Source organism: Pelosinus baikalensis, from assembly GCF_020819555.1.
Classification (GTDB): domain Bacteria; phylum Bacillota; class Negativicutes; order DSM-13327; family DSM-13327; genus Pelosinus; species Pelosinus baikalensis.
In genome coordinates, this window is the sequence record NZ_JAJHJB010000017.1 from 1 (window position 1) to 57,671 (window position 57,671).

The 57,671-nt window shown below is 39.3% G+C and carries 50 protein-coding genes (1 of these 50 running past the window's edge); 29 read left to right on the forward strand and 21 right to left on the reverse strand.

The annotated features are described in order from the left end of the window. A partial coding sequence (locus LMF89_RS12955; RefSeq protein WP_229535455.1) for a Tn3 family transposase occupies positions 1-1,195 on the forward strand: 1,195 nt, incomplete at its 5' end. 284 nt (positions 1,196-1,479) lie between these two features. Here LMF89_RS12955 and LMF89_RS12960 read toward each other — a convergent pair. The 4 genes from LMF89_RS12960 to LMF89_RS12975 form a co-directional block, all read right to left on the reverse strand. Then, a complete protein-coding gene (locus LMF89_RS12960; protein WP_229535456.1) occupies positions 1,480-2,886 on the reverse strand; it encodes a vWA domain-containing protein in 1,407 nt (468 codons plus the stop codon). 6 nt (positions 2,887-2,892) lie between these two features. Next, a complete protein-coding gene (locus LMF89_RS12965; protein ID WP_229535457.1) occupies positions 2,893-4,020 on the reverse strand; it encodes an ATP-binding protein in 1,128 nt (375 codons plus the stop codon). A gap of 11 nt (positions 4,021-4,031) precedes the next feature. Continuing rightward, positions 4,032-4,832, reverse strand: coding sequence for a hypothetical protein (locus LMF89_RS12970; protein WP_229535458.1), 801 nt, complete (start codon positions 4,830-4,832; stop codon positions 4,032-4,034). 255 nt (positions 4,833-5,087) lie between these two features. After that, positions 5,088-7,727 (reverse strand): phosphoenolpyruvate synthase, encoded by a 2,640-nt coding sequence (locus tag LMF89_RS12975; protein WP_229535459.1) that lies wholly within the window; start codon positions 7,725-7,727, stop codon positions 5,088-5,090. 284 nt (positions 7,728-8,011) lie between these two features. On the opposite strand from LMF89_RS12975, the gene LMF89_RS12980 reads away from it, so the two are divergent. The 3 genes from LMF89_RS12980 (at position 8,012) to LMF89_RS12990 (ending at position 9,629) form a co-directional block, all read left to right on the forward strand. Next, positions 8,012-8,968: a permease gene (locus tag LMF89_RS12980; protein ID WP_229535460.1), complete on the forward strand. Its 957-nt coding sequence runs from the start codon at positions 8,012-8,014 to the stop codon at positions 8,966-8,968. Between the two features lie 79 nt (positions 8,969-9,047). Beyond that, a complete protein-coding gene (locus LMF89_RS12985) occupies positions 9,048-9,374 on the forward strand; it encodes an ArsR/SmtB family transcription factor (protein ID WP_229535461.1) in 327 nt (108 codons plus the stop codon). A gap of 18 nt (positions 9,375-9,392) precedes the next feature. After that, complete coding sequence (locus LMF89_RS12990) at positions 9,393-9,629, forward strand: thioredoxin family protein (protein ID WP_229535462.1); 237 nt, start codon at positions 9,393-9,395, stop codon at positions 9,627-9,629. A gap of 108 nt (positions 9,630-9,737) precedes the next feature. On the opposite strand, the gene LMF89_RS12995 is transcribed toward LMF89_RS12990, so the two are convergent. The 3 genes from LMF89_RS12995 to LMF89_RS13005 all read right to left on the reverse strand — a co-directional run bounded on the left by LMF89_RS12995 (position 9,738) and on the right by LMF89_RS13005 (position 13,066). Then, positions 9,738-12,182 (reverse strand): CoA-disulfide reductase, encoded by a 2,445-nt coding sequence (locus LMF89_RS12995; RefSeq protein WP_229535463.1) that lies wholly within the window; start codon positions 12,180-12,182, stop codon positions 9,738-9,740. 34 nt (positions 12,183-12,216) lie between these two features. Next, a complete protein-coding gene (locus LMF89_RS13000; protein WP_229535464.1) occupies positions 12,217-12,540 on the reverse strand; it encodes an ArsR/SmtB family transcription factor in 324 nt (107 codons plus the stop codon). 256 nt (positions 12,541-12,796) lie between these two features. Next, positions 12,797-13,066 carry a metal-sensitive transcriptional regulator gene (locus LMF89_RS13005; protein ID WP_229535465.1) on the reverse strand — a complete coding sequence of 90 codons (270 nt, stop codon included), beginning with the start codon at positions 13,064-13,066 and terminating at the stop codon, positions 12,797-12,799. Positions 13,067-13,329: 263 nt separating this feature from the next. On the opposite strand from LMF89_RS13005, the gene LMF89_RS13010 reads away from it, so the two are divergent. From LMF89_RS13010 to LMF89_RS13025, 4 genes are read left to right on the forward strand one after another with little or no spacing between them, the layout of a single operon-like run. Next, on the forward strand, positions 13,330-13,965 hold the full coding sequence (locus LMF89_RS13010) for a 4Fe-4S binding protein (protein ID WP_229535536.1): 636 nt from the start codon (positions 13,330-13,332) through the stop codon (positions 13,963-13,965). A 38-nt stretch (positions 13,966-14,003) separates the two neighbouring features. Next, complete coding sequence (locus LMF89_RS13015; RefSeq protein ID WP_229535466.1) at positions 14,004-14,585, forward strand: class I SAM-dependent methyltransferase; 582 nt, start codon at positions 14,004-14,006, stop codon at positions 14,583-14,585. A gap of 48 nt (positions 14,586-14,633) precedes the next feature. Continuing rightward, entirely contained in the window at positions 14,634-14,879 is a 246-nt protein-coding gene (locus LMF89_RS13020) for a TIGR03905 family TSCPD domain-containing protein (RefSeq protein ID WP_007937495.1), read from the forward strand. A 23-nt stretch (positions 14,880-14,902) separates the two neighbouring features. Then, positions 14,903-16,597 (forward strand): FAD-dependent oxidoreductase, encoded by a 1,695-nt coding sequence (locus LMF89_RS13025; RefSeq protein ID WP_229535467.1) that lies wholly within the window; start codon positions 14,903-14,905, stop codon positions 16,595-16,597. Positions 16,598-16,735: 138 nt separating this feature from the next. Here LMF89_RS13025 and LMF89_RS13030 read toward each other — a convergent pair whose 3' ends face one another. From LMF89_RS13030 to LMF89_RS13075, 10 genes are all read right to left on the reverse strand, one after another. Further along, the gene (locus tag LMF89_RS13030) at positions 16,736-17,170 is read right to left on the reverse strand and encodes an MBL fold metallo-hydrolase (protein ID WP_229535468.1); all 435 of its coding nucleotides are present in this window, start codon (positions 17,168-17,170) and stop codon (positions 16,736-16,738) included. A 35-nt stretch (positions 17,171-17,205) separates the two neighbouring features. Then, a complete protein-coding gene (locus LMF89_RS13035; protein ID WP_229535469.1) occupies positions 17,206-17,562 on the reverse strand; it encodes an MBL fold metallo-hydrolase in 357 nt (118 codons plus the stop codon). A 119-nt stretch (positions 17,563-17,681) separates the two neighbouring features. Beyond that, positions 17,682-18,890, reverse strand: a complete 1,209-nt coding sequence (locus tag LMF89_RS13040) for an iron-sulfur cluster carrier protein MrpORP (protein WP_229535470.1) — start codon at positions 18,888-18,890, stop codon at positions 17,682-17,684. A gap of 43 nt (positions 18,891-18,933) precedes the next feature. Further along, entirely contained in the window at positions 18,934-19,302 is a 369-nt protein-coding gene (locus tag LMF89_RS13045) for a NifB/NifX family molybdenum-iron cluster-binding protein (RefSeq protein ID WP_229535471.1), read from the reverse strand. 53 nt (positions 19,303-19,355) lie between these two features. Then, complete coding sequence (locus LMF89_RS13050) at positions 19,356-20,324, reverse strand: phenylacetate--CoA ligase family protein (protein ID WP_229535472.1); 969 nt, start codon at positions 20,322-20,324, stop codon at positions 19,356-19,358. A gap of 49 nt (positions 20,325-20,373) precedes the next feature. Next, entirely contained in the window at positions 20,374-21,291 is a 918-nt protein-coding gene (locus LMF89_RS13055) for an ATP-binding protein (protein WP_229535473.1), read from the reverse strand. Then, positions 21,288-22,139: a nucleotide-binding protein gene (locus tag LMF89_RS13060; protein WP_229535474.1), complete on the reverse strand. Its 852-nt coding sequence runs from the start codon at positions 22,137-22,139 to the stop codon at positions 21,288-21,290. Before LMF89_RS13060 ends, LMF89_RS13055 begins: the two co-directional genes overlap by 4 nt. 81 nt (positions 22,140-22,220) lie before the next feature. Further along, complete coding sequence (locus LMF89_RS13065; protein ID WP_229535475.1) at positions 22,221-22,442, reverse strand: DUF5320 domain-containing protein; 222 nt, start codon at positions 22,440-22,442, stop codon at positions 22,221-22,223. A 66-nt stretch (positions 22,443-22,508) separates the two neighbouring features. Beyond that, positions 22,509-22,883, reverse strand: coding sequence for an iron-sulfur cluster assembly scaffold protein (locus LMF89_RS13070; protein ID WP_229535476.1), 375 nt, complete (start codon positions 22,881-22,883; stop codon positions 22,509-22,511). Between the two features lie 61 nt (positions 22,884-22,944). Further along, entirely contained in the window at positions 22,945-23,379 is a 435-nt protein-coding gene (locus tag LMF89_RS13075) for a DUF134 domain-containing protein (RefSeq protein WP_007960440.1), read from the reverse strand. Positions 23,380-23,787: 408 nt separating this feature from the next. Here LMF89_RS13075 and LMF89_RS13080 point away from each other — a divergent pair, with 408 nt between their 5' ends. The 8 genes from LMF89_RS13080 (at position 23,788) to LMF89_RS13110 (ending at position 32,934) form a co-directional block, all read left to right on the forward strand. After that, entirely contained in the window at positions 23,788-24,009 is a 222-nt protein-coding gene (locus LMF89_RS13080; protein ID WP_229535477.1) for a hypothetical protein, read from the forward strand. After that, positions 23,912-24,139, forward strand: coding sequence for an SLAC1 family transporter (locus LMF89_RS26220; RefSeq protein ID WP_369412603.1), 228 nt, complete (start codon positions 23,912-23,914; stop codon positions 24,137-24,139). The genes LMF89_RS13080 and LMF89_RS26220 overlap by 98 nt, the downstream gene beginning before the upstream one ends. Positions 24,140-24,490: 351 nt before the next feature. Continuing rightward, positions 24,491-26,137 (forward strand): LytS/YhcK type 5TM receptor domain-containing protein, encoded by a 1,647-nt coding sequence (locus LMF89_RS13085; protein ID WP_229535478.1) that lies wholly within the window; start codon positions 24,491-24,493, stop codon positions 26,135-26,137. A gap of 98 nt (positions 26,138-26,235) precedes the next feature. Further along, positions 26,236-27,300: a GNAT family N-acetyltransferase gene (locus LMF89_RS13090; RefSeq protein WP_229535479.1), complete on the forward strand. Its 1,065-nt coding sequence runs from the start codon at positions 26,236-26,238 to the stop codon at positions 27,298-27,300. 221 nt (positions 27,301-27,521) lie between these two features. Beyond that, complete coding sequence (gene iorA, locus LMF89_RS13095) at positions 27,522-29,300, forward strand: indolepyruvate ferredoxin oxidoreductase subunit alpha (RefSeq protein ID WP_229535480.1); 1,779 nt, start codon at positions 27,522-27,524, stop codon at positions 29,298-29,300. Between the two features lies 1 nt (position 29,301). Further along, a complete protein-coding gene (locus LMF89_RS13100) occupies positions 29,302-29,907 on the forward strand; it encodes an indolepyruvate oxidoreductase subunit beta (protein ID WP_229535481.1) in 606 nt (201 codons plus the stop codon). A 378-nt stretch (positions 29,908-30,285) separates the two neighbouring features. Then, entirely contained in the window at positions 30,286-31,911 is a 1,626-nt protein-coding gene (gene abc-f / locus LMF89_RS13105) for a ribosomal protection-like ABC-F family protein (protein ID WP_229535482.1), read from the forward strand. Positions 31,912-32,214: 303 nt separating this feature from the next. Further along, on the forward strand, positions 32,215-32,934 hold the full coding sequence (locus LMF89_RS13110) for a peroxiredoxin (protein ID WP_229535537.1): 720 nt from the start codon (positions 32,215-32,217) through the stop codon (positions 32,932-32,934). A 242-nt stretch (positions 32,935-33,176) separates the two neighbouring features. Here LMF89_RS13110 and LMF89_RS13115 read toward each other — a convergent pair whose 3' ends face one another. Then, complete coding sequence (locus LMF89_RS13115) at positions 33,177-35,903, reverse strand: endonuclease (protein ID WP_369412600.1); 2,727 nt, start codon at positions 35,901-35,903, stop codon at positions 33,177-33,179. A 753-nt stretch (positions 35,904-36,656) separates the two neighbouring features. Here LMF89_RS13115 and LMF89_RS25800 point away from each other — a divergent pair. Then, positions 36,657-36,785 carry a hypothetical protein gene (locus LMF89_RS25800; protein ID WP_255711312.1) on the forward strand — a complete coding sequence of 43 codons (129 nt, stop codon included), beginning with the start codon at positions 36,657-36,659 and terminating at the stop codon, positions 36,783-36,785. Between the two features lie 40 nt (positions 36,786-36,825). Then, positions 36,826-37,848: a S8 family peptidase gene (locus LMF89_RS13120; RefSeq protein WP_304622604.1), complete on the forward strand. Its 1,023-nt coding sequence runs from the start codon at positions 36,826-36,828 to the stop codon at positions 37,846-37,848. Positions 37,849-38,047: 199 nt separating this feature from the next. On the opposite strand, the gene LMF89_RS13125 is transcribed toward LMF89_RS13120, so the two are convergent. After that, positions 38,048-38,323 carry a hypothetical protein gene (locus LMF89_RS13125; protein ID WP_229535483.1) on the reverse strand — a complete coding sequence of 92 codons (276 nt, stop codon included), beginning with the start codon at positions 38,321-38,323 and terminating at the stop codon, positions 38,048-38,050. A 776-nt stretch (positions 38,324-39,099) separates the two neighbouring features. Further along, a complete protein-coding gene (locus LMF89_RS13130) occupies positions 39,100-40,302 on the reverse strand; it encodes an SAM-dependent methyltransferase (protein WP_229535484.1) in 1,203 nt (400 codons plus the stop codon). 414 nt (positions 40,303-40,716) lie between these two features. Between LMF89_RS13130 and LMF89_RS13135 the strand changes: the two genes are divergently transcribed. Further along, positions 40,717-42,546, forward strand: a complete 1,830-nt coding sequence (locus tag LMF89_RS13135) for a sensor histidine kinase (protein ID WP_229535485.1) — start codon at positions 40,717-40,719, stop codon at positions 42,544-42,546. Next, a complete protein-coding gene (locus LMF89_RS13140; protein ID WP_229535486.1) occupies positions 42,539-44,152 on the forward strand; it encodes a response regulator in 1,614 nt (537 codons plus the stop codon). The genes LMF89_RS13135 and LMF89_RS13140 overlap by 8 nt, the downstream gene beginning before the upstream one ends. Positions 44,153-44,226: 74 nt before the next feature. Here the strand turns inward: LMF89_RS13140 and LMF89_RS13145 are convergent, their stop codons facing one another. Further along, entirely contained in the window at positions 44,227-45,681 is a 1,455-nt protein-coding gene (locus LMF89_RS13145; RefSeq protein ID WP_007960455.1) for a putative porin, read from the reverse strand. Positions 45,682-46,410: 729 nt separating this feature from the next. Here LMF89_RS13145 and LMF89_RS13150 point away from each other — a divergent pair. The 9 genes from LMF89_RS13150 to LMF89_RS13190 all read left to right on the forward strand — a co-directional run. Further along, complete coding sequence (locus LMF89_RS13150) at positions 46,411-49,137, forward strand: fibronectin type III domain-containing protein (RefSeq protein ID WP_229535487.1); 2,727 nt, start codon at positions 46,411-46,413, stop codon at positions 49,135-49,137. Positions 49,138-49,303: 166 nt separating this feature from the next. After that, positions 49,304-50,665 carry a glycoside hydrolase family 28 protein gene (locus LMF89_RS13155; RefSeq protein WP_229535488.1) on the forward strand — a complete coding sequence of 454 codons (1,362 nt, stop codon included), beginning with the start codon at positions 49,304-49,306 and terminating at the stop codon, positions 50,663-50,665. Between the two features lie 170 nt (positions 50,666-50,835). Continuing rightward, positions 50,836-51,795, forward strand: coding sequence for a carbohydrate ABC transporter permease (locus tag LMF89_RS13160; RefSeq protein WP_229535489.1), 960 nt, complete (start codon positions 50,836-50,838; stop codon positions 51,793-51,795). Continuing rightward, a complete protein-coding gene (locus LMF89_RS13165) occupies positions 51,792-52,628 on the forward strand; it encodes a carbohydrate ABC transporter permease (protein WP_229535490.1) in 837 nt (278 codons plus the stop codon). The genes LMF89_RS13160 and LMF89_RS13165 overlap by 4 nt, the downstream gene beginning before the upstream one ends. Before the next feature lie 66 nt (positions 52,629-52,694). Then, positions 52,695-54,026 carry an ABC transporter substrate-binding protein gene (locus LMF89_RS13170; protein ID WP_229535491.1) on the forward strand — a complete coding sequence of 444 codons (1,332 nt, stop codon included), beginning with the start codon at positions 52,695-52,697 and terminating at the stop codon, positions 54,024-54,026. 53 nt (positions 54,027-54,079) lie between these two features. Beyond that, entirely contained in the window at positions 54,080-55,246 is a 1,167-nt protein-coding gene (locus LMF89_RS13175) for an oligogalacturonate lyase family protein (RefSeq protein ID WP_229535492.1), read from the forward strand. A 118-nt stretch (positions 55,247-55,364) separates the two neighbouring features. Then, a complete protein-coding gene (locus LMF89_RS13180; protein WP_229535539.1) occupies positions 55,365-56,483 on the forward strand; it encodes an ABC transporter ATP-binding protein in 1,119 nt (372 codons plus the stop codon). Positions 56,484-56,768: 285 nt separating this feature from the next. Further along, complete coding sequence (locus tag LMF89_RS13185; protein ID WP_229535493.1) at positions 56,769-57,416, forward strand: lactate utilization protein; 648 nt, start codon at positions 56,769-56,771, stop codon at positions 57,414-57,416. A gap of 46 nt (positions 57,417-57,462) precedes the next feature. Next, on the forward strand, positions 57,463-57,671 hold the beginning of the coding sequence (locus LMF89_RS13190; RefSeq protein ID WP_229535494.1) for a glycoside hydrolase family 88/105 protein. It continues 883 nt past the right edge of the window; 209 of the gene's 1,092 nt are visible here — the first part of the coding sequence; its start codon is at positions 57,463-57,465; its stop codon lies beyond the right edge, outside the window.

Below are 57,671 nucleotides of genomic sequence, written 5' to 3' on the forward strand. Positions count from 1 at the left end.
CAATTATCTCACGAATTATTCTTCGATTCTATCCACTGTCTTGTTTGACGGTTACGATATACATAGGCCAGTTATCAAAGCTTTAGAATTGATGAAGAAATATACTGAATCAGCGTCTCATTACTTTGCTGATAATGAAGAAATCCCCATCGAAGGCGTTATTAGGCCTGGTATAAAGGAAGCTGTAATGGAAAAGAGCGATAACGGCCAAGAACGTATCAATCGGATTAACTATGAAATAGTAGCATTACAGGCTTTAAGGGATAAATTGCGTTGTAAAGAAATATGGGTTGCCGGAGCCAGTCGCTATAGGAATCCAGATGAAGATTTACCAACAGATTTTGAAGAACGCAGAGAAGAAAACTATAAAGCGTTAAAGCAACCGTTGGATTCAGAAGAATTTATATCAACCATAAAGCAAAATATGATAAATGCTTTAACAATGCTTGATACCAGTATGCCGAAAAATACCAAGGTAAAAATACTCACTGAAAAGAATTTTGTTGATTCTCACGGCCAAAGTGAGGTGGCTTTTGCTTTCTGCCATTTGCTTGGATTTAATCTGATGCCAAGACTAAAAGGTATACATCGTCAAAAGTTATATCGGCCAGATACCGGAATGATGGATGCTTACCCCAATTTACAGCCTGTTCTAACACGACCAATTAATTGGGATCTTATCCGCCAACAGTATGACCAAATGATTAAATATGCGACGGCCCTGCGTCTTGGAACTGCAGAAACAGAAGCAATTATGAAAAGGTTTACCAGGAACAATTTGAAACATCCTACATATTTAGCCATGGCAGAGCTTGGAAAAGCGATAAAGACCATATTCCTATGTGAATATTTAAAATCTGAAGAACTACGTATTGAAATAAATGAAGGACTAAATGTTGTTGAAAACTGGAATTCAGCCAACGGCTTCATCTTCTTTGGAAAAGGCGGAGAAATTGCTACGAACAGAATTGAAGATCAGGAACTTGCGGTATTGTCCTTACATTTAGTTCAAAACTGCTTAGTCTATATAAACACATTAATGATCCAGAAAATCTTATCGCAGAACAAATGGTTAGAATTAATGACCCCTGAAGATTTACGGGCACTCACACCACTAATTTATAGCCATATTAATCCGTATGGAAATTTCGCACTCGATATGGAAGAAAGAATTCTTATTGATTATTTACAGTAATTTCCATTTACTTTTCAGTACATGACACGGATGCTACCACTACCCCTCCCAGCTAGAAATATTCTTTGCTGATCGGCTGGATTAGCTTGACAGCTAGAACTATTTTTGTATAATGCAAGCAAAGGGGCAACCAGCCCAATGCCTGTTTTGCCCCTTAAAAAAATATTTGCTCTTTTTATACCAATTGGAGTTTACACAAAATCAGGGATACACCCGGAATAAATGACCTGAACCTCCGTATCTCGAAGGGGTTCAGGTTCTCACATAGGTTTGATTGGTTGCCTTCAAACGTGACTTACTTCTTGGTTATTCATTGAATATCCATCTCTCATAAGATCACTCGTATATAATGTATTATCTTTTATTTCAATAGTATTAAGTTTCTTAACTGTTCCATAAGGTTCTTTTAATGAAAGCTTATCTCCTCTCCCAGAAATAACCCATAAAGTTTTATACCCCCTGGGTATTGATAGAAGCTTATCTTCACCTTTGCCATCAGTAAAATACACTAACAAATTAACCTTATTGTTATTAGCATATTCAAAAACTGGAGTAAATTTAGTGCCTCCTCTTATATTCATTCGATCTTTTATATCCTTTACAGATTTGACTTTATACACACGTCTAATTTCACTATCACATTCTATAATCGTAATTTCATGATTATAATTTTTTACTATATTGAATACTTCTTTAATGGCTTGATTAAATTCTTCATCACTAATGCTTCCGCTTATGTCAAGGGCAATAACAATTTTTGCTTTATGACTCCTAAGCTGGCCTCTTAAATCGAATCGATCAGGCTGCCTTCGATTTCTTCGTGTTATAGTCTTCTTTTGATTACTTTCAACAGTTCCCATTAACCTCTTAAGATATAAATTCCAAGGTAATTCAGCCTTGCTATTTTTAAGTGATGATATCATACTTTCTAAATAGTTTGGAATATTGCCTTTTTGCGAATCATCAATAAACTTCTCAGTAAATTCTTTAAGCGTTTTTTCATCTATATCACTAGAATCTTCCCAAATGTCATGAGTTTTTTCAGGATTATAATCAGTTTCTATTTTTTCATCTTTATTACTATCATCCTCTGCTGCATCTTCATCTTCTTCTAGTAAATCTATGGCAGTTTGAATTTTTTCTGCATAATATTCGAAGGATTCAAAAGGCAAGAGTTTTAAAGAATAATTTAAATTTACCCATTCTAAAGTTGTAGCATAGGGGGGCAGATGATCTAAATATGTATTTACTACAACATCCATTGCCATATTAACAGCTAATGTTCCATATTCAACCTTACATTCTTTTGCTCTTATTAAATGCATAGATACGATATGGAGTATTTCGTGTTTAATTGTACTTTCCATTTGTTTTATAGTAAGAGTTAAAAAAATTATGGGGTTAAAATAGACAACATATTTCGAACCTTTAAAATTCACAGCAGTAGGACTGCTTATATCAAATCTTATTTCTCTTGACATTTGAAACAAAAAATATCCATAGAAATTATCTTTATCTTCCATAAGACTTAAATTAACTTTATCTACAAGGCTAAAAAACTCTTCTTTAAAATCTTTTGGTATATTTATTTTAGAATTACCATCTTTATGATTTTCTCTTAAAAAAATAGTAATAATTTTATTTGCTTTTTCATAAAGCCCTTTTACAAGGGTTTCAAAATGAGTTTCCATACATTATCACCTTACTAAATTATAAGATTCAAAATATGATTCTACAAAGGCTTCATTTTCTATGGCATGTTTGTATACTTCAGTATAACTATTTTTAATATCCTTCATGATTCCTATCATTAAATCTACAGGATATAGTTGCAAAAACTCAATCAGTCTGTCAATATAATAACTTGAGTCATAATCACCATTTTTTATATTTGCTTCTAAGTTCTTTAGAATATTCTTTGCGGATAGATATAGCCTTGTATGACTTTCGCTTTTTACTCTTTCTATAATAGATTGATGAAGAGAATCTCCTGAAAAAACATCTTCATAAGATAGTAGTGAACTATAATCGGATTCAACAAAGCTAACAAACTCTTCTGCGATGAATTTCCCTACATTTCCTTTGATAACATTTAAAAACACGGATCTAGGTATTGAATCTTTTTTCTCCTTATAAATTTTATAAATGCTAGAAATTCTTTCATAGCTTCTTGGAGTTGCTCTTATATCATCTTCGTTTATTTTATGCAAATATTCTGGGAAGGTTGAGATAAACTCTATAACCTTTTGCTCAATTCCTATATTTATTGCCCAATCTAACCACTGAATATAATCAGGTTCCATGTGTAACCACACAAATCTATTTTCTTGCGCTACATCCATATCTACAACTTGGTAATCAAAATCCGAACCATATTTACTTGAAGGATTCATAGCGGCTACTATTTTTACATCTTCATGTAACTTATATCCATTAATTTCTCTATTTAATATTAAATTCATAAGTTCCTGTTGTACTGTATGTTCACAACGATTGATTTCGTCTATAAATAAAAGAACTGTTTTTTGCTCCGCTATTTCTTCATCAATTTCCCTTAACTTATTATGAATGGCATATACTGTAGTTTTCTTTTCAACTTTATCTCCTTTAGAATTAGCTTTTATATAAGATTCTATAGTGGGAAGACCACCTATTTCACCTTCTTTAAGGAGATTCCCATCAATAACAATTAAACTCCAATTATTATCTTTCGCAATTTCCTTGACTAAAGCTGTCTTTCCTATGCCACTTTCGCCAACGATTAAAGGTACTTCTCCAGTAGCTAGTACTAAATCAACACTTTTTAATGTATCTATAAAATTCATTATATCTCCACCTATTTCAGCTTTAGCTTTTCATCTACAGCTATTTTTTTTGCCTTTTTACTTCCATATTTATAAATAAACATCATCTTGTCCATTAGCATAATATCACTAGTCTTATCTATAGTACTATTTAAATAATCTCTAACATATTTTTCTTCCACATCTTCATTTGATAGTGCTTCTTTTAACACTTGCTCTAATTCATTTTTAGATATTTCTTTCATAACATATTTAATCACTAAAATATTTACTTTCAAAAATTCTAATATTTTATTTTTATCTAAGTCAGGTATTAGTCGAATAGCCCTCTCATCATTCTTGATAGCGATAAACTCTGCATTATGGGTAGGTGTATTTATATATCTTAATGCATCATAACTTATTTTTACCGCTTCTTCTTGTGCACGTTGGGAAGGTTCTTTTATAAACTTTATTGAATCGTAATTTTTTCTTACAGCTAATAATTGCAATTCCTCACTTGGATTATTAACATATTTAATAGCCCATCCAGCTTGATTTATCGCTAATTTAATTATCTTATCGGTTGGATTTTTAATATACTCTAAGTTAATCCATCCATCATTTATAGCTTTTATCATCATACCTTCTGTAGGGTTATTTATAAATTCAATCGCTCGAGCGTTATTGTCCATAGCTGATTCTTGCATCTGACTAGTTGGATTATCTATATATTTTAACGCAAGTCCATTTTTTTTTATAGCCAATAACTTCATTTCATCTGTAGGATTATTTATATATGCTATAGCATTAGGATTATTCTTTATCATTTCAATAAGCTTTGATTTTTCCATAATGTTACTTTCCTTCTGTCATTATTTTCATTATATGTAATTATTACTTATTATCATTAATATGCTTTTTAAGTTAATCTAAATAGAATAATTATACCACTGTATAAAAAAAGGTTCTATGAAATGCTGCTGAAACAGTAGTTATTGACATACAAAAAAAGCCACATAAATTAAAAACTAAAAGGAACGAGTCCTGTAGATTTCAGAACTCATTCCTCTGTAGTTGCCTAAAAGAATATGTCCAACTTTTTGGGGTCAATTCAAAGCGGGCGGTCTTGGCTGCTTCAGAATCTCCACAAAACCCTGATCGCCATCCACCCGTATCCTTTCGCCATCTTTAATGAGCGTCGTGGCATCATCAACCCCTACTACTGCCGGAATACCATATTCTCGGGCGACAACAGCACCGTGGGTCATTAACCCTCCAACCTCAGTGACGATGGCTTTAGCCGATTGGAATAAGGGGGTCCAGCCCGGATCCGTTTGGGGCGAAACGAGAATCTCTCCTTCATGCAGCACAGCATTTTCCGGCCTTAGGATAATCCGAGCGATGCCTTCAGCAGTCCCAGCGGAAACAGGACTGCCAATCAGCGTACCCTCAGGAACATTCCTTCTATCAGGAGGAACAATGATAATTTCACCTTCACTGGTCATTATGCGGGGCGGTTTTAGATTTTGATGCCATTGATACTGTTCTTTGCGTTTCGCAACCAATGCAGCTGCGTTACCGCTAAAATCGCCCTGCCTCATTTGTATCAGTTCTTCTAAACTTAGGAAATAGGCGTCTTGAGCCTGCTCTAGTCTCCCCATTGTAACAAGTTCATTGGCTTCAGCCATAATTGCTTTTTTGCATTCGTCTAAAATCATGCTCATTAAATATTTGTGATGTTCCCGAAGTCCGCCCAAATATCGAAATACAGCAATTAAACGGGTAGAAAGTTTTAATTTGAAATGATTGTCTTTCACATGGCTTAGAACACGCAGAACGGCTTCTGCAGCTTCCTTTTCGCCTTCGGCAAATCGCTGGCGGTGTTCACCTGGCTTTACACTTCGCATATGGCTGAATATGGCAGACAGTAACTGCGTTGGCTTTTCACGCCAGCGTGGATTTGTCAGATCAATTTCGCCAGGGCATCTCATGCCGTATTGATCAATAAATTTTTCAAAGGCGTGTCTAAAGGTATTACCTCCAGCAACTTGAGCAAGCCCGGTATAGAATGTTTGATCATCAGCAGTTTTTAAATACTCTTCTACCTCGGGAAGTTTTCGCAGTAGATCTGCCAAATCGCCAAGCTGCAGGCCCAGCTCGGTGGTAACATTGCCGGGAAGGGATTTGTTTAACTTATGAAGCTCTGCTGCATCTCCCATCCAGCGGACAAGCATCTTTTCCAGCAGCTTATTGGCAAGTATACCAGGTACAACATAGGGGATAATCTCCTGGATAATGTCTATCATCATACCGTCTAATTGCTGTTGAACGACTTTTAGTCGTTCGGTACCTTCCACGCTGCTGAGTGCTTGCCTGGTTTGCTGCATTTTTTCCTGCATGTAGGCTTCGATCCTAGGTTTAGCCAGCCGGGGATCACCGGTACGCAGAATCTTCCAAGCCTTTTTTAGAATGGGGGCTGCTATTTTGCGCGCAGTACCTGGAGTATTTGAGTGAAGGTTTCCTGCGAAAATTCCTGGTCGTTTGACGACAGCACCAAGAGATCGGCTCATGGCTTCGTCTACTGATGATAATAACTTTGGGAAAAGGATACGCACTATTTTAGACAACAGAAAATCCGTAAGATCAATATAGATTCGGCTGCCCGCCTCGACAAATACCTGTGGGGGAAATGCCGTACGTAATACTGATCTGCCTAATGGCTTTATAGCATTCGGCATCATTTGAACATGACCAAAGGACAGCAGCACCCGCAGCGGTTGTTCGGGAATTTCCGGCAAAGGATATAACGTAGTAATTGGGCGGCTCTGGACGATAAAGAAATTCTCCTTTACCATGCAAAATTCAATATCCTGCGGTGTACCATAGTGCTGCTGAATTTGTTTTCCTAATGCAGCAAGATCGATAATTTGCTGATCGGTCAGAGCTTGCAGCTCTTGCTGTTCCGCTGGTAGCTCTTGGGTAATAGTACCACCCTCGGGTAAAGAATAAATGGCTACTTTCTTTTGTGATATCTTCTTGTAAATGATGCGATCATTTTTTACTTTGTACAAATCAGCCGACACTAAACCGGAAACAAGAGCTTCTCCTAAGCCAAAGCTGGCATCAATGGAAACAACAGTACGATTTCCATTTACAGGATCGGCAGTGAACAGTATTCCTGAAATATCGGGAATGACCATTTGTTGTACAACGATTGACAAATAGACTTCAGAGTGATCGAAAGCATTTTTGGCTCGATAGGCAATTGCCCGGTCTGTAAATAAAGAAGCCCAGCATTTGCGAACATGATGCAGAAGCTCATCCTGACCCTTGATGTTTAAATACGTATCCTGCTGACCAGCAAAGGAAGCATTGGGTAAATCCTCGGCCGTTGCACTGGAACGAACTGCATACGCATGATTTGGTCCTTGCTTCGTCCAGGCCTGTATGATTTCGTCCCTTATTTGCGCGGGTATCGCCAACTGCTGTAAATGTGTCCGAATTCGTTCTCCCAATTCCCTAATGAGGTTTAAATCGGTAGGGTCGATTGCTTTCAGCGCAGCAAACAACGTATCCATTTTCGGACTTGTTGCGATAAAATCTCGATAAGCGTAAGTCGTTACGCAAAATCCTCCGGGTACGGGAAAACCTGCTTTCGTCAGTTCCCCCAGATTCGCCCCTTTGCCGCCAACATAAGGAAGACTTAGATGATCTATTTGTTCAAAAAAAAGTACATACGGTGTCATCAGCAAATTGCTCCTCGCATATCCTTATCGGTTATAGTTGTTTTCAATATAGGTATCTTACCCGCTGACTTTCTTAACTATTCGTTGCTGTTTTGTAGGATTCGTTTTTTACTCTTCACTAAAAAACAAATTCTAAGCCAATCGCGAACTCTCCATGCGGGGTATTATTTCTCATATTAACGAAGTAATTTGTTAAGGTCAATGAGGTAGATGTTAAATAAAATTACTTGACGCAATAATTAATATATTATAATATTATAATATATTAATTATTAAAGAAGGCGGTGAGTATTTTGTTGGATGTTTTTGCAGATTATATGACATATCAAGTTTTTGAAATCACAAAGGGATCTAAATTAGGGGATGCGGTAAATTTTTTTATTTATGATTCGCTGAAAATATTTATAATGTTAGCCATCATTATCTTTTTTGTATCAATCATAAGAACCTATTTCCCACCAGAACGCACGAAACAACTACTGAGTCACAAGAGGGAATTTTTAGGAAATATTTTGGCAGCATTACTCGGAATTGTCACACCCTTTTGTTCCTGCTCGGCAGTGCCTGTGTTTATTGGTTTTGTTGAATCTGGGGTTCCGTTAGGAGTTACCTTTTCTTTTTTGATTTCATCACCAATGGTAAATGAGGTAGCATTAGTTTTACTATGGGGCATGTTCGGCTGGAAAATTGCGATGATTTATATATCAACAGGTGTATTAGTCGCTATTATTTCTGGGTATATTATTGGAAAATTTAAATTAGAGCATTTGGTAGAAGAATATGTTTACCAGATGAAAGTTGGACAAAATGAAATCGAGAGCATGACCGTAGCAGCTAGACTACAATATGCGAAAGACTATACGAAAGAGATTCTGCGGAAGGTATGGCTATATGTGGTTATTGCGATCAGTTTAGGCGGTTTTATTCATGGTTATGCGCCACAGGATTTTCTGGCAGATTATGCAGGGAAGGATAACCTTTTTGCAGTACCATTGGCTGTATTGGTAGGGGTACCCCTTTATTCAAATGCTGCCGGGGTAATACCGATTGTCTATGCTTTAATGGAAAAGGGTATGAGTATGGGAACGGTTCTTGCTTTTATGATGTCGGTCACAGCCTTGAGCCTACCTGAGATGATTATATTGCGCAATGTGTTAAAACCTAAATTAATTGCAATATTTGTAAGTATTCTGGCAGTGGCAATTACGTTAACTGGTTATATGTTTAATATTGTTTTATAAAAGAGATTGACATTACCTGATTTGAGCAAGATACTGAATATAGTACTATTATATTTAGGAATTAGCAGGGGGATGTAAGATGGGAAATCAAAAAGTGATTATGAATTTAAAAGTAGAGCTATTCAAAGTACTCGCCCATCCAGCTCGAATTCAAATTCTGAAATTGTTGGAATCAGATGAACGATGTGTGTGCGAATTAATCGAGGAAATGGGTGTTGAACAATCAAATTTATCCCAACATTTAAGCATATTGAAAAAACAAGGGTTAATTGCATCAAGAAAAGATGGAACTCGCGTTTTTTATACTGCACTCTATCCGACTGTTATAGAAATTCTGCAGCTTGCAGAAGCGCTGGTGATTGAGCAGGTAAATCAGAGTAAAACATTATTACAGGATGTTAAATAAAAGAGAGAGGTTGTTTTAATGATGAAGATTGAAATATTGGGTATGGGATGTCAGAAATGCAGCACATTACTAGAGATAACGAAACAAGCCGCAGAGGAACTTGGGATTAATGCTGAGTTTGTAAAAGTGGAAAATATTAAGGAAATTATGAAGTATGGCGTCATGTCCACGCCAGCATTGGTTGTTGATGGTGTAGTAAAAGTAGCTGGTAAAGTTCCGAATAAAGAGGAAATTAAAGCTTTGCTTAATAGCTAAAGAAGCAAACAAGTCGCTATCACATGAAAGTGGTAGCGACTTGTTTGCTTTTAATATGAATTTAAGGCTAAGCTCATACCACTATTTTGACTGGCCTCCAATTCTAAATCAGATAAACAGGTTCACATTAGAATCTTCCGCTTCGCTGAGATAGTAGCCGACACCACCAACCTTGACGCCGTCTAGGAGTTCTTCTTGTTTTAGGCCCATGACGTCTAGGGACATTTGGCAGGCTACGATCTCGATACCTGCTGCCATGGCAGATTGGATGAGTTCTTCCAGAGAAGAGACGTTCTTATTCTTCATCACCATCCGCATCATCTGGGTGCCTATGCCCAGCATGTTCATGTTGGAGAGTTTCAGCGCCTTGCTGCCACGCGGCATCATAAAACCGAACATCTTATCCATGAATCCTTTCTCGACAGGGATATGTTCTGGTTTGCGCAGGATGTTTAGGCCCCAGAAGGTGAAAAATAAGGTGACCTTTTTTCCCATGGAGGCGGCGCCATTAGCGATGATAAAGGCAGCCATGGCTTTGTCTAGATCGCCACTAAATACTACAATAGTCTTATTGTCCTTGGCTGGAGCTAAGGGCTGCGTGGTAACTGGGGCGGCTACAGGAAGAGGAACGCTACCCTTTTTGATGAGGGCGGTGATGATACCTTTGTTTTTACTCAAATCGAGTAGGGAATTATGGGTTCGCAAGCACCAAGCTTTGACATCTTCCGTGAAACCTGGATCGGAAGCCGTTACTTGCAGAATTTCATTCTCCTTCATTTCATCGATAACTGATTTTAACTGCATCAGTGGGCCGGGACAAGATAAGCCGCAGGCATCGAGGAAGCGGTCAAAGGAAGTAGAGGATGCTGCGGGTGCTATCTGGTTTGAAATGGAATTTGGTGTATCTTGGGAAGGAAAGAAAATGGAGGCAGACTTGAAGCCACCGGTCATATTCTTTACCTTAAAGCCATTTTGAAGCAAGATACGGGAAGCAAGATAGCCTTGTAGACCCATTTTGCAATAAGCCAGGATGAGTTTATCCTTATCCAGTTCAGAAAGGCGTTGCCGCAGCGTATCTAAGGGAATATTGATGGCACCATCTAGATGACCGTTAGCAAATTCCAGTGGAGATCGAACATCCAAAAGGATTGTATGCTCCTGGTCATACTCCTGTAGAGTTTCGTAGGTAAAGACTTCGGTGCGGTTGGCTAAAATATTTTCAGCGGCAAAGCCCAGCATGTTCACCGGATCCTTAGCAGAAGAATAGGGGGGAGCGTAAGCGAGTTCCAGCTCCGTAAGATCATATATCGTTCCACTCAGGCGCATGGTGGTAGCAATGACGTCAATACTCTTGTCTATGCCTTCTATACCGATTCCTTGGGCGCCAAGGATGCGACCTTCCCCGTTGAACAGGAGTTTCAAGGAAAGTTGTAAAGCGCCAGGGTAGTATGTGGCATGGGAGAAAGGATGGACATAGACTACCTGATAAGGGAGACCCAGACGCTTTAAATTCCTTTCGTTGTTGCCAGTGGTGGCCCCAGTCAGAGAAAAGACCTTAATAATGGAGGTTCCTTGTGTACCTTTGAAGGTGGAGGAGATGCCGGCAATATTATCGGCAACAATGCGTCCTTGCTTATTAGCCGGTCCGGCTAGAGGAATGGCAGCACCCTGCTCATTGACGAAATCTCTCACTTCGATAGCATCTCCCACAGCATAGATATCGGGAATGGAGGTTTCCATATGGTCGTTGACCAGAATATGTCCACGAGCTCCCAAGTGGATGCCGCTTTCTTTAACGAAACTCGTGTCCGGAGCAACGCCGATGGCTAGGATGACTAGGTCGGCAGTAAGGGTGGTACCGCTGCTCAATACCACATCTAATCCAGTACTCTTTTCCTGGAAGGCTTTTACGCCATCATTGAGGAGCAGTCGGACGCCGTTCTCTTCCAATTCTTTTTCCATCATGGCCACCATATCAGAATCAAAGGGTGCCAGGATGTGAGGAGCAGCCTCAACTAAGGTGACTTCCATCCCGCGTTCCTTTAAGTTTTCCGCCATTTCTACGCCGATATAACCACCGCCGATAACCACCGCTCGCTGAATGTCCTCAAGGTCCACTTGCTTCTTGATACGGTCAGTATCAGGAATGTTGCGCAGAGTGAAGATCTTCTTGCTGTCAATTCCAGGGATGGGTGGTTTGATAGGTTTGGCCCCGGGTGAGAGGATTAATGCATCATAGGATTCTTCATAGATCCCCTTGGTTGTGCTATGAATGGTGACAGTCTTACGCTCTGGATGGAGTGCCGTCACCTCGCTGTTGACGCGGACATCGATATTGAAACGATCCTGCATGCCTTTCGGCGTTTGAACCAGCAACTTTTCTCGATCCTGTATGGTTTCCCCAATGTAATAGGGCAGACCGCAATTGGCAAAGGATATGTGCTCATCCCGTTCTAACAGTATGATTTGTGCATGTTCATCCAGACGTCTCAGACGCGCTGCCGCAGAAGCTCCACCAGCTACGCCACCAATAATTAGTACTTTTTTACTCATAGTAATAGCCTCCTTCTTTTAAATAAACTGGGAATTATACCCTCTGATAATCATTTTTTTCTAATTCGTTATTAATGTTTTCTTCAAATAGGATATTAACTAACTTGGCGACCCGCTGGTCGCAGATTCTGTAGTTTACTTCCAGACCACTGCGTATGCCTATGATGATGTTGGCGGATTTTAACTTCTGCAAATGCTGAGATACAGTAGACTGGGGCATATCTAGGCAAGCTTGCATATGGGTAACGTTGCACTCCCCTTTTTCAATCAAGCCTTTTACGATGCAGAGGCGGGTTGGATGGGCCAGGGCTTTGAGCATCTCGGCCAGCTCTGTATATTTTTGCAAATTTAGCTCCATGAAATGGTTCACCTCGCTATATTATCTATATATTTATATATTACGATATAACGATATGATGAAGATGGATAAATGTCAATATGGTAGATGTAAATTCTCTGCAGTATCATATTCGTAGTACCTTGGTAGAGGAAGCAGAGGCATTTTGGGTGCCTTGTTCTTGCAGAAAAAGTGGCTGAGAATATTTTCTCGCCACTTTTTCATTCTTTAATAAGTATTGATTGGCACTTATCATTCCTATCATAAACCAAGAAAATCACTTTAAGAAAGCAACGATGTCTTTTACTAATTGATTTACTTTTTCTTTTTCCTCTGCTGGTATGCTATCGGAGATGAGACATTCGGCAGCATTATTTTCTAAAATAAATATTCCTGTCTTTTCTATTGAAGAACGTATAGCCAATAGCTGGAGAAGAACATCCTTACAAGGAGCATTTTCACCAACCATACGCTCAATTCCAGCAACATGGCCTTTAACATTACGTAATCGGTTCAGCACTTCTTTTTGGGTGCTAGTATTTGACATGATATCACCTCCGTAGTGCCCCTATGGGAGGGGGTAGTAAATTTATTTTGCATGAAACGGCAAGTTATGTCAAGGGGATGGAGTAAAATGAATGCAGGGTACATTTATGTCATGAAAGAAGGTAAATAAATTGCCAAAAGAGCATCAATAAAATTATTTCATAAATTTCATAAAGTTGGGTATACAAATTAAATAGAAAAAGATATAATACTACCATACCCCTCCACGTGGGGGGGGTATAGAGGAGGAAAGGATTAGTGCAAATGATTTGGAAAAAGTATGGGTTCAGCATTCTATTACTATATCTTTCAGTGGGCTTTTTCGTCTGGCCAGCTCTCGGAGTGGTTGCGCTAATCTGTATGTTAGCACCTGTAGTTGTAGCATTATATAGGGACAGGGAGTGGTGTGGATCTTATTGTCCTAGAGGAAGTCTGTGGGATAACGTTTTCACTAAAATAAATTCTCGTAAGCACGTTCCGCAATGGGCTAAATCAACTTGGTTTCGAAGCTTCATGTTATTGGTTATTTTTATCGTCTTTGGGGGTCAGATGTACTATGCGTGGCCAAACTTAGATGCCATTGGTTTAGTGTTCCTCAGAATTATTTTAATCACCACTCTTTTTGGAGGGGCTCTTGCGTTACTATATAGCCCACGTACCTGGTGTAATTTTTGCCCGATGGGAACCTTAGCATCCTGGGTTTCAGTCGGTAAAAAGCCCATGTCAGTGGCGAATACCTGCGTAAGTTGTAAGTTATGCGCGAAAGCATGTCCTATGCAGCTTGAACCCTATAAAGCAAAAGGATCACAGTTTATCGATTCAGATTGCATCAAATGTGAAGAATGCATTCATGTTTGTCCTAAGAAATCTCTGTCATTTGAAAAGAATTTTAATTGTTAAAAAATTTTAAATTCTTACTTAGAAGGGATGGTATACACATGTCTCATAAATTTTCAGTAAAAGATAAAAAAAAATTGGATAATCCTGAAAGAAGAAAACTATTGCCTCCAGAAGCTACGTTAGAAAAACTACAGTTGTACAAGGGAGATATTGTAGCAGATGTGGGCTGTGGAATCGGATATTTTAGTATTCCTGCCGCTCTTATCGTTGGCGAAATAGGAAAAATCTATGCAATGGATATTTCCACTGAGATGCTGAGTGAAGTACATGTAAGAGCAACGGAGAATAATGTAGGCAATATTGAAATAGTTAAAACCGTTGAAAATAGCTTAATAGTTGATGATGAAAGTGTTACCTATGCGTTTATTTGCAATGTACTTCATGAGACCAATGATTTAAATAGCTTTTTGCAGGAAGTAAAAAGGATCTTAGCATGGGATGGCAAAGTGGCAATTATAGAATGGAAGAAGCAGGAGAGTCATATGGGTCCTCCCATTAGCCATAGAATTGCGGAAGCGGAACTTATTGAAACACTAAAACATATGGAGTTTCAAGATATCAGTAAAATAGATCTTGGTGACGAGTTTTATGGAATCATAGGGAAAAAACAGAGGGAATAAAACAGTTGTTATATAGTATTCTAAAATATAGTAGGAGGAGGTAGCACAATGATTACATTCATTCCTAAGGGAGTATGTTCGAAGAAAATTGAATTTGAAGTGGAAAATGGCAGGATAAAAAATGTGAAATTTGATGGTGGCTGTATGGGAAATCTCAATGCTATCAGCAAATTGATTGAGGGAATGCCGGTGGATGAGGTGATTCAAAAATTCAAAGGAAATCTTTGTCGTAATCAAACTTCTTGCACTGATCAATTGGCAAGGGCCCTGGAAGAACTACAGAATAAATCATAGATAATAAAATGGGAGGGAAGAGTATGAAAAAAATTGTAATCATTGGCGGTGTTGCTGCTGGGCTGAAGGCGGCTGCTAAAGCCAGACGCTGTGATCCAAAAGCCAGCATTATAGTGCTGGAAAGAGGAGAACTTATTTCCTACGGTGCCTGTGGCATGCCCTATTATGTAGGCGGTGACGTAAAGGACATTGATGATTTGATGAAAACCCCGGTGGGGGCAATGCGTAACTCGACATTTTTTAAAAACGTTAAGGATATTACGGTGCTGACGAAAACAGAGGCTACCGCTATTGACAGGCAGGCCAAGACGGTAAAGGTTCAGAAGCGAGTATCAGGGGAAGAAGAGGTAATTCCTTATGATAAACTGGTTATTGCCACTGGAGCATCAGCTATCAAACCACCGCTGGCTGGAGTGGAACTCTCTAATATCTATCAACTTTGGCATCCAGATGATGCAAAAGCTGTACGACAAGGCTTAGAAGGCAATCAGTTCAAGAGTGCTGTTATTATTGGTGCAGGGCTGATTGGTATGGAAATGGCTGAAGCATTGACTAAATGGAAAATCCCAGTTACCGTTGTAGAGATGAAAAACCAAGTATTTCCTGCCTTTTTGGATACTGAAATAGGCGGGATTGTGGGTAAATATGTACAGGATAAAGGTATTACCCTCTTGCTGGATGAAAAAGTTGTACGCTTTACTGGTGATACCTCTGTAGCAGCGGTGGAGACTGACAAGCGTAGTATTCCTGCTGACTTAGTAATATTGGCAATCGGCGCACGTCCCAATGTAGAATTAGCCAAAGCAGCTGGGCTGGTCATAGGTTCAACAGGGGCCATCGTCGTGGACGAAGAAATGCGCACCAGTGATCCCGATATCTATGCTGGCGGTGATTGCGTGGAGAATGTAAATGTAATGTCTGGGAAAAAAGTATTCGCGCCTATGGGGTCGACGGCTAATAAGCACGGCCGGATTATTGGTGAAAACTTGTGCGGTGGGCATCTTAAATTTAAAGGTGTCCTTACTACTGCGGTGGCTCAAATACATAGCCTTAGCGTTGGCAAAACGGGTCTGACGGAGCGGGATGCCAAACAGCTTGGATATGACTACATCACCACCATGGTGGCGGGGCATGACAAACCTCATTATATGCCAGGGGCAAAACTAATTACTGTAAAATTGATCGTCGATGCTAATACTAGTAAAGTGCTGGGAATGCAAGCAGTCGGTGAAGGCGACGTATCTAAACGGATAGACGTTGTGGCAACAGTGCTAACGCTAGGTGGAAGTATTGAGGATTTGTTTGATATTGATCTATCGTATGCTCCACCTTATAATTCTCCTATTGATAACGTAGTAGTGGCTGCAAATACCCTTATGAATAAACTGGCAGGCAAGTTCAAGGGTATCTCATCTCTGGAAGCCAAAGAAAAAATGACGTCTGGTGATACGGTCTTTCTTGATGTACGTAGTCCAGAAGAATGCAAGCAGATACGTTTGGCTGATTACGAAAATATTACATATATTCCCTTAGGACAACTGCGTAGTCGATTAGTTGAACTGAATAAAAATGATGAAATTATAGCTTTTTGCAAAATAAGTTTACGAGGCTATGAAGCGGAAGGTATTTTGGAAGGCGTGGGCTTTGAGAACGTCAAGGTATTGGAAGGTGGCATTGTATCTTGGCCCTTTGTCTGTGATAAAAAAAATGATTGTTGATGTAGAATAATAAAAAGATGGTAGGCGCATGTTTGACAACTATAATTATCAAACATGCGCCTACCATCTTTTTATTGAATGCATTATATATTTTTTTTATAAATGATTCATTTTACACCGGATTTTCTATAAAAGATATTATGGATATTCCAGAGTTAGTCCGACGGTTGTTTCACAAAGGTTACCTAGTTGTGCCAAAGCAATGCGTGAAGGCTGATCTGTGCAGTGGCAGGCATACAGCTTTCTGACATTTGTTTGGCGTAGATAGGTAATGGTGCCATTAAGTTGTTCGATTGATGGTTTTCGTAGGTGCAGTCCGCCGATGATGGATAGCACTCGATCATCTTGACAAATTTCTTTAGCCTGCTCCACGATATTGCATATGCCCGAATGGGAGCAACCTGTGATAATGACAAGCCCTTGACTTGATTTGTAGGCGAGCGCAGTATCGTCTTCCATGGAGTCATTGACAGCAATGCCGTTTTTGATAATCTGGCCAATCGTGTGATTTCCTTCATATGGGAATTTACGTTCTATTTCACCTAAGAAAACAAGTTGTTTACTAATCCACAATGGACTCTTACTCTTGTGGATAGTAAAGGAGCTCATCAGTTCTTCTTCTGATACATTGCAACCCCGTTTTTGCCGTCCTTTGTCCGGTGACTGAAGGACAATGGATGGGTTAATAATATAGGGTTAGAGCTATGAGGCGTGTCGGCAGTGACGTACAAATGGAGTAGGTGTTTGAGGCCCCAAGTATGGTCATAATGACCATGGGATAATATGATGTAATCTGCTTCCCGTAAATTAATGCCAAGTTTATGGGCATTCTCCATAAATAGAGCAGAACAGCCAGTGTCAAATAAAATGTTAGTTGATTGATCTTCGATGTAGAGGGAAAAACCAGATTCAGCTTTCAGGTCTCGCATATTGGTTGTATTATCAATGAGGATAGTAAGTCGCATAAAGTAAGACCTCCTTTTGGTGAGCAGCGAGTATGGCTTCATGCAGAGTAAGATGTACTTTAGATAAAGGCGCATCTAGAATGATGGAATATCGTTCTAGATGCGCCTGAAAGACTTACTTAATGACTGCCGCAGTCATGACCGTGAGCATCATGGTCGCAGGCGTTGCCAGAGTCGACAAGTTCGCCGCGCAGATAGAGGGCAACCAAGTTTTCAGGAGTATCTGCTGGGGCACCACACGAGACTTTTACGCCACGTTCTTTTAAAATGACCTGGGCCGCTTCACCCATGCCGCCGACTAAAATGTCAGTACATCCTAGATCAGCCACCCAGTTAGGAATGACACCAGGAGCATGAGGAGGCGGGGTCAAAGTTTCATGTTTGATAACGTTACCATTATCGATAGTCATAATGGCGAATTCTTGGCAATGACCAAAATGGGTAGCAAGTTTACCTCCAGCTAATGGAATCGCAATTTTCATAGTTGAATCAGCACCTTTCTTTTTATTGGGAAGTTGGTTAATAATTTGATCGACAATCCCTTGCAGTTTTTCTTTGCTGGGATTGTTCAAACTATCAATGGATTGACCAGCATCGCCAGCAGTGACCACGCTAGGATCAATGGGTAGGCGACCGAGGAATGGAATTTTTGCAGCCGTTGCCAATTGTTCGCCACCACCGCTTTTGAAGATGGCATGTAGGCTATTGCAAGAGGGGCATACGAATCCACTCATATTTTCAATTAGGCCTAAAATTGGCATATTTACCTTTTGACAGAACTGAATAGACTTGCGTACATCTGCCAGCGAAATTTCTTGAGGAGTTGTTACGATAACAGCTTGGCAGTCAGTTACTGTTTGAGCTACTGTCAAAGGTTCATCGCCAGTTCCGGGTGGACTGTCGATAATGAGGAAATCTAAGGGACCCCAATCTGCATCGCCTAGAAATTGGCGGATAATGCCGATTTTCATTGGACCTCGCCAGATGAGCGGTTCATCTGGTTGATTTAATAATCCTTGGATAGAGATTACCTTTAAATTATCGGTATAAGAATAAGGTTGTATTCGATTGTTAATAATATTTAGTTTTAGGTCAGTAAGTCCTAAAAGACCAGCAACACTTGGACCGTGTACATCCACGTCCAATAGGCCGACTTTATAGCCCTGGCTGCTAAGAAATACGGCTAAGTTAGTGGCAATCGTACTTTTCCCGACGCCGCCTTTACCACTCATGACAACGATCTTGTGGTCGACATTCTGCAAGAAATTATTGATTTTTTGGCTTTGTGCTTCAAAATCATGATCTGTGGTAGTTGAGTTACAAGACATTCTAACATCCATCTCCTTTGATTTTGCTGTAAAAATGAGTATATTATTTACCGTGATTCATAGCACCTGGCACGTCGATCACTGCAAGTTTTCCTTCAAGGAAAGCTGCTAGCGCATCCTCTACGCTACCACTCATATCTCCTATGGAATACATGGCGATTTTGCCTGCTTCTAGCACTTTGAAAGCTTTAGGGCCGACATGCCCCGTGATGAGTACGCTAGCTCCAGTTTTGGCTATGGCTTGACCGGCTTGGATACCAGCTCCATGGGCAGCTTCTAGGTTTTGTGTATTTGGCAGACTCTCCCAAGCTTCTTTTTCCTGGTCGTAAATCAAAAAATAATCAGCTCGACCAAATCGAGAGTCGATTGCTGCGTGGCAGTCCTCACCGTAAGATGTAATGGCAATTTTCATAATCTGTTTTCCTCACTTTCGTTTCTTATAGATCATTTGCTAAATCAAGCAGCTTATTTATCAGTAACTAGTTTTAACCGTGCCGATGTTCTGCCGCAGGTACATGGTTTATGTTCCAATAGAGCCATGTCGCCAGTGCGATAACGAATAAGGGGCATGGCTTCTCTAGAAAGGGTGGTGAGCACTAATTCACCGGGTTGGTTATTAGAAATAATAGAACCAGTGTGAGGGTCAATGATTTCTGGATAAAAATGATCTTCGTGGATGTGTAACCAATTTTGCTTATGGCATTCACCAGCGATTCCTAGATTCATTAACTCTTCCAGCCCATAGATTGTATAAACGGGAATTTGAAATTGTTCTTCCAGGCTTTTGCGTACTGTAGCAGAGCAGTGGTGTGCTTCGCAAAGAATGTTCATGAGAGGTAGGTCGCGGGTAGAAAAACCTGCATTTTTCAAGAAATCTGCTAATTGAAAAAGAATGTCAGGAGTAGAAAAGATAGTCGTAACACCAAAATCCAATAGGGTTTTAATTTGGGAGGTTACATTAGGTAATGGACTGGATATGACTGTAATTCCAATACTTTCTGCAGCTTGTTGTAATGCTACAATACTGTCAGTGTCTAAGGATTGGGGCGCAATCATAATCACTGAACTAGTGATTATATGACAGGCAACTAAAGTGCGGCAGAGCATTTCGACTTGGTGAGAAATATCTTGTTGGGTAAATCCCACTGCGGTATTGAAGTCGCTTCTTTGCTGAAATCGAGCAATACCACTTACGGGAATGGTTAACAGCCCAAAAGGATAGTTGTTGATTAAATCTTTAGAAGTCATGAGGGGCAATTTGCTGATATCATTGATAGTTTGAATTTCATTAGGTGCCAAACCTATAGCTTGCATACGTTCTTGATAAAAACTTGTTTTTTCGTAAGCTCGCTCGACTAGCTTTTTTAGTTGCTGGCTTTGTAGTGCTACTTTTTCCGATTCAGTCATAGATTCAATGCCGGTGTTTAATATCAAATAGAGTACCTCCAGATGCTTTTGTTTACTTCATTCTATAAAGAGGCTTTTACTGAAAAATATTGAGTTTTCTCCGAAAAAAGCCAATATTACTTTCAGTTATGGAAACCTCTAAACGTTTTGCAAGGTTATGCCATAGTTTTGTCATCTCTTCTATGACAGCGGCATCCTCCATTTCTAGCACGGTTTTACCGGACTGGACAGCGATGCGAAATGCATCACTATAGGGAAGTTGGCCCATGATAGGAATGGCTTTACTGTGGCACCAGGCGATAATTTCTCGGGTATTTTCCCGATGCAGTGTACTCTTATTGATGCACACTGCTAAGGGGATTTTGAAATGGGCAACTAAATCGACTAAGCGCTTTAAATCATGTATGCTGGATAAGGAGGGTTCTACCACAGCCAGTGCTAAACTGGCACCCGATAAGGCGGCGATAGCTGGGCAGCCGATACCTGGAGGACCATCCGTGATCATGAGAGGGAATTTCTTAGCTTTTGCAATTTTTTTGCCTTCTTGTCGTACTTTACTAACCAGTTTTCCTGAGTTCTCCACCGATAAACCTAGTTCAGCATAGATTAACTGACCCAAATGAGTATCAGCAAAAAACCAATGACCAGCTTGTTTTTCCAGCATGGAAATCGCATGTTCAGGGCAATTGAAGGCACATACGCCGCATCCCTCACAATTAAGGGGTGTAGTGATGACACCCGCAGTAATGGCCCCAAAACGACATAAGTCAGTACATTGGCCGCAAGAGGTGCATTTGTTTTCATCAACATTTGGTTCAAAACCAGCTTTAAATTCATGGGTTTCACGGATGATGGCACCGCTGACTAAGTGAAGGTTAGCAGCGTCTACATCACAATCTATTAGCACTTTTTGTGACGACAGAAAGGCGAGGGCAGCACTGATGCTAGTTTTGCCAGTACCGCCTTTGCCGCTGACAATGACTAATTCTTTCATATTCCCTCACTCCCTTTGGCATTTAGTTGGCTCCAGATAGTAGCAGCGACAGCTTGAAATTCATCAGGTATGAAGCCGGCAGCATATTCTTTAGCAAAGGAGAAACTATGAGGTATTTTTGCCAATACTGGAATTTGGCGAATGCGGCACAAGGATTCAATACTTTCATCGCCAATATTTTCGTCACTTTTATTAATAACTACACCTGTAGGTATGTTGAGCAGATGGGTAATATTCATTGCCAATTCCAGATCGTGCTTGCCAAAGGGGGTGGGCTCAGTGACCAGAATGCAAAAGTCACTATCTTTGACGGCAGTAACCATAGAGCAGGAGGTACCAGGCGGACAATCAAGTAGGATATCACCCGCAAGATGAGAGACTTTTTCTTTTATGGCTTTGATAAGAGGCACAGCACTGGGGGTGCCGATATCTAATGAGCCACTTAGGAATTGAATAGCAGGAAAGATTGGTGAAGTTCCAGTCGTGATGGTGCCAATAAGTTTCTTAGCTTCTGTAATGGCACCTTGTTGACAAGCTAGAATGCAACCTCCGCAACTATGACATAATTCGTTAAATAATAGGGCTGCTCCGCCAGAAATTGCAATGGCATTAAATAGACAGACAGTTGAACAAGTTTCGCATCCATTACACAATTCTATATTAATTTGTGGTATCATGACCGCAACTTCTTGCCCTTGGTCTTGCCATTCTGGTTTGAGAAATAAATGACAGTTTGGTTCTTCCACGTCGCAGTCAATCAGGGTGATATCTGAATGAATGGAGGCGAGTAGTAGGGCTAGCGTAGTTTTACCTGTTCCACCCTTGCCACTGGCAATACTGATAAGCACATGGACTCCTCCTTTGGTATAGCTAAATTGAGATTACTCTTGCCTGGGAAACAGGCAAATTTGCAGATGTGGTGATTAGAATTACTCGGCTTTACGGTTCTGTTTGGCTATGTTCCGTAGGTTAGCAGCTTGTTCTTCTAGGTGAGCTGCCTGAACTTCTAAAGATTTTTGGTTCATAGTATTATTACTGCCAAAACCAAAAAATCTTCGCATATTGCATCCTAAAAATGTACCTTGGCAATTGCCACGACCGCGGCCCATTGGTCCATTACCCAACGGACCAGTTCCATCTCTTCTTGGCATAGTATTCACCTCCTTTTGAAAATTATGAAATATATTTCATAACTAGGCTAAAAAAAGTTATTTAACCTAACTTTCTCCCTGTTTTGCTAGATAATCTTTGATGGCCGCTTGTAAAGCAGCCACGCCCAAATTAGAACAGTGTTGTTTCCCTTCGGGTAAGCCGTCCAGGGCATTAATGATGTCTTGCTCCGTAAGCTCTAGAGCTTCTTTAATACTTTTTCCTTTTGCCAGCACTGTTGTCATGCTGCCAGAGGCAACTGCGGCGCCACAACCGAAAATAAGAAAACTGATCTCGTGAATGATTTCTTCCCGAATCTTAATAAACATCATGCAATGGTCGCCGCAGTCTGGTTCACCTATGGTTCCGATTCCATCAGCATCTGGCATTTGCCATGCGTTGCGGGGTGACATAAAATGATCAATCACTGTATCGGAATACATTGAATACCCCCTTATTATAATTACTTACTTGAAGCATATTTCATCATTACGTGAAATATGCTTAGCTATCGTCACGACTAACAGTGGAAGCTTGACATTGAGGGCAGGATAAATCATGGCAACGTTGTCCGGTACCGTGGGGTAAGGACCATTTGTGACCACAAGTATGGCAAATACAATGACGCAGATCTGCTTGAAATCGGTGAGCAATGCGAAAGTTACCACCATCTACCCGTAACGCATGTCCCTGCCACAAGGCAGCAGCTATTTTTTGATGAGCACTATTGACAATGCGGTGAAAAGTGGGCCGCGATACTTCCATGCGGTCAGCGGCTGATGCTTGATCTAGTTGTTCGATATCTGCTAGACGGATAGCCTCCATTTCTTCAATGGTTAATATGACTTCCTCAATGTCGCGCAGGGGAATCCCTACAGGTTTATAGTGAGTGGTAGGAGGCAGTTGTTCAACTCGGCGTTCTTTATGTGGACGACCCATAGTACTCCTTTCTAATTGTGAAATATATTTCATAATCAATATATAATATCCAAAGGAAAATGTCAAGAAAGGAAGAGGGTTTATATGTATCCGCTATCTTGGATTGCGAAAAACCAATTAGGTGATACAGCATTGTACCTTATGACTCTAAAAAATAGTTGTGGAATATATTTCATAACTAATATATAATTTTAGTAGGTTCCTTGTCAAGGTTATATTGTCATTTACTTAGTATCATTTTCAAGCCTAACACCAATAAGGTCAGACAAAGCAGGAGCGTAATCTTCCGTGATTTTGTTTTACCATTATACAATACTATTGTAGCATGTGCCAGGATGCCGTGGTGGCAGGGCAGATGCCTGGGGGATGATTCTTATAAACAACAATACTTATAAGGGGGGATTGATTTTGGTAAGTGGGGTATCCTATTTTCCTATTGGACTATTTACCAGCGTGATGGGGCTATGCGGTTTGTCGATTGCCTACCAGCGGTTTGAGCAAGTCTTAGGTTTACAAATTTTTGTTATTCTCGATGGCGCGGAATTTTACCAGGATAAACTTTTTTGTATCCTGGTGGGCATACACGTTCCCCATGTGCGCCGTAACGATTGCCACCACCCTGGCTTTTAAGTTTACAGGACTAATACTGTTTGCGTGGCTGGCGACTCTGTTATTGACGGTGACTACACTGATTGTTGCTATGGTAACGATAAAAACGATACATGCTTTTCGCCGTAACACGGTTTGTGTCTCGGACTAATGGGGGCAATTATCGCCTTATGCGGCAAGGCAGTGCGGAGGAATTTACCATAAGAAAATAGTTTGCCTCTCTCTCAATCATGTTGATAGCTTTATTAACGTATAAAATAATGAAAGAGAAGCAGTGAGTATAAGCTATCAAGCAAATCAATAAAAAACTTCGAGAGTCAAATGCTCTTGAAGTTTTTATATTTTTGCCCTGTATCTCTATTAGCGGAACATCAAGGGAGCTTTTGGATAGGCATTATTAGAATTATGGAGGCAAATGGTTAAAATGATGTATTACCAATTATAACATATATTTACATTTTTCGTCTTTTATGTTATATTTTCGCTGTAGAGGTGATGTTTTTTGAATGAAGATTTAATTAATGTTATTATATCCCCCATTAACAATGTGTGCGTAATTATCGTTATGGCTTATGTATTAAGCCATAGAAAATATTATTGGGAAATAGTTGAGGGAAAACGTAATACTAAAAACGAAGTTTTATTTACATTGACGTTTGGAATCTTTTCTCTTTACGGCGCTATTGCAGGCGGTATAGCTAATGTCAGAGTTCTTGGACCGATGCTTGCTGGGTTATTAGGTGGTCCCATTATTGGTGTTGGTGCTGGTTTGTTTAGTGGCGGGTACCGCTTATATGACTTACGATATGGAGCGGCAGAAGTTACTAATTCCGCAGTGTTGATAACGCTGCTTGCTGGATTGGCGGGTGGATTTGTACACAGATGGAAAAAAGGACAGCTGCCAGGGGTATGTGAAGCAGCAGTATTTGCTGCTAGTTTTGAAATATTCCATATGATACTGACTCTAATTATGGGACAATGGAGTGATGGAGTAATAGATATTGTTAAAAGATTTGCTATACCAATGACTGTTGCTCATACGGTTGGTGCTGCAATTTTTATTTTTGTTACAAGAAATGTGGTGAGCGCGCGTAAAAATCAAATTGAAAAAGATAATGCGCAAAGAGAGCTACAAAAAAGTGAAGAACGTTTTGCAACAGCCTTTAATCTCAATCCTAGTCCTATGTCGATAAGGACAATAGACGATGGACGATGTATTATGATTAATGACAGTTTTTTACGTACTTTTGAATATACACGCGAAGAAGTGATCGGAGAAACTTTAAGAAACCTACATATCTTGATTGATGATTACGATGAAATTGTTCAAGTATTACGTGAGGGAAAATCAATTCGAAATTTCGAAACACATGCCTATACTAAATCAGGAAAATTGCAAATAGGCCTACTTTTTTGCGAGTTAATTGACATTGGAGGTAAGCCATATACACTAAGCGTTTATATTGATATTAGTGAGAGAAAAAAATTGGAAGAGGCGCGACTAGAACGACTCAATCTGGTTGGATATATGTCCACAGGGATTGCCCATGAGATACGCAATCCACTGACTACTATTCGTGGTTTCATACAATTTCTTCGTGCAAAGAAGGATTTAATTCATTATAGTGAATACTTTGACCTAACGATTCAAGAGCTAGATCAAATCAATTCGATAATGAGTGAATTGATTCTATTAGCAAGATCTAAATCTGTAGATTTTACATTGATTAATCTCAATACATTGATATGTGGCTTGCTACCTTTAATAAAGGAGGACGGGATGGCTACGAACAAAGAAGTTGATGTGGATTTAGGAGATATTCCTGATCTACTTATGGATAAAAAGGAGATGAAACAGCTAATTTTAAAATTATCAAAAAATGGAATTGAATCAATGGAGGATAACGGAATTCTAAAAATTAGTACCTATATCGATAGCGGGGAAGTAGTTTTAAGCGTCCAGGATCGGGGTAAAGGTATGGATGCGGAGATGCTGAAAAAGATAGGAACTCCGTTTTTTTCAACGAAGGATACTGGAACTGGCTTAGGGCTTGCTATTTGTTATAGTATAGCGGAACGACATAGAGCAGTTATAGCGATAGAAAGCAGTTCAAAGGGAACAACCTTTTTGGTAAAATTCAAAATATAGGCATAAGGTTCAGAGGTGATAACTGATAATGATTTTGTAACGAGAAAGACTGGCTAAAAACAAATCTTAATAATAAATGTCCGAGAGGGAATTTTGCTATGAAAACAGTAAGCAATCAACTATTATGGGGTTATTATCCATATAATACTACTAGTCCTAATTTAAATTTTGCCGTTCGGACCATGAATCCAGCCGAAGCAACTGATGTTGTGAGCATTATACAAGAATGTTATGGTGACTCCTATTTTTACAAACAATATTACGATCCTGCGGAACTGGTTCGGGCAAATGAAAGTGGTTATTTAACGTCAGTTGTAGTTGTTACAGATAAGGGGGAGATTATCGGACATATGGCCCTTTTGCGAACAATAGATGACCCACAAATTGTTGAACCGATAATAGCTGTGGTTAAGCCTGCTTTTCGTAATCGTGGGGTATTGACAAAACTGGCGGAATATTTATATGTTTATAAAGATCCCAAGATGTTTCAAGGTGTAATCGGAATTTATATTCCACCTGTTACCAAGCATATATTTTCTCAAAAGCAAGTTTATCATCACGGCTTTAAAGATTGTGGAATTTGGTTAGGCTATCTTCCTGATGCTGAGTTTATAGAAATTAGTACTGAACAATCACAGCGTTTAACATTAGTGTTAACTTATATGTACATTGTAAAGCCTAAAACACTGATTATCTATCCTCCACAGAAACATAAAAACATGGTTAAGAACTTATTTAAAAATATTGGCGTAGCTCGTGTTCAGTGCCGAATACCAGAAAAAAAATCAGAAAACGATGTAAATAGCCAGTCAGATTTTAGAATTAAAGCTGACAAGAAATTAAGACAGGCAATCGTAAAGATCGTACGATATGGAAAAAAGATAATTCCGGAAATTAGTGCAATGTTAAGTAAATTTTGTTCTGAGAAATTTGTTGTAATTCATTTGTACTTAAGCCTAAACGATCCTTTGACCTATTATCTGACACCTGAATTTGAAAAGATGGGATTCTTTTTTGCCGGAATAATGCCGGGAACTGCTTGTAAAGATGCTTTGGTTTTACAATATTTGAATAATATTGCAATTGATTATAATAAAATTTTATTAATCAATAACAATGCCAAAGAAATTCTTTCTTATATAAAAAAAGAAAGAAATTGTTAATCTGTTATCTTGAGAAAAAATTCAACAACATCAAGTAAAAGTGTATGAGGGGATTCTTAGCCGGGTCGCTCAAACAATTTAAATAACCTATAATTAGAATAGGGGGATAGAAAAAATACCATTATTTATCAGTAGCAGTAAAAGATAAATAATGGTGTTTTTTCTAATCAGGATTCAGAGCTGTCAAAGTTGCGAAGGACAATGGGGAAGGAGAAATTTAGATGAGAAAGTTACTAACAGGTAATGAAGCTGTGGCTCAAGGGGCATACGAAGCAGGAGTGACTTTTGCTGCTGCTTACCCTGGTACTCCCAGCACGGAAATATTGGAGAATATTGCAGAATTTAAAAAGGATATTATTGCTGAATGGGCACCTAATGAAAAGGTAGCTTTGGAAAGTGCCATTGGTGCCTCTATTGCAGGGGCAAGGTCATTAGCAGCAATGAAAATGGTTGGGGTAAATGTTGCTGCAGATCCTCTTTTTAGCTTTGCCTATACGGGAGTGAATGGGGGAATGCTGCTGATCACTGCTGATGATCCTGGTCTACATTCGTCACAGAATGAACAAGACAACAGATACTATGCCAAATTTGCTAAGATCCCAATGATTGAACCAAGTGACAGTCAAGAATCGAAAGATATGATCAAAGTGGCTATGGAAATTAGTGAAAAGTTTGATACACCTGTATTAATGAGAATGACGACACGGGTTTGTCACAGTAAAAGTATAGTGGAAATCGGCGAGCGTCAAGAAGTAGGCAAAAAGCCATATGTGAAGAACCTTGCTAAATACGATTTAATGCCTGCAATTTCGCGAAAATTACGGGCTCAGTTGAACGGAAGACTTAAAGAATTAGAGCAATATTCTAACGAGACAAGCCTCAATTATTTTGAATGGAACGAAAGTAAAATTGGGATTATCACTTCGGGGATTGCTTACCAACATACTAAAGAAGTATTTGACGATACCGTTTCTTATTTAAAACTTGGTTTCACCTATCCGCTGCCACTGATGAAAATAAGGGAATTTGCTACGAAGATGGAAACACTCTATATTGTGGAAGAGTTGGAACCTTACTTAGAAGAACAAATTAAGCAAGCCGGTATTGCTTGTATCGGTAAAGAAAAAATTCCCAATATGTATGAATTAAATCCAGATATTATAGCCAAAAGTTTGATTGGTACAGAAAGACAGAGAGTTCAGTACGATTCTGCTTCTATTGCTTCTAGGCCGCCAGTCCTTTGTGCTGGTTGCCCACATCGTGGTTTTTTTTATGAGTTGTCTAAGATTAGAAATGTTATGGTTTCTGGAGATATCGGTTGCTATGCATTAGGAGGATCTGCTCCTCTTAGTGCCAAAGATAGCGCTATTTGCATGGGAGGAGCTCCGAGTATAGCACATGGAGCACAAAAGATTTTCAACAAGTTTAACGAAAACATGCGAGTAGTTGCTACAATTGGAGACTCGACCTTCTTCCACACGGGAATAAACAGTATCATGGATATTGCGTATAACAACAGCAATACAATTACCTGTATTCTAGATAATCGAATTACCGGGATGACCGGTCACCAAGATCATCCTGGTACTGGTTTTACTCTTCAGGGAATGCCGACAAAGGCTCTAGATATTGCTGCTGTGGTGAAAGCAGTGGGGATTGATCATGTGCGAGTAATCAACCCACTGATACTTTCTACAGTGAAATCAGCGTTAGAGTGGGCGCTTAGTCTTGATGAACCATCGGTTATCATTACGCGATGGCCGTGTGTTCTAAAAAAACAATCTCAGATCGATAAGGATGAATTTGGGAATTACATGTCGACTTGTGAAGTAAAAGAGGAAAAATGTATTGGTTGTAAGTTGTGCATTTGGACGGGCTGCCCGGCTTTAAGATTTGATAAAGGCGCTAGGAAAGCAAAAATAGATCCGGTTCAATGTGTTGCATGCCAGGTATGCGTTCAAGTATGCCCCCAAAAAGCAATTTCAAGGGTGGGGGAATAAAATGGATGTTAAAAATATACTTTTAGTAGGTGTAGGAGGGCAAGGGACCATTCTTGCAAGTAAAATATTGTCGGATGGTTTGATTACCGCAGGATATGATGTAAAAATGTCTGAAGTTCATGGCATGGCACAACGCGGTGGTAGTGTCAGTACTCAAGTTAGATATGGCAAGAAGGTCTATTCCCCGATAATTGGCAAGGGGCAAGCGGATATATTAGTTGCTTTTGAGACTATGGAAGCATTGCGCTGGTTAGAATATATCAATCCTAAGGGAACTGCGATTGTCAATGATTATCAGATTCCTTTCGCCCTTATTCTTATGGGGCAAATTGATTACCCAGATGGTATACTGGAGCTGATTCAGCAAAAAGTGAAGACAACAGTGCTGAAAGCCGCTGAAATTGCAGTACAACTTGGCAATGCCAAGACTATGAATATCGTATTATTTGGTGCTTTAGTAAAAGCCATGAGTTTGGAGAATATTGACTGGGAGCAGGCCATTAGGAATCATGTTAAAGCTAAAACAGTTGATATCAACCTTGAAGCCTTTCATGCAGGACTTACAGGGGACAGGTTTCTCGTCCCCAAAATAAACGCAACAACATAAACGCAACAACATTAAAGCCGAATCCCTGACCATAAGGGATTCGGCTTTAATTCTCTAATTCTTTATCATTTTTTCATAGTCTTAATCAAAGTAGTTAATTGTTCACAATATATAATTGGAAGAGTATTCTATTGCTATTTGCGGATGTATTGGGTAAAATACTATTAGAATCACAAAATATAACGGAAGGAAAAGGGTATTACGAACATGCGCAAATAATCTTTTTTAGTAAATCAAATGAGAGAGCATTCCTGTATTAATACGCAGGATTCTGTTCATGTGCTCATTTGAATTCTAGAGAGGATTATGTATAGGTGCGTGTTGCTACGCTCTTTTTTCTGTACGTATGTCCTCTCTTTGCAAAAAGGAGAGGTTTTTTTGTTAATATTAGAATTAAAAGATATTGTGAAATCCGTTGGGGATCGCTGCTTATTTAAAATTGATGATTTAAAGGTATATTCGAAAGATCGTATCGGTATTGTTGGTTCCAATGGAGTAGGGAAAACTACTCTGCTAAAAATCATGGCAGGTTTAATGCAGCCTGATGAAGGGAAGGTTGTTCAGTATCGCACCCCTTCTTATATTGCTCAGCTAGATGGCAGTTATGAGCAGGAAGATGGTATGAATCCAGGTCTTGCTCATCAATTCCAAATTGGGATGCAGTATGAGAAGACAATGAGCGGGGGAGAAAAGACTCGCTATCGACTTGCTTTAGCGCTTAGTAAAGACACTGCTTTCTTGCTAGCTGATGAGCCAACAGCAAACTTGGATATTAAGGGAACTGAACTTGTGCAGCAAAAGCTGCGAGAATTTCAAGGGGCCTTTGTCATTGTTTCCCACGATCGGGAATTGCTTGACATGGTTTGTACTAGTATATGGGAGATACAGGAGGGAGAAATCAAGGTTTACACAGGTAATTATCAACAGTACCTTGCCGACAAAGAGGTGAAGAAAGCGCAGCAAGCCCGAGAATATGAAAATTATCTTGTAGAGAAGAAAAAACTAGAGGCTGGGGCAGCCGACCGCAGGCAGCAGGCAGTATCCATGAGAAAAACTCCAAGCCGGATGGGAAATTCGGAAGCACGACTACACAAAATGGGGAATCAAAAAGCAAAAGCGAACTTGTATAAAGCCGTAAAAGCCATGGAAACACGAATGAGTCAGCTAGAGGTCAAGGATAAACCCAAAAGTAATCCTAAGGTGATATTTGATTTGGAGAATACCGATGATCTATACAGCAAAATGGTGCTGCGGGCAGAAGGGATAAGCAAATTCTTTGACAATCGCAGATTGTATGATCAGGCTGAATTTAGCATTTTTAACGGTTATAAGGTAGCTCTGATTGGCGATAACGGCTGCGGAAAAACAACGTTAATGAATATGATTCTGTCATACGCTGAAGGGATCTATGTTGCACCCAAGGTACGCTTTGGATATTTCAGCCAGGCGATAGAGGGGCTTGATCTAGATAAATCGATACTGGTAAATGTGATGACAGATAGTATCTATGATGAGAACTTCGTGAGAAGCCTGCTGGCACAGTTGCTATTTCGCCGGGATGATGTGTATAAAAAAGTTGCCGTATTGAGCGGAGGCGAGAGAACACGTGTCGCTCTAGCCCAAATTATGGTGAGCAAAGCAAATGTTCTACTGTTGGATGAACCAACAAATTACTTGGATTTACCATCTTTGGCAGCACTTGAAGCTGTGTTGGCAGAGTATAAAGGGACAATACTGCTGGCTTCTCATGACCGAAAATTTATTAATTCCATCGCTACCCATCTCATGCTATTTGATTCTGGAAAGCTTCGGCTTTTTTCTGGGAATTATGAAGAATATCTCCAATATAAACAGGAGGAGAAGATGGATTCAGCTAAAGAGGGACGACTTTTACTAGAGCATCGTCTGGCCGAAGTGCTTAGTAAATTATCTGTTGCTAAAGACAGAAACATCATAGATCATTTAGACAAGGAGTATCGTGAATTACTCTTAAAATTGAAATAGCCACGATCCTGATTGCTAGAAAGTAAGCAATTATAATGCAGCTTAATTGTGCTTACCAATATCAGTAGGAATGTAGAGAAAGCCACTATTTATCTATAAAAGTAAATAGTGGCTTTCTCTATATAAGTTAAGATTTAAAGTGGATAGGAGGCTTATTCCTCCACAGTAAACATTGCATAGGTTATAGTCATAAAAATTGCTAGGAGTGAAGTTATTTCGTTAGTTGAACGTTTCACTTGAGGGCTTCATATTATACATAAATATAAAGCTATGACGGTTGAGGAGGATAAGAAGGTGGATGGTATGGCTTACGAAAGAATGCCTTTGATAGGAGATACATTTCCTGAAATGATAGTAAAGACTACCCAGGGAGACATTAAACTACCTGGAGATTATTCAGGAAAATGGCTAATGCTCTTTAGTCATCCTGGTGATTTTACACCCGTTTGCACCACTGAATTTGTAGCATTTGAAACAAGACGGGAAGATTTCTGTAAGTTAAATACGGAGCTAATGGGATTATCCATCGATCAAGTGTTTGCGCATTTAAAATGGATTGAGTGGATATATGATAATTTACAAGTTGAAATTCAATTTCCAATTATCGCTGATGATCAGGGGAATGTTGCCAAGCGATTGGGTATGATTCATCCTAATAAGGGAACAAATACTGTTAGAGCTGTATTCATTATAGACAATAAAGGAATCATTAGAGCCATTTTGTATTATCCTCAAGAAGTTGGACGAAATATAAGCGAAATCTTGAGATTGATACATGCCCTCCAGGTAACGAGTAACTATCAAGTGGCGACTCCAGCGAATTGGCCTCAGAATAATTTGATTGGCAGTAATGTTATTATACCTCCAGCAAATACAGAAAAAATCGCCAAAGAAAGGTTAGAAGAAGATGAATATGGCGAAATAAGTTGTTTTGATTGGTGGTTCTGTCATTATAATTTAAACTCAAAAAATCAAGTAAAATGTCCGAATGATAGATATTCTGTCCATAAGAAGAGGTATTAATTAAAGGTAGTGATAATTATCAATAGAATCAAGCTTATAGAATGACACTCCTATGAGGTGTAAATTCATTTCACGAACTATTAAAAAGTGCGATTTCGTTAGGTAGACATAAAAAGAGAAGACTCCTATAACCAGAACTGAAGGTTGTAGGAGTCTTCTCTTTTTCTAGATAAAACAGGCTGATCCAGCACAACGCACTGGCATAGGATAAAGTGAAAATGTTCCCGATTCACAGAGACGCCTCATACTCCTGACGTAAAATCAATTTGTTCCGCGCTTTCCGGAAAATCGATTAACGGATTCCGATTACCCTGCAACTCATAGATTGCCCGATTTCGGTGTTTCTCATGAATCGTAACCGGATGCTCCTTATGCCAGTTCAGCAGCAGTTCCACATTGACCTTTTCTTTTCCAATTTTGCTGGGGTAACGAAGCAGGAAATACAGCACTGCTCTCGCTACTTCCCCTTTACCGTTTTCCGGCTCAAATCGAATGTTTCCTCCACGCTTGCCGCATTCGTTACGAAGTTGTTCCCGATATGCTTCGGGGTTATAGTCGGCAAAGTCAAAGTACGGAATGTTACTCCTGAAGCTGTTGCAGTCCGATTCGCACGTAAACAGATGATGCAGATCGCTGACCATGGGACTTTTTTTGTTAAACCAGGACTGAGGCACAACATGCTCTGTATTGAATTGCATTTTCTCCTCGAACATTTCTTCAAGACTTTCTTCATCCAGCCGTTCAAGAGATTCTTTATTCTCCAAAAATTCTTTTCTTAGCTGCTCTATTCGAAAGTCCTCCTGAATCAGCATTTCCGGATCAAGCTTATTACCCGAATAGATGCTGCGAAGAGTTCTGTCCTCGTGTAAATCGACCTCTGAATACAAGTGATTTCGGCTCTGCTTGTACGTAAATATGGTGGTATGTGTGTCAAGCAGCAAACCATGCAGTTGCCGAAACAATTGAGTTCCATTCCCCTGAAATTGAATCGAGCGATAGTAATTTACGATATCTAATTTATCCTTCTCGGCATCGTAATAAGGCTGCTCCTCCTCTAGCTTGAATTGGTTCAAGCTCAGTCTGAGCAGCGTTCGTTCCAATGTATTTTCGTTTGCCAAGTAGACAGGAGTAAGCCAAGCCCTCCCACGTTCCTGTTCCTGGCTTTCATCCTTATAGATTACCCGCAGAACAAGAGGAGCATGATCTGAAATATTCTTTACAAAATCTGCTATAGTCTTATCCAACCTAACAATGGCAGCGTCATCCGTCTGACCATCGTTTTGGATCGAACCCGTCTTCATGTCTTTGGTGATGATAATGTGGTCGATTAGCGAATGAGGAGCTTTTAAATAGGAGATATGACCAGCTAGAGCATCGTCAGTCGTCAACGTTATGACAGAAGGTGAATTCATTACAGATGTAAGAGAAGTACTGCCTGCATCATCATTCAAATCGCCTCCCAGTACGATCGGCAAATGCTTAAATTTGTCATCCTGTTTCAAATCTTCGATGATAACGGCCAGTGTCTCAGCCGCTGCCGTTCGTCTTTGCTTACTGATCTTATCCCTCATGGCCTTTAGGTGAACAACGATCATCAGAAACTGGACATCCTTCTTCTCTTCCTTTACGGTACATAAAGCAAATAATGGTTCCCGTTTTTTAGGGAATGCGGGCTTTCCATTGACTGTTGACCGGAGCAGTTTACTGTATCGGTGGTTGATGTCATCTTTCAATTCCACTTTCGTGGTAGTAGTATCGAACAATACAGCCAAATCCTGAGCACCCTCTGCTTCCAGATACACATAATCCATTGCCGCTCCCCGATCTTTGAGAGTGTTTACCAGTTGTTCTAACGCACCTTTTTCCACTTCTACTAAGCCCAACGTATCCATAGACATATCCGCTACAATCTGAGCGACAGCTTTAACTCGTTGTTCTTGAACAGTATTATTGAAATTCTCGATATTCCAGAAGCCGATATCGGCAAAGCGTTTATCACCCTTGAAGGTCGGTATTTCTATCTCTGCAAGATCATCTGGATTGTCAATCAAACCTTCCACATCGTAAAAGCCTAAATAGGGAGAAGTGCCCTCCAGCTTTTGTGTCAACCGGAGTGCTCCAGAATCTCCTACCTGTGCCAGGGCCACTAATTTGCTGACAATGGCTGAAATACGAATTCCTTCGTTTATCGCATTTTGCTGCGATTTGTCTGTATACCACCCGGCATGGTGTAGTGCAACCAGTTGCCATTGGTTATTGAACACAGCCGATCCAGAGGACCCCGGTTCCGTATCGGTCGTATAATGAATGACTTTGTCATATACATAGCTGATTGTATTGTCCTGAAGCGCAACTTCCTTTTTTCTCCCCTTGGGATGCTGAATAATATTGGCATATTCCCCTCGGGTAATGGTTGTAGGGCTTCTGAGAAGCTTGATAGGGATAATGTCGTCACTCCCGCTTGAATCGCAGCCCACGATCGTAAAGTCTAATTCTTCGAATGGAGAAGTGATAAACAAATCGCTTGGCTTCAGTTTCACTTTAATAGGGTTTTGATTGTCCTCGTAACCAAATTCCGCAAAGCAGTTTTCAGCTTCATCAGCACTTTGAATAACATGATGATTCGTCATCACAACCCACTTATCGATCAGGAAGCCTGTTCCAAAGCCTGAGGGCGTGACAATTCGGCAAATCGACTTTGCTCTCTCTACGCCCTTGCTTAGAAAATCAATCGGCAGCAGGTTGCTTTCTTTGTTGATTTTCTCCAGTATGAGTGTTTCGGTTTCCCTTCTTAACTCCTCATTGTTGTCCCAAGCATGCTCGTCTGGGGTCAAATGCAGGATGGAAACTGCTCGGCGTTTTACCAGATCACGATAATCGTCTGGTGACAGCGGAGCAGCATTGGATAATGCATATTGACTGCCGACTAAGGAAATCGATTTGTTTTTGGGTTCGCTTGTTGTAATCAATTGATTGTGCCCCTTTCAACTTTTCTGTTGTCCCACTCTTCATTCAATAAATTGCAGAAGTCGTCAGGAGATAACAAGGGTACGCTGACTGCCAGTGAGAGAAATTAGGTCTTACGATATAATCACCTGAAATTTTCTTCATGGTACTTTGGCTGTGCAGCGCGATCCTGAGTTCCTGCAAGGACAAGGGATGGCTCTAAATGCCTTCTGCCTGAAGTTCTTTCGGCAATACTCTCAGCATGCAAAGTTTAATATCATTTTGGCTCATAGCTCAGTTAGCACCTTCCTCTTCAAATATTACTTTTTTATTCCTTCCCTTTTCTTAGAAATATATTCGGCTGCTAATCATCCAATTCTTTATGTAAGGTACTGCTGATTCTTGTCGTACCTGTATAAAATTTTGACAAGTGAAAAGGGAGTATAGCACGCTGGAGTAAATAGTAGCAAAACAGCGTTATAGAACCTCCATATTCTGAGTAGTATGCGATTAAATGGGAGAAACGTGTAGATTTGATGCCTTAAGAATGCAATATTTACCTGTATATGAGTTTAATATATTACTAAACATATTAGCAGGGGCGTAGGCATAGAATATTTGCTTAGAGGTAATCAAATGAGCGATCAGGATGCCCATAAGGATGGATTCGAAATTTTTGTTTGAACAATTAGCTAGAAAGGAAAATGAAGATGCTTATATAGCCACGCAAATGAGAAAGTCATTTGCTGCATAACATTTTCAAATATGAGATCAAAATGTTTCTTAAAGTTGATAAAGTGCTGAATTCTCATCAAGAGTTGGAAATCAAAGTATTAATAGAAAAGGATTTTTCCAAGAACCAATGGGCTATGGAGCAGTGGTTCAAAAAAGTAATTCACGCATAAGTACTGTCCAATTTAGATTAAAAAATGAGGAGGCAAAAAAATGCCTGATTATCGATTAATTCCTTACACAATTGAATCTGTAACGGATACAGTAAATGAAATTCCAGAAGGGGTCAAAATGATCCAGGCTCCAGAAATTTGGGCGGAAAGCAAGAAGGGAGCGGGTGTTGTTGTAGCAGTCATCGACAGCGGCTGCGAAATCGACCATCGGGATTTGAAAGATTGTATTATTGGCAAACGAAATTTTACAGATGAAGGCAGTCAGGAAGATGTCACAGATAGCAGCGGTCATGGTACTCATGTGGCCGGAACTATTGCCGCAATTGAAAACAGAAGCGGGGTTGTGGGGGTTGCTCCTCAGGCCAAATTACTGATTGCAAAAGTGATGAAGCAGTATATAGAGAACGGGGAGACATCTTATGGCGCATCCAACAAAAGTATTATTGAAGCAATTCGCTTCTGTGTTGCATGGCGAGGACCAAATCAGGAACGGGTACGGGTAATTAATATGTCACTAGGTGGAAAGAGCCATGATGCTGAACTGCACAAGGCTGTTCAAGAAGCGGTTCAAAACGATATTGTTGTTATATGCGCAGCAGGAAATGAGGGCGATATAAACCGAGGGGGCGATTGCAGTCCGGTAGGAGACGAGCTTAGCTACCCTGGAGCGTATCCGGAAGTTTTATCTATAGGTGCTATTGACCTGAAAGGAAAATTTCCGTGCTTCACGAATACAAATTTGGAGGTGGATTTGGTCGCACCAGGAGTTAATATCATGTCCACATACAACAATCCTGAATATGCTACACTTAGTGGGACTTCAATGGCTGCTCCTCATGTAGCTGGAGCAACAGCACTATTGATTAATCTGTGTGAGAAGAAATTTGGAAGGGCTTTCACCGAGCCGGAAATATATGCTCAGTTAATTAAGCGTACTCATGCCCTGGGAAACGATCCAAAGCTTGAAGGAAATGGACTGCTTACCCTTCTGGGTCCATGTGCGGTTACTGCCGGAGCATCTCCTTCAGTTAAACTAAAAGAACCTGCATTATCCCATTCTTAATTGCACTTGGTTATTTAAGGAACGGCTATGAGCGGCAATGGTATAGGTTCCGACAATTTAATTGGGAGTTTTCTGTACTGTTTAAGTTCCTAAAAGCTAAAGCACCCAGTGAAATTCTAGTTTGAATTTCGCTGGGTGCTTTGTATGAGACATATTTGCCATATTCGCTTTTTTCGCGAGAGACTTCCGATGTGGAGCTTTAGGGAAGCCGTCTCCTGGGTTTGATCCCTTGCTCTAACAATTCCTTATCTAATCTTGCATAGGTAATGTTTCTATACTCTTCGAATGAAATTTCGCTAACTATTTCAGTGATATGACCTACCAGGGAAAGATTATATATAGCATCTTCTTTTTGCTTCTTGATCATCACATATTGTTTCCCATCCATATCCGTAATCAATTTAAGTGTAATATCAATGTTCTCCGTTTCCTCACCCACAATTGTGTCTTTCGTTGTTCTGTAGGTTCTATACATTTACATTGTCCTTTCCTTGCAGAAATTCGAGTCTTGTCCCTCGTAAATGGAACGAACGTCTCCCATTCGCTGCGGCGAGGAGGAGTCCCCGCCACATGCTAGTAGGGTGTTCTTGCTCCAGATTTTACCTTTTCTCTTACCTTGTACTGATACCAATTTATATCCCCCCATCTTCATCCTGTAGGAGGTTTCTTCTATCCGCTGATGCGGATAGAAGAAACCAGCATACAGTTTGTTTCAGGGGAAATTAAAAAAACGCATGCGAGGTCTTTTCAACCTACACATGCGCTTTGCTTCGTTTTGATTGCATGCAGACGCTAAGCTTTTGCCAAAAACTACAATGCTACTATACCTACGTACCATCTCCCTTGTTTTCAAGGGAAAATCACGGTATAATAAATTGTCGTCGTAGACAGCTAGCTGTTACGTGTAGGTGCCAGAACACCTGCTCGTGCCTGGGAGTGTTCCACCACTCTCAGGACACGGCGACTTTTTTAATTTCCACCTATTCCTAATTATATTACATTTCTTAGGGATTGCAAGCAAAAGTAAAGTGAAAAATGAGTTCTTATTTCAAAAATTATGTTTTTCAAAAGGACGATGGGGACGATGTAATCACATTTAAAATGATTGGCTTTATTAGTTAGTCTTTTCTATTAATTGTGCCATAATATAGTAGGATATAGGGAAAGCCACTATTTACTTTTATAGATAAATAGTGGCTTTCCCTATTGGTTAGGATTTAAGGTGGGGTGGGGGTTTAGTGAAGAAAGGCGTTAGTTATGTAAATGATCGTACGTTAGGGGTAAGTTATTATTTAAGCCTTTTGAAAAAAGAAGCTGATGAATATCCAGCCCTGTCGTCCGGAACGCAGCAGCGCAGCCTTGGAGATAAAGACTCCACATTCGGACAAACTGGTCGTCAAATTTCTCTTTGACGGTATCGATGTGGTCGGAAAAATTATGATACCAGCAGTCAAGAGTCTTGGCATAATGCATGCGGAGACTTTCCCCATGGAGAAGATGGAAATCGTATTCCGGCAGCTGCCATATGACTTCGCGCAAAGAAGGGACATAGCCGCCGGGGAATATGAATTTCTTGATCCATGAATTTTCCGGTTTGCTCTCAGTGGTATCGGTAATTGTATGAAGCAGCGACAAACCTCCTGGCGTCAGCAGGCTGGATACTTTCTCAAGATATTTAGGGATGTTCTTTTTACCTACATGTTCAAACATGCCGACGCTGACGATTTTATCGAAACAGTACGTTTTCTCGTCCAGGTCAAGATAATTTAACAGTTTTACGGTTATTTGATCGGTTAGGTTTAGACTGGCAATACGCTGCTGGCTTTTTTGGAATTGTTCTTCACTCAAGGTTATACCTACAGCTTTGACACCATAGGTTTGCACGGCTTTAATGATGAGCCAGCCCCAGCCGCAGCCTATGTCGAGTAAGGTTTCGCCCGGTTTTAGATTCAACTTCTTCAAGATATAGTCGATTTTTTGCAACTGAGCTTGTTCCAGCGTATCGTGTGGATGTTTGAAGTAGGCGCAGGAATAGCTCATCGTTTTATCAAGCCATAAAGAGAAGAAATCATTACCAAGATCATAATGATGTTGAATATTCTGTTTGGCTTGAAATCGACTGGTTAGCCCACTCATTGCTTGAACAGTCTTTGTTAAAACACTGTTTTTTGCGAAAACCTGGGGATTGGCATCGAGTAGCCGGAGGAAATCTTCCAGTTGCCCCTCATAATCAAGATCTCCGCTCATATAGGCTTCACCCATAGCAAGGACAGGGTCATTGGCGAAATTGAATGGTGGCACCGTTTTAAAAATGAGCTTGGTTTTCCCTCTTGACTGACCATAGGCAATTTCTTCGCCATCCCAGTAGCGGACACCAAGGCTGCCGTGATCAATTTTTTCAAAGATGGTATTTAGAATTTGTTTTTCCAAAAGCGATGTTCCTTTAAGCTTCATAAGAAAATCACCAACCATTTAGCTTTCTTTTCATTTTCTTCCTTTTAAAAAGGAATGTCAAATATTGGAGAGGTACAAAATTTCGGAGAATCACGGATTCTTTCCTGAAAAATGCTGATAAATGACTCACTACGGGAGCAGAATGGAGAATTAGGGGCAGACTTGATTAGTAACATCAGCAAAGCAGAAAATCTTTGCTGATGTTTATTTTTGCAATTAGAAATGAGGTAAAAATTAAGTTTATATTACTTTTTTAAAGGGGTTAATTAACTATTATCGAATAAATAGAAATAAATGGAGAATTTAGGTGACAAAAGTAGATACAGACATCTTTTGAGTAAGGGGGGAATTAAGTATATAGTGTAATCATGCTTAAATAGTGCGAATCTTGCGATAGTAGAAAGGGGGGGCGTCTTGAAAAAAAAGATAGAAATGCTGATTAAATGGCTGAAAGATAAGTTTGCACGAAAATTTCTGTATTCGTTTAAATCTACTATTCTCAGTTTTTATATACCGATCATTATCTTCTTTATCTTTATTACAGGGATGACATCATATTTATTGGCTGCATCGCAGATTGAGGAAAATGCGTACCATAATATTAAAACCATTGTTTTTCAAACAGGAAATTATCTTGATAATCGGTTTGCTGATGCGCTGCAGCAATTGAATGCAGTGTCAAATGAACCTGATCTTCTTACTGTTATGAATAAAGAACCTGAGGATATTAGTCCTGAAGATTATTTGAAGGTACAATCTCATGTTAATGGGATTCGATCGGTTAATGGAACTCTGATTGACTCGATTTACATCAATTTCCATAATGGCAAGTTTGTTTTTTTTAGAGGTGATGATTCCAGTTCCATGCTCAAATTTATTTATAAGCAATATCGTAAGAGATATACAGACAATCCGTATGATATATATTGGCAGAATTCCCGCTCGGAAGACATACAACGTGGAGAAAATCCGAGTAGAGTTATCAGTATGTTCAAACTTTTTGGACGGGAAAATGCAAAGATTAATGGAATTATTTTATTTAATTTGCGGTATGATTTTTTTGAGAGAGTTTTCAGCAAATCATTACTTAGTAAAAGTGGATATTTAATATTAGTGAATCAGGAAGATGCAATGACTTTTAAAAAAATTGACGAAAAATATCAGATGAATAACGAGGTAATAAAAAAATTACAGGAAACCAAGGAGAAAGAAGGAAGGCTTGAATTTAAAACCCATAAAGGCAAGACAATGGTTGTTATCTATGATACTCTGCAGACCAATCAATGGAAGCTTGCGGCTGTATTTACACAGGAAGAAATTTTGGATCGAGTTAAGTATATAAAATATATTACGTTGTCGCTGATTGTTTTATTAATTATAGTTGCTGTATTTTTGACAAATGTGTTGGCTATTTATATCACAAAACCGATTTCAGTTCTGACGGATAGTATGAAGCGCATACAGGGGGAGAATATAAATTTTGTTACTGATACTCATCCATTGAATGAGATGGGAGTTTTAAATCAGGGAGTAAAAGATTTGGTAGAGCGAGTAAAAGATTTGCTGGAGCAGATTAACATCGATCAGGAAACAAAGAGGCAGTTGGAATTTTCGGTAATACAGACACAAATTCATCCACACTTTTTGTATAACACATTGTATTCCATTAAGGGATTATGTGATATGGGATTGAATGAAGACGCCAGTGCGATGATTACAGCCTTAGCAAATTTTTTCCGCATAAGTATTAGCTGTGGTAAGGAAATTATCAGTGTTGAAGAGGAGTTTTCTCATATACGTAATTATTTATTTATTCAAGAGATGCGCTATGGTGATGCCTTTTCTTATGAAATTAATGTGAAACCTGAGATTTTATCCTATAGTATTGTGAAATTAACACTGCAGCCACTGGTGGAAAATGCAATTTATCATGGCGTAAAGCAAAAGAGGGGAATTGGCTGGATTAAGGTAAGCGGCTATGAACGGGATGGGTTCTTATGTTTTGAAGTGCAGGATAACGGACTTGGAATGAATCGGGAGAGGTTGCAAGAAGTTCGGAGCAGCCTGGATAATAGAGACCAAGGGCTTGAGAAGCTTGGTCTGGGTGTGCGTAGTGTTTATGAACGACTCCAACTTCATTATGGAAAGGAAGCTGGATTGCAGATTGCAAGTGAGTTGCATGAAGGAACGGTAATAAAAGTTATCATTCCGATGAAACAATTGGAGGACAGGCAAAATGCATAGAATTTTAATTATTGATGACGACCGAATTATTCGCAAGGGGCTGGCTAAGACAATACCTTGGGAGGAGTATGGGTTTCAGCTTGGGGGAGAGGCGGCTGATGGGGAACAGGGGCTCAAACTAATTGAAGAATTTCATCCTCATATTGTAATATCTGACATTAGGATGCCATTTATGGATGGTCTGGATATGGCACGTATTGTTAAGGAACGATATCCGATGATTAAGTTAATTCTTCTTACAGGATATAATGACTTTATATATGCACAACAAGCGATACAAATAAGAGCTTTTGATTATTTGCTTAAGCCGGTAGATAAGGAAATCCTACTAGAAAAAGTAAGAAAAGCAGCTGGAGAATGGGATGTCGAGAATAGGGCACAACAAAAAATAAGTGAAGCAAAGCCTTTTTTTAGAAAAGCCTTTTTTAAAAATTTGACGGAATGTAAAGAAAATAATAAAGAAGAGCTAATACAGGAAGCAAGGTCATTAGGTATTGAATTAACAGGTCAAACTTTTATTGTTTTTTTAGTCAAGATAGATGAGTATTATAAGGAACTAGTGGGGACAGTAGAGCAGCCTATTGAAAAAAGAGAAGCGTTAAGGTACTGTATTTTCAATATTTGTGAAGAGTTAATATTTGCTGAGGGAAAAGGAGGCGTCGTTGAATTAGAAAAGGATGAACTGATTCTAATTTATTCTAGCAATGAAACCTGCGAAAAAGCAGAAGAAAATGCAAGGGCTTTAGCAGAGCAGATTAAAAATACGGTAGAAAAATATTTAGAAACAACAGTGACGATTGCTCTTGGGGGAGCGTATCATGGAATCTCTAATATTGAATCATCTTATGGGGAGGCACGGTCTGTATTTAGTTATCGCCACTTTATTGGTAAAAATAGAGTTTTCTCCATGTTGGACGTTGGTGGAAGATCGTCAAGTTATGATAAGAGTGTAAAGATCAGTGGGCAAGAAATTGAACTTGTGGATAAAGTAAAGCTTGGTTTGGTGCAAGATGCTTTGCATTTTGTCGATGATTTGGAAAGTAAGATGATGCAGCAAAGTCATATATCACTGTATTATGTTCGCCTCCTTGCAGTACAGTTAATTATATCTCTATTTCGAGGTGCGGCTGAGTGGGCACAAGAATGGGAAAAAACGCAGCAGGGAAATGTATCTATTTACTATAGTCGAATTAATGAAATGCAAACCATTCAGGAAATTACGAACTTGATCAAGTTTGTGGCATGTGATCTTGCTCAATTTATGACAACGCAGCGTGAGAGTCACAGGAGTGGGGTAATAGGAGAAGCCGCAAAGTATATTGAAGAACATTACGAAAAGCAGGGATTATCATTACAGGAAGTAGCTAAGCATGTGCACATGAACCCGGTTTATTTGAGCACACTGTTTAAGCAGGAGAGAAACATTACCTTTTCAGATTTTTTATTACAGCTAAGAATGAAAAAAGCGATGGAACTTTTGAGAAGCAATAACATGAAAACCTATGAAGTAGCAGATGTAGTGGGATATAGCAGCCCAGAGTATTTTAGTGTCTGTTTTAAAAAATATACGGGTGTTCCACCTATTGAATTTAAAAATAAGTTATAAATTTAAGGCAAAAGGCACCTTACGATTTGCGTAAAGTGCCTTTTTGTCTACGATTTTTTATCAAATTATTCAGATTAGAAGAATAATTCCATTTGAGCATATGTCATATGTTTATTGTCCGTACCGGCAATATCATTCCCATTTACAGCTTTACCGGCAATGTAGAAAGCTTGAAATTTAGTATTTTTAATGAAGGTATAATCTAATCCAACTTCTACACCTTTAATATTGTTCATACGAGCTGCTTTAGCATTATCATGACGGAAACCAGTGGTCACGTCACTGCGGTCAAAGCCATCTTCGGCATATCTGTAGCCGACCCAAGAACCCCAGGTGCCAACTTTGCTTTTATCCGCTTTGCCGTAATCTAGTTTAATTTCATAGCCTACAGGCTTATCGTTTGTAGTAGCCACCTTACTACTAAGAGTACCAGCAGCGTCAGTTCCCATAATTTTAGTAGCTCTGTTTTTAGCGTATTCAGCGCTTAATGTTATGTTTTTAATTCCGCTATATTTAAAGCCGATACCTATTGTGTCATAGCTACCACCTGTTATGCCCCTATCTTCGACAGGATTCTTTAACCATTGAGCAGCCATAGTGAAGTCGGGAGAGAAAGAGTATTTCAACTGAGACAATTTGTACCAGGTATTAACCTGCTTGAAGGCAGAAGTTGATTTAGTAGTATAAGTAGGATTGCCATTTTTATCAAGAACAGGATTGCCACTTGAATCAACAACAGCAGTAGTAGTATAAGTAGTAGTACTATTAGTACCGCCATGTTTCATAGCATACATGTCTAAAGTTAATTTATTGCCGATAGTAACGCCTGCGCCGTCCCAGTTATCTTTATCCCAGCCGGTATAGGCATTGAAGGTTTTAAAATTGCCGCGGCCTGCCAATACATGCATTCCGGCAACGTCGCCTTCCACATAAGCACGGGCCAGGACATTCAGGTTGTCACTGCCGCTGCCACCATATTTAGCGGCTTGCGATTCATAGCGGGCAGATACTTTCCAGTTATCATCCAAAGGAGCGCTCATATTCAAGCGGAACCGCTCTTGGCCATTTTTCCGTTTGTCAGAATTAGCATCGCTAAAACCTGAAACGCCATCACCAGCATAATCGTAGCGGATGCGTAATTCACCACCAATTGTAATTTTGCCAAGAGCGTTAACTTTCTTTTCTAAAGTTTTTACACGAACCCCCAAATTGTTGAGTTCGTTAGCATATTCTGCAGAAAGTTTGTCAATCGCAGCTTTATCAGCAGCATCTGCTTTGTCGACATGGGTCATTGCTTTGGCAACCAATGAAGCCATTTCATAACGAGTGATAGCGCGATCACCGCGGAAATCGCCATCGTTATAGCCATCAATAAGACCTGCTTTTACTAGTTGTGTCACGGCAGGATATGCCCAATGATTGGACGGGACTGTTGTAAACGGATTTTCCGTTCCGGTTGCCGCAAATGCTGTACCTGCAACACTACAGCCAAACATTACAGCAAGTGCCAGAGTTAAACTTTTTTTCATGTTTTTCTCCTCCTAGTTTTTTTATATAGTAGGGGAATCAAATAGAGTATATTGAGTTGCACATGTTCCCTCAACGGTTCTATCCTATCCCTATATCTATTACCATCATTAGAACGGTCTGGCAAAATCTAGTATGCACCTCCAATGCCGACAGTCCCGATGGTCAAAGACCCTGAATAAGTAAATTTTTGTATTTTATTTCAAAAAATGTCTACTTTTACTTTAAACAAATTAGAACATTTTGACAATTTAATATATTAAGATTATTCTTCACTTTCTTAAGTTTAATAGCGTCCATTTTTAATATAAATGACATAAGGGTGAGTTAGACTAGCAGGTGCATCTTGTAAAGCTATTTTTCCATCTGGTAAATTGGAAGCCATACTGATCTGTCCCTTTGGTGCTTGGTGCAGCTATAAATCCATTGCTATCAAGGAATCCTCTGTCTCTAGATACAATGTCACATGACAAAAGTAGCTGTAGAAGAAATATTGCTTAAGATTTTAAATAATTATCTGAAGAAATTAAATTTACAGAAAATTGATTGTTGTTTATACTGCAATAAGTCAAGCCTGAATATTTAAAAGGAGAGGATTTGTTATGAAACAAAATCGATGACCAATAAAAACTTAGTGAATGATAGTTATCATTAGCTATTAGAAGCGTTGGACCGTTTTGAAAATGCCAAGTAGTCAAGTGATGAGAAGCATATTAGGAGGTAGTTACTACATGAAGAGAGCAAATCGGTTATCGTTGGTATTAATAGTTTTGCTAGTGATCTGTCAAGTGTACGGTTTGGGAGGGGATATGGTAAAAGCATCTGCAGCCACTGTACTGCCACCGCAAAACTTGAGAGTTCCAGCCCTAGCATATGATGAGAAAAGCATTGTGTTAGTATGGGAAAAGCCCGAGAATTACTCGAACATTGTAAACTACAATGTTTATATGAACGGTAAGTTGGTAGGCAATGCGAATGAAAGCAATCATTCCCTGGCAAAAACAAACATTGATAACTTCTATAGAGATGCTAGTAATAGTGCTGCACAAAAAATAACGATGCATAATTACACTGCTACTAATCTTAAGGCGAATACAGTCTATACTTTTACAGTCAGGGCAGTCGATAAAGATGGAAAAGAATCACCCGACAGTATTCGCGTGAAGCAATCTACAACAGCGATTCCTAAGATATTTAATGTTGTTGACTATGGAGCAGTTGGGGATGGCGTTACATCAAATACAAAGGCCATTCAAGCAGCAATTGACGCCTGTACTCCAGGCGGAAAAGTGTTGATACCTGCCGGAATATTTAAGACAGGAGCTATTTGGCTCAAAGGTGATATGACGTTTGAAATTGGTAAAGATTCAACTCTCTTGGCTACAGAAAACGCTGATGAGTATCCTTATCACTATTTGTTATATGATTATTCTACAGACGAGCGTTTTTACTCACTGATCAATGCCCATACCTATGACTATGGCAGTATCAAGAATATTCGAATTGTGGGCGAAGGCACAATTGATGGCAATGGCTGGATACAAGACGGCTTTGACAAAGAAGACTCTTCATTACCCGTATATCTTCCAGCTAAAAATAGCAGCAAAGATAACGTTCTTGATCCTAATCATGCTCTTAATATCGGTATACTGGCAAAAACCAGTATTGAAAAAGCAATGGCAATGAATAAGATGAACTTTAAAGCCGTTTATCCTAGAAGACCAAGTATGATTACGTTAAGAGGTGTTACGAATGTGTACTATGGTGGTTTTACCGCAGTAAATCCTGCCAACCACACTTTGATCAACTTAAATTGCAATAATGTAACAGTAAATGGTGTAATTATGAAGACTTATGATGCTAATAATGGCGATGGAATTGAATTTGCTCATGGAAATGGTTTGACTGTATTTAATACTTTCTTTGATACAGGTGATGACTGCATGAATTTTGCAGCGGGGCAAGGGGCTGCTGGTCAAAAGGAAGAATCGACTAAAAATGCTTGGATTTTTAACAATTATTTTAGACAAGGACATGGAGCTATTGTAACAGGAAGTCATACAGCTGCATGGACAGAGAATATATTGGCAGAAGATAATGTTATTAATCATACTGATACAGGTCTTCGCAGCAAAACAAATAACGCTACTGGCGGTGGTGCCAGAAACATCTTGTTCAGGGATAATGCGCTGAAAGATATTAAACTGCAAGCATTCATCTTTACGTCAGCTTATTCTGATCCAAATGCAGTAGTCGAATTTGAACCTGCTTCCGCACCAGGACGGTTCAAGGATATGACTATTAAAAATTGCACGGTAGACACCACTGGTGCTCCTGCCATTGAAGTAGCAGGAGTAAGTAACGGGTTTCATGAAAATATTAATTTTGAAAATGTGAAATTCTATAATGTAAAACCTACCAAAATTGATTATTTGAAGAATAGCTCTTTTAGCAAAGTCACATTTGACAATAAGACGCCCAATCCGTGGGTTATTACTAATTCGATAGGACTTTCCTTTGATAAGGATACTACAGCAACGCCAGTGACAACTGATGCGTCAGTTGGTCCAGTCTGGTCAGATAAGAGTACATTATTGGCCGATGCCATCGAGGAAAGCAGTGTAACCCTGAAGTGGACTGGAGCAAAAGATAATGTGGCGGTGGCTGCATATCGGATATGGAATGAAAATTCCGTAGCAGCTACAGTTTCAGGAAATACATCAATCCATAAGGTTACAGGTTTGGCACCAGCTTTATCCTATGATTTTAAGGTAGAGGCGTCCGATGCAACAGGAAATTGGACACTCAGCGGACCAAGCTTGAAAGTAGTAACAAAAGGTGTGAAGGACAATGTGCCCCCTGTAGTGCCTGAAGGAAAAGAAATTGTAAAATCCGTTAAAGTAGGTACGACATGGGTGAATATCGCATGGAAACCTGCGACAGATTTGTATGGTATAAAACAGTATGCCATCTATGAAAACGACAAGCTGGTAACTGTTGTTGCTGGCAATACAAGTGCTTATAATGTTACAGGGCTCGTGCCTGGAACAAATTATCTTTTCAATGTGAAGGCAGTAGACGCTTCTGGGAATGAAACTGTATACGGCTTAAGGTTAGAAGTGACTACGAAACCGGGGTATGACACTGGGGCACCAAAGTGGCTGGCAAATAGTAAAATAACCAGTAGTAACGTAACGAATACAAGTGTGACCCTTAATTGGCCCATGGCTGTAGATGATAAACAAGTTGTTGGTTATAGAATATTTCAAGATGGAAAACCGATAAAAAACGATACAGAGTTTACTCTAATAAATACGGCGTATACCGTTGAGGGCAACGCGTTCACTGTGATAGGGCTCGCACCTAATACCACTTACACCTTTAAAGTGGAAGCTGGTGATACTGCAGGAAAATGGACTGGAACTGGTCCAAGTATACGTGTAACTACGAAAAAGTAGTAAGTTAAAGATGAGTCAGTAATAATAACAAACCGTCCTGGACCATTGAAAGTTCAAGGGTTCAGGACGGTTTTTCATTAGTGTAGTGGAAGAGTAAATAAGAATTACAAATAACAATGCATCAGTTTAAGGTATAAAAAATAATCCTATCATGGAGGTAGCTATTATGAATTATGGACAACAAATTCTGGGTCATGAAGTAGAAACAGAACAAGGGTGGGGGCAAATTCAGCACATCCTAAGTCAAATTATTCCTCCTACTTTTCCTCGTCGTGATTTTGTAGTAACAGATTTTGGTGCAGTTGGGAACGGAATAATGGATTGTACAGATGCTTTTCGCAGAGTAATGATGGCAGCTAATATGGCTGGTGGAGGGCGGGTGGTAGTTCCTGCGGGGATTTACCTTACAGGGCCTATCCATTTTAAGAGCAAAGTCAATTTGTATGTGTCTAAAGAGGCTACCATAAAATTCAGCCAAGATCTAGAAAAATATTTACCCATGGTGCTGAATCGGTTTGAGGGAGTGGAACTTTACAATTATTCTCCTTTAATCTATTCCTATGGTGCCGTAAATATTGCCATTACTGGGGAGGGGATTCTTGATGGTAACGGTGATAATGAGCATTGGTGGCCATGGAAGGGGTTAACCCAGTATGGTTGGCAAGAAGGGCAGGTGCATCAGGCTGAGGATCGTAATGTGCTGTTTACTATGGCAGAGCAGAATGTACCTGTAGAAGAAAGAAAATTTGGCAGCGGACACTATTTGCGTCCAAGCTTTATACAGTTTTATAACAGTAAAAATATCTTAATTGAAGGTGTTACAGTAAAGGACTCTCCCATGTGGCAGATTTCTCCCGTGCTTTGTGAAAATATCACGATTAATAGTGTGAAAATCATTGGGCATGGTCCTAATACTGACGGTTTTGATCCGGACTCCTGTAAGAATATCTTGATTAAAAATTGCTATTTTGATAATGGAGATGATTGTATTGCCATTAAATCAGGCAGAAATGGTGATGGCAGGCGAATCAACATTCCCTGTGAAAACATTGTGATCCAGAATAATTATATGAAGGACGGACACGGTGGCATAACCATCGGCAGTGAAATATCAGGTAGTGTTCGCAACGTTTTTGCTGATCATAATGTGATGGATAGTCCCAATTTAGATCGTGCATTACGATTTAAAACCAATTCTGTACGTGGCGGCATCATCGAAAATATTTACTTTAGAAATACGACTGTAAAAAGTATTGACGAAGAAATTTTCATAGTCGATATGGATTATGAAGAGGGAGATGCCGGAGAGTATACACCTATTGTGCGCAATATCTTTGTTGAGAACTTAGAGAGTTACGGCGGAAAAACCGGAATTTTGATGAGTGCATATGAGCGCACCCCCATTAGCAATGTACAATTCACGAATTGCATATTGCACAATGTAGAAACCCCTTTTGTCTTGAAAAATGTTGAAAGATTAGTATTTAAAAATGTCAGTATTAATGGGAAACATTATGATGACGTATAAAATAGCTTATGATAAGAGTGCAAGCCACATTGGTTTGCACTCTCATTATAAGCTGCAATAAATATATTAAAATAGTTAATAGTTATCTTAATATATCAAATTCTTGGAAAATTGTTTTTATTCTATAATTAAGGAAATGAAGCTAAAAGAATGAAGGTGAGCAAATAACTATGCAATTACAAGAAAAAGTTAAGGCACTAAAAAATCAGGTAAAAAGGAGGCAGTCTTCGCAACAAGAGAATACGTTTGATTATGAAAAGTGGCTTCCCTATCTTTTCATCTCCCCTGCGCTGGTATTTATTGCAGGATTCTTATTTTATCCACTGGGTAATGTCTTTTATTACAGTTTGCAGAATTATAATGCCAATACACCGTTCTATAACGGCTTTGCAGGTTTGGATAATTTTGTACGCATTTTGACCCAAGATCCTCAGTTTTATGCCAGCTTGTGGATTTCATTCAAATGGGTAGTTTCACAAGTTTCATTACAGGTATTCTTTGGAATGAGCATTGCACTGCTGTTAAATCAAAAGTTTAGATTTCGTACTTTTTTCAGAGCAGCTGCTTTTACACCGTGGGCTATTTCCGGTGTACTGACTTCTGTTATGTGGTCATTAATGTACAATGAACACATGGGTGTTGTTAATGATTTGTTATTAAAAGTTGGATTTATTGAACAGAGACAGGCATGGGTAGCAGATCTTGCTACCGTTTTCCCGGCAGTTGTCGTTGCAGAACTTTGGAGAGGCATTCCCTTTTTTGCCATCACATTGCTATCTGCTTTGCAGAGTATTCCTGAAGAACTTTATGAGGCAGCCAAGGTTGACGGGGCAGGACGCATAAAAACATTTTTATATGTGACCTTACCCCAACTGAAGAACACGCTTATATTGACAACATTATTGCGTTGCGTCTGGGAGTATAATAATGTTGATTTAATTTTCAACTTAACAGGAGGGGGACCAGCACATCATACAACTACGTTGACTATGTATGTTGCTGAATTGGCAATTCGCGAAAATAATTTTGGGTATGGTTCAGCGATAACGGTCATATCCTTTGCTATTTTGCTCGTATTTGTAGTTACCTATTTGAAAATTAGTCGTATGGAAAGAGGTGCCGAAGTATGATGAAAATCAGCCTCCAAAAGAAACGATTTTTTACATTGTATTTTCCATTATTGATTACCATGACATTCATCATGTTTCCTTTTTACTGGACCGTGAATACAGCTATCAAGAATGAGGGAGATATTGTCAAAACGCCATTGGAGTATATTCCAAGCCAGATTACCTTTGATAATTTCATAAATGCCTGGAATAATATTGGTTTTGCATTGTTTTTTAAGAATAGCTTGTTTCTAGCTGGTTGTACTGTTATATCTGTAGTTTTTTTTGCTACTTTGGTAGGATATGCTTTAAGTCGATATCGTTTTAAAGGGAAAAAAGCCTTTTTGCTTCTGTTGTTGTGTACTCAGTTTGTTCCTGGGGCGATGCTCATTATTCCCTTGTTCATTATCTTCAAGAATTTGGGTCTCATCAGTAATCCACTATCCCTCATTATTGCTTATACTACTTTCCAAATACCGTTTAATTCTATACTTATGAATGGGTTTATCTCTAATGTGCCAGTGCAGCTTGAAGAGGCGGCAATGGTAGATGGCTGCAGCCGTCTGCAGGCCATTCGCCATGTTATCTTTCCCTTATTGTTACCAGGAATCGTAGCGACGGGCGTATTTACTTTTATCTATGCCTGGAATGAATTCTTATTCGCCTTTATGCTTACGAACAAGGCGGCAAATTTTACCCTTTCGGTTGGGCTAAGCTACATGATGGGAGAATTCAACATTAATTATGGTGCCCTTGCAGCTGGCAGTGTAATTGCATTAGTCCCTGCAATTATCATGTTTGCTTATGCACAGAGGTATCTAGTTAATGGTTTGGGAGGTGCTGTAAAAGGATAATTTTAGATGTGAAAGAATTTAGTTAGTTGACAATAAGCTACAAAACGAGAAGGAGTGATACTCACTATGTTCAAAAAAGGAACAAAGGTGTTAATGGTCGCCTGTTTATTGAGTTCGCTGGTGCTGCTATTCGGATGCGGGCAGAAGCAGGCGGCTACTGGACAGCCAGCAGGAGAAAAGGTCAATATTGTATTCTGGGATGAAAATGCAGGGCCAGACCGTACTCCCTACTATGAAGTATTAATTAAGAAATTTGAAGCGCAGAATCCCAATATCCATGTTGAGTATGTTGGTCTTCCTAAGAAGTCAGCAAAACAAAAAATTGATACTGCGATTGCTGCCAATGATCTTCCGGATGTATGTGGTGTGCAAACGAGTTGGATAGCTGATTTTACGGCACGAAAAGTATTATTGGAAATGGACCCGTTGTTTGATAAATGGAGTGAGAAAGACGAGATTTCCCCGTCTATTATCCAGTCAAATCGTGATATGGTATTGGATAAAAAACTATACCAATTGCCTAATACGATGAATATGGAGATTTTATGGTATAGACCTGACTGGTTTAAAGAAGCTGGCGTGCAAGTTCCTGAAAATTGGGATCAATTTTTTACTGCTGTAGAAAAAATGACAGATAAAGACAAAAATCGTTATGGTTTTACCATTCGTGGCGGTGATGGTGCATCTTTTCAATTGCAGCGAATGATGTTTGCTTACTCTGGTTTTACTGAATATTTTGATGCAAATGGTAAGTGCCTCATTAATGATCCGAAACATGTTGAGTTTCTTAAAAAATACTTAGCGCTTTATAAGACCTTTACACCGAAAAGCGATGTGACGAATGGTTATAAAGAAATGATTGCTGCTTTTGATACGGGTGCTGTTGCCATGGTGCAGCATAATATTGGATCCTACTCAGAACATAAGAAATCTATGAAGCCAGAACAATATGCTCCATTAGGTTTACCTAAAACGGCAAATGGACTGTTAATGCAAGAAGGCGGAAATACCAATGGCTACGGCATTTTCAAAACAACGAAGCATCCAGAAGAAGCATGGAAATTTGTAAGTTTCTTGTGTTCACAAGAAAGCCAGAGCTATTGGAACCAAAGCATTGGACAGATTCCTACCAATACAGAATCTTTGAAAGAACCTTGGGCAAAAGAATTACCTCATATGCAGCTTGCGTTACAAATGCTTTCTGATCCTAACTTTAGAATCTATCAACCACCAATGCAATTACCTGACTATCGTTCCATCCTGGATCAAACAGTCGACCCTGGCATTCAGGCTGTAATGACTGGAAAGAAATCAGCAGAAGATTTTCTGAATGAATGGGCAGCTGCTTTTGAAAAATCAAAACAAAAATATGACGCATATGTAGCTGGTAAACAATAGGGGATATAGTTGTTGCTGGTTGTAGTAAAGAGCTTTAAGGAGGCGTAACCTTAATGATCGGAAAAGAATATCCAGCAGAAAAGAAAATGACAGTTGATGAGAAAACCGGTAAAGTCGTTTGGCAGCTTACAGCTGGAGAAAGTAATAATTATCATTTTTACTTTACAGATAATTCCTTCACTATAGAGAAGCGTGAAATTTATTTTATGTCTGATCGTGCCTCGCGAATTCCAGAAGTATATAATCTTTTTAGAATGGACTTGGAAACAGGAGTTATCTGTCAGCTGACAGATGAAAAAGCAGGAATTATGCCAAGTGGTCATACGAAGACTCCGGATAGTGAATTTGTTATTTACGTAACAGGTAATAAAATTAAAAAGTTAGATACAACAACGCTGAAATCCACTGACATTTTCGAAGAGGAGACTGGTATTCAATTAGGACATCCGTCTATTTCCCCAAACAAGAAAGTCATTGGACTTGCCCGGAATGAAGACCCTGGATTATACAGAGGTGGTAATTACAAAGGTTTCAAAGAGCAAATGTATGCTGTAAAACGCGGGTGGATTACTCTGGTGGATTTGGATAGTACAAAAGCTACAAATATATATGAAGACACTCATTGGTTAGGTCACTTTCAATTTGCACCCCATGATAGTTCAATAGCTATGTTCTGTCATGAAGGTCCGTGGAATCTTGTGCTTCAAAGAATTTGGCTGCTTGATATTATGAATCGTACTGTTATTCCTTGTTTCCGTCAGACAGAGGATGATTGCGTTGGTCATGAATTTTGGACAAATGACGGAAAAATTTTCTTTGATAATCGAAGAAAAGGGCATGATGGTACGATTACGTCAGATAAAAAACAAGCAATTATTAATTATCCTGAGTTTGGACAAATACCGTATATTGGAATGGCAGATAGAAATGGTGAGGTGATAAAGAACATTCCTATGCCGTACTATTGTAATCACTATCATGCCACTAATGACAATATGCTGCTTATTGGTGATCAAATGGATGATTTGGTATTAATCAGTTTGCAGGATGATAAGGCGCAACTGAAGACATTGTGTACCCATCATACATCATGGTATATGCAGCAGTCACATTGTCACCCGACCTTTAGCTGGGATAACCAACAGATCTTGTTTACCTCTGATCGAAGTGGAAAGTGTAATCTGTATATGGTTGAACAGGAGAATGGAAAATGGCTGTAATAGCAAGATGGCAGGCTAATTGATGAACTAACTGATGAGTACCAAGAGAAGAGAAAAGAAGAGTCTTAAAGTGACTTGCTCATCAGATAAATACTACAGGAAAGGTAGAGTGGAAATAATGGCGGGTGTGAAACTGCAAAATATATATAAAAGATATGGTGATACAACAGTTGTTCAAGATGTGAATTTGGAAATCAAGGATAAAGAATTCATCGTCTTAGTTGGACCTTCTGGCTGCGGTAAATCAACAACACTGCGTATGATTGCGGGGTTGGAAGAAATTTCTGATGGGGATATGTATATTGGAGATAAAAGGCTGAATAATATGCCGCCGAAAGATCGTGATATCGCCATGGTTTTTCAAAACTACGCCTTATATCCTCATATGGATGTATATGAAAATATGGCATTTGGTTTGAAAATGCGTAAATTTGCAAAACCAGAAATTGATAAACGCGTACAAGAAGCTGCAAGTATTTTAAATTTAGAATCTCTATTGAAGAGAAAACCGAAGGATTTATCTGGCGGTCAGCGGCAGCGTGTGGCTTTAGGAAGGGCGATTGTTCGAGAACCACAAGTATTTTTGATGGATGAGCCCCTATCTAATCTAGATGCTAAACTTCGTGTGCAAATGCGTACGGAAATTAGTAAATTACAAAAGAGGCTGCAGACTACAACCGTTTATGTAACTCATGATCAAACAGAAGCAATGACAATGGGAGATCGGCTTGTGGTTATGAAAGATGGGATTATTCAGCAAATTGCAACACCTGATGAGATATACAATGCTCCTGTTAATATGTTTGTCGCTGGATTTATTGGTTCTCCAGCAATGAATTTTATTAACGGCAATTTGCAAGCCCAAGGAAATAAAGTGATATTTACTGCTTGTGGTGTTGAATGGAAACTCACTAATGACCAGGCAAAAAAAGTATCGAATTTGAACTATATTGGCAAAGAAGTGATTATAGGAATACGCCCGGAAGATATCCGTAATGAGGATGTCTCCACTGAGTCCCAGAAGGAAAATATCTATAAGACTTGCATTGAAGTGCAGGAAAATACAGGGGCAGAAGTATATTTGCACTGCACTGGTGTTGCTGATACAATGCTCACCTTGCGGAGCGATTGCAGTATTAAGATGCAATGCGGAGAGAAGGTTACATTAAGCATGGATATGGAGAAGGCTCATCTTTTTGATAAGAGTACCCAGCAAAATATAATGCTTTGTAAGTAGTTTGAGATCTTTCCTGTATCCAAATATCTCTTCTTAAATAAGAAAGTACACAATGATTGCAAAGTAACACTGCAGTCTTTGTGTACTTTTTATATTGCTTTATTCCTTAGCTTCTTTTCCTTTGCTGCGAAGTGGTGTCAAAAACTTATTAAAATAGTAAATAATTATCTTAATATATCAAATTCTTGAAAAAATGATTTTATTTTATAATGGAGTAAAGCTCCTGTGGTAAAGAAACCATAAGAAAATAAGCGTTTGTTACATGTGATTGGCAGAGGGAGGGTGATGATCATCGATAAAATGAAAGCTTGGAAAAACCTTTGTAAAGCAAAAGATATAGTCGCGATATTAAACAGAAAGCATTTTCAGGCATCCTATGTGGAAAATATAGAAGAAGCCAAAAAAAAGGTCCTTGGAATGCTGGAAGAAGGCGCAAGTGTTGCCATTGGTGGATCGACAACCTTAAGCGAGATGGGATTGGTTGAGATTCTGAGAAATGGCAATTATAAATTTTTTGACAGATATCAGGATCTTCCTTTTGATCCCGACATAGTGGATATTCATAGAAAGTCTCTTACAGCAGATTTTTTGTTGACAGGCACTAATGCGATCACTAAAAAAGGTGAGTTAGTGAACACAGATTGTACTGGCAATCGTGTTGCTCCAATGATTTTTGGTCCTAAGAACGTCATCATAGTAGCAGGGGTTAATAAAATAGTAGATTGCTTAGAGGATGCATTTCAGAGAATACGGGAAATAGCACCGATGAACTCTAAAAGAATAAAACATGAAACACCCTGTACAGAGACTGGATTTTGTGTGGACTGTGATTGTAAAAAAAGAATATGTAATTTTACAACAATTATTCATAATGGGATCAAGTTTGAAGGCAGAATTAGAATCGTAATTATAGCCGAGGAAATTGGATATTAAAAGGAACATGATGTAACCGGAAAATCGGAAAATAAGAGGTGGAAAAATGAAAAAATATGTACAATGGATGGCAGATTCAGTAATCGCAAGAAAGACAAATTTGACGGATCACTGGGGATATGAATATGGTTTAACCTTAGATGGTATCGCAAAGGTTTGGCAGCAAACAGGAGATAGCAAGTATCTTGATTTCATCATAGAAACTATGGATCACTTTATACAAGAAGATGGAACGATCACTGGATATAGATTAAA

What these genes read in the sequence shown, in the direction of transcription:
- LMF89_RS12960 (WP_229535456.1), bottom strand. Translation starts at nt 2,886, where the DNA reads ATGGAAACTCATTTTGAAACCCTTGTAAAAGGGCTTTATGAAAAAGCA.
- LMF89_RS12965 (WP_229535457.1), bottom strand. Translation starts at nt 4,020, where the DNA reads ATGAATTTTATAGATACATTAAAAAGTGTTGATTTAGTACTAGCTACT.
- LMF89_RS12970 (WP_229535458.1), bottom strand. Translation starts at nt 4,832, where the DNA reads ATGGAAAAATCAAAGCTTATTGAAATGATAAAGAATAATCCTAATGCT.
- LMF89_RS12975 (WP_229535459.1), bottom strand. Translation starts at nt 7,727, where the DNA reads ATGACACCGTATGTACTTTTTTTTGAACAAATAGATCATCTAAGTCTT.
- LMF89_RS12985 (WP_229535461.1), top strand. Translation starts at nt 9,048, where the DNA reads ATGGGAAATCAAAAAGTGATTATGAATTTAAAAGTAGAGCTATTCAAA.
- LMF89_RS12990 (WP_229535462.1), top strand. Translation starts at nt 9,393, where the DNA reads ATGATGAAGATTGAAATATTGGGTATGGGATGTCAGAAATGCAGCACA.
- LMF89_RS12995 (WP_229535463.1), bottom strand. Translation starts at nt 12,182, where the DNA reads ATGAGTAAAAAAGTACTAATTATTGGTGGCGTAGCTGGTGGAGCTTCT.
- LMF89_RS13000 (WP_229535464.1), bottom strand. Translation starts at nt 12,540, where the DNA reads ATGGAGCTAAATTTGCAAAAATATACAGAGCTGGCCGAGATGCTCAAA.
- LMF89_RS13005 (WP_229535465.1), bottom strand. Translation starts at nt 13,066, where the DNA reads ATGTCAAATACTAGCACCCAAAAAGAAGTGCTGAACCGATTACGTAAT.
- LMF89_RS13010 (WP_229535536.1), top strand. Translation starts at nt 13,330, where the DNA reads ATGATTTGGAAAAAGTATGGGTTCAGCATTCTATTACTATATCTTTCA.
- LMF89_RS13015 (WP_229535466.1), top strand. Translation starts at nt 14,004, where the DNA reads ATGTCTCATAAATTTTCAGTAAAAGATAAAAAAAAATTGGATAATCCT.
- LMF89_RS13020 (WP_007937495.1), top strand. Translation starts at nt 14,634, where the DNA reads ATGATTACATTCATTCCTAAGGGAGTATGTTCGAAGAAAATTGAATTT.
- LMF89_RS13025 (WP_229535467.1), top strand. Translation starts at nt 14,903, where the DNA reads ATGAAAAAAATTGTAATCATTGGCGGTGTTGCTGCTGGGCTGAAGGCG.
- LMF89_RS13035 (WP_229535469.1), bottom strand. Translation starts at nt 17,562, where the DNA reads ATGCGACTTACTATCCTCATTGATAATACAACCAATATGCGAGACCTG.
- LMF89_RS13040 (WP_229535470.1), bottom strand. Translation starts at nt 18,890, where the DNA reads ATGTCTTGTAACTCAACTACCACAGATCATGATTTTGAAGCACAAAGC.
- LMF89_RS13045 (WP_229535471.1), bottom strand. Translation starts at nt 19,302, where the DNA reads ATGAAAATTGCCATTACATCTTACGGTGAGGACTGCCACGCAGCAATC.
- LMF89_RS13055 (WP_229535473.1), bottom strand. Translation starts at nt 21,291, where the DNA reads ATGAAAGAATTAGTCATTGTCAGCGGCAAAGGCGGTACTGGCAAAACT.
- LMF89_RS13065 (WP_229535475.1), bottom strand. Translation starts at nt 22,442, where the DNA reads ATGCCAAGAAGAGATGGAACTGGTCCGTTGGGTAATGGACCAATGGGC.
- LMF89_RS13070 (WP_229535476.1), bottom strand. Translation starts at nt 22,883, where the DNA reads ATGTATTCCGATACAGTGATTGATCATTTTATGTCACCCCGCAACGCA.
- LMF89_RS13075 (WP_007960440.1), bottom strand. Translation starts at nt 23,379, where the DNA reads ATGGGTCGTCCACATAAAGAACGCCGAGTTGAACAACTGCCTCCTACC.
- LMF89_RS26220 (WP_369412603.1), top strand. Translation starts at nt 23,912, where the DNA reads ATGGCGCGGAATTTTACCAGGATAAACTTTTTTGTATCCTGGTGGGCA.
- LMF89_RS13090 (WP_229535479.1), top strand. Translation starts at nt 26,236, where the DNA reads ATGAAAACAGTAAGCAATCAACTATTATGGGGTTATTATCCATATAAT.
- iorA (WP_229535480.1), top strand. Translation starts at nt 27,522, where the DNA reads ATGAGAAAGTTACTAACAGGTAATGAAGCTGTGGCTCAAGGGGCATAC.
- LMF89_RS13100 (WP_229535481.1), top strand. Translation starts at nt 29,302, where the DNA reads ATGGATGTTAAAAATATACTTTTAGTAGGTGTAGGAGGGCAAGGGACC.
- LMF89_RS13110 (WP_229535537.1), top strand. Translation starts at nt 32,215, where the DNA reads ATGGCTTACGAAAGAATGCCTTTGATAGGAGATACATTTCCTGAAATG.
- LMF89_RS25800 (WP_255711312.1), top strand. Translation starts at nt 36,657, where the DNA reads ATGTTTCTTAAAGTTGATAAAGTGCTGAATTCTCATCAAGAGTTGGAA.
- LMF89_RS13120 (WP_304622604.1), top strand. Translation starts at nt 36,826, where the DNA reads ATGCCTGATTATCGATTAATTCCTTACACAATTGAATCTGTAACGGAT.
- LMF89_RS13125 (WP_229535483.1), bottom strand. Translation starts at nt 38,323, where the DNA reads ATGTATAGAACCTACAGAACAACGAAAGACACAATTGTGGGTGAGGAA.
- LMF89_RS13130 (WP_229535484.1), bottom strand. Translation starts at nt 40,302, where the DNA reads ATGAAGCTTAAAGGAACATCGCTTTTGGAAAAACAAATTCTAAATACC.
- LMF89_RS13140 (WP_229535486.1), top strand. Translation starts at nt 42,539, where the DNA reads ATGCATAGAATTTTAATTATTGATGACGACCGAATTATTCGCAAGGGG.
- LMF89_RS13145 (WP_007960455.1), bottom strand. Translation starts at nt 45,681, where the DNA reads ATGAAAAAAAGTTTAACTCTGGCACTTGCTGTAATGTTTGGCTGTAGT.
- LMF89_RS13150 (WP_229535487.1), top strand. Translation starts at nt 46,411, where the DNA reads ATGAAGAGAGCAAATCGGTTATCGTTGGTATTAATAGTTTTGCTAGTG.
- LMF89_RS13155 (WP_229535488.1), top strand. Translation starts at nt 49,304, where the DNA reads ATGAATTATGGACAACAAATTCTGGGTCATGAAGTAGAAACAGAACAA.
- LMF89_RS13160 (WP_229535489.1), top strand. Translation starts at nt 50,836, where the DNA reads ATGCAATTACAAGAAAAAGTTAAGGCACTAAAAAATCAGGTAAAAAGG.
- LMF89_RS13165 (WP_229535490.1), top strand. Translation starts at nt 51,792, where the DNA reads ATGATGAAAATCAGCCTCCAAAAGAAACGATTTTTTACATTGTATTTT.
- LMF89_RS13170 (WP_229535491.1), top strand. Translation starts at nt 52,695, where the DNA reads ATGTTCAAAAAAGGAACAAAGGTGTTAATGGTCGCCTGTTTATTGAGT.
- LMF89_RS13175 (WP_229535492.1), top strand. Translation starts at nt 54,080, where the DNA reads ATGATCGGAAAAGAATATCCAGCAGAAAAGAAAATGACAGTTGATGAG.
- LMF89_RS13180 (WP_229535539.1), top strand. Translation starts at nt 55,365, where the DNA reads ATGGCGGGTGTGAAACTGCAAAATATATATAAAAGATATGGTGATACA.
- LMF89_RS13185 (WP_229535493.1), top strand. Translation starts at nt 56,769, where the DNA reads ATGATCATCGATAAAATGAAAGCTTGGAAAAACCTTTGTAAAGCAAAA.